This is a genomic window from Allobosea sp. UC22_33, assembly GCF_042700715.1.
Lineage (GTDB): Bacteria > Pseudomonadota > Alphaproteobacteria > Rhizobiales > Beijerinckiaceae > Allobosea.
In genome coordinates this window covers 4699058-4756197 of record NZ_CP170556.1, presented here as the reverse complement: position 1 = coordinate 4756197, position 57140 = coordinate 4699058, and the positions used below count along the sequence as shown (strand labels likewise).

Here is a 57140-nt window from a genome sequence, read left to right as displayed (position 1 = left end):
CAAGGCCCGTCCAGGCGATGATCGCGGCGCCGAGCAGGCCGGGCTCCCTGGCTGCACCCACCGAGATCGGGCGGCCGCAGATATCGGCCTTGATCTGCGCCCAGACCGGATTGGCGGCTGCGCCGCCACCGAAGCGGATTTCGTCGACGCGAGTGCCGAGCGCGCCTTCCGCCCGCTCCAGCACGAGGCGGTTCTGGCAGGCGACGCCTTCGAGCACGGCATAGGCGAGATCGGTCGAGCCGTGCCGGCGGCCGAGCCCGATGAAGGCGCCGCGCAGGTTCGGGTCCCAATAGGGCACGCGCTCGCCCTGCAGATAAGGCAGGAAAATGAGCGGCTGTGGATGGCGTGGGCCGGCGAGCAGGCGCTCGATGGTCTCGCCGACGGGGCCGTTGCCGCCGAGCAGGCCGGCAAGCCAGGCGGCGGTGTCGGCGCCGTTCTGGCTGGGGCCGCCGAGATGCCAGAGGCCGCGCCAGTCGACGGAGATCAGTCCCTCGGCGTCCGCCTGATCGGGGCCGAGCACGCCGAGCACCTCGGTGGTGCCGGAGATGTTGTAGGCATAGCCCGAACGCAGCGCGCCCAAGCCCGCAACGGCCGCCCAGGTGTCGTTGCAGCCGCAGAAGACCGGGATGCCGGCGAGTTGGTCGAAGGGCGCGGGCAGGCCGGTGCGGACCGGTGCGACGATCTCGATGGGTTCGACGATGGTCGGGATCAGGCTTTGCGGGAGGCCGATCGCGTCAAGGCCGGAGCGACCCTCGACGTCTTCAGTGCAGGCGATCAGCCTTGCGAGCGAGACCGGGTCGCTCGCCTGCCGGTCGGTCAGACAGAAATTCAGGTAGTCCTTGGGCTCCAGCACGCAGACGAGTGCGCGGGCGTTCTCCGGCTCGTTCTCGACAAGCCAGGCGAGGCGCGCGAGCGGGTGGAAAGCGTTGATGCGGGAGGCTTCGGGATGATCGGCCAGCCTCTCGCGCAGGCGGGCGGCGATGGCGTCCGAGCGCGCGTCCTTCCAGGTCATGGCGGGGCGTAGTTCCAGTCCGTCACGGTCGAGGAAGACCTGGGTCCGGGTCACCCCGCAGATCGCGATGCCCTGGACGGCCGCGAACAGCTCCGGCGCCTGCTCGGCGAGCTTGCCGGCAGCTTCGAGCAATTGCGCCCACCAAGCGTGCGCGGCGACTTCCGAGCGGTCGAGATGGTCGTTCAGGACAGGGCCGGGAACGGCGTGCTCGGCCAATGTCGCTCCGCGATCGTCGATCAGCGCGGCGCGAAAGCTGCTGCCCCCGAGATCGCAGGCGAGGACGACGTTCACAGGGTGCATCTGGACAGCAGCATACGCGTCATTCCGGACAAGCCGCGAAGCGGCGCCGATCCGGAATCCATCACAGGGCTCTGCGCTTGACGATGGATTCCGGCTCAAGCCCGGAATGACGGCGTTTCATCATCGGCAACACACCCCAAACCGCGACGAAGTCAAGAAACCGATCGCGTCACCCCTGCGGTGCTGCCTTCAGGATGTCGTCGACCAGCCTTTGCGAGGTCAGCGCCTCCTCGCCGGTGACGACGGGGTCGCGGCCCTGCTCGATCGCATCGAGGAAGTCGGCGATGACGGCGCGGTGGGCGTCGTGCGGGAAATCCATGATGTTGGCGCCGCTGCCGGTCGAGCCCTCGGCCTCGACGATCTCCTCGCGCCCGTCGAGATAGGCCAGGCGCAGGCGTCCACCGATCAGGGCGGCAAAGCCCTTGGTGCCGGTGATCTCGATGCGCTCGGGATAGCCGGGATAGGCCGCTGTGGTGGTCACCAATGTGGCCGGCGCGCCGTTGCCGGTCTCCAGCAGGGCGGAGACATAGTCCTCGGTCTCCATGCGGTGGAGCCCGGTGGTGCGGGCCTGTGCGGCGACCACCTTGGAAACGCCGACCAGCGAGCGGAACAGGTCGAGCGAATGGATCGCCTGCGTCAGCAGCACGCCGCCGCCGTCGCGGGCGAGCGTCCCGCGGCCGGGCTCATCGTAATAGCTCTGCGGGCGCCACCAGGGCACGGAGAGGAAGGCGGCTTCGATCGTGCCGAGTTCGCCGGAATCGAGGGCTGCCTTCAGACGCAGGCTCGCCGGGCGGAAGCGGTGTTGCAGTGTCACGCCGAAGGTCTTAGCCGTCCGGCGGGCGGTATCGACGAGGCGCTGGCCGCGTTCGCTGGTCAGCTCCAGCGGCTTCTCGACGAGAACATGTTTGCCGGCTTCAAGGCAGAGCGCGGAGACGTCGAGATGGCTCGACGGCGGCGTCAGCACGATGCAGGCGTCGACTGCCGGGTCGGCCAGCACCGCGTCGAGATCGGTCGTGGTCGGGAAGGGGAATTGCGCGGCATAGGCCTTGGCGCGATCCGGCGTGCGGCTGACGGCCCAGCGCGTCTCGGCGCGCCCGGCGAGGTCGAGCAGGCTCTTCGAATGCGGCAGGGAGGCGGGGCCGAGCCCGATCACGGCGATGCCGAGCTTGCGTGTCATGGCTGGTGTTTCCTCAAGCGCTTGGCTTCGCCGGCAGCCAGGCTGCCTTGGCCTGCGCTTCCAGCGCGAGCCGGCAGACGGTGAAGGCGTGGCGCTGGCTCATCGCGGTTTCGCTGCGGGCGCCGATATCGGCGACGAGGTTGCGGAAATAGGTCAATGGCTCGCCCGAAGCATCGATATGGCGGGTGCCGGCCTTGTCGACGAGGAAGACATGGTCGGTGCCGGGGCGGCCGGCGATATCGACATATTTGCGCAGCTCGATCGTGCCTTCGGTGCCGAGGATGGTGAGGCGCCCGTCGCCCCAGGTCGGCAGGCCGTCGGCGGTGAACCAGTCGACGCGGATATAGCCGCCGGCCTTGTCGCTGCGCAGAAGGACCTCGCCGAAATCCTCGAAATCGGGCAGGTCCGGCTCACCGAAATGGCCAACGCCTGAGGCGACGATTTCCGCATCGTCCGAGCCGGTGAAATGCAGAAACTGGTCGATCTGATGCGAGGCTATATCGGTGAGGATGCCGCCATAATGACGCTTGTCGAAGAACCAGTCCGGCCGGATCGCGCGGTTGAGCCGATGCGGACCCATGCCGAGGGTCTGCACAACACGCCCGATAGTGCCGTCGGCGATGAGCTTGCCGGCGATGAGCGTGGCCGGGACGGTGAAGCGCTCGGAGAAGCAGATCGAGAAGATGCGGCCGGTCTCGACGACCGCTTTCTCGACAGCAGCGAGCTGATCGAAATCGGTAACGCCGGGCTTGTCGACCATGACGTCCTTGCCCGCCCGCATGGCGCGGATGGCGATTGCCGCGCGCTCCGCGGGGATCGCGGCGCAGACGATCAGGTCGATCGCGGGATCGTCGATCAACCGGTCGGCATTGCTCTCCGGCAGATCGGGGAAGCGCTCGCGGAAGCCGGTGAGGACACGCTCGTCGCTGGTCGCGGGATCGAAGCCGACGCAGGTCGCGCCGGCTTCGAGGAGACCACCGACCATATGGTAGATATGGCGGTGGTCGAGGCCGATGGCGGCGAACTTCATCGCTATTGCGGCGCGTTGTGGCCGACGCCGATTTCCTGGTCCCAGCGCCGGAAGGCGGCGACGAGACGCTCGGGCGTCAGCGGGGGCCTCGTCGGCAGGCTGGTGATCAGCCCGTCATATTCCGGCCGGCCGTATTCGGCGAGGATGTCGCGGCTCTCCTGCGGCGCCATGGCGAGCGTCACGCCCTTGATTGCGGGGCCCGGATAGAAATAGCCCTTGTCATAGGTTACGGCCTGAGCCTCCGGCTTAAGCATATGGGCCATCAGCGCGACCAGAGCGGACATCTTGTCGGCCGGGACGCCCTTGGGGATGCACATGAACTGGGTATCGGGAATCCAGTGCGTGTTGGCGAGGACGAAGACCTTGGCCTCCTTCGGCACGATGCCGAGGACGCGCGGGTTGATGTCCCAGCCCAGGGTGGAGACGATGACGTCGCGGGTGCCTTCGCCGAGTTCCTTCATCGTCGCGGCGGTGCCGCCCGGATAGTAGTCGACGCCGGTGCCCATCTCCTTGAGATAGGCCCAGGTCTTGTCCCAGCCCTTCATCGGGTCGCTCGGGTCGGCATCGCCGAGGATGTAGGGCAGGCCTTGCAGCCAGGTCCAGCCGGGGCCGGAATTGACGGGGCGGGCATAGGTGAAGCGCTTCGGGTTCTGCTTGGCATAGGCGAGCAGCTCTTCCGCGGTCTTCGGCACGGTCTTGAGGCGCTCGGGCGCGTATTCGAAGAGCGGGCCGGAGGGCGAATAGACGACGGCGACGCCCTCGTTCTGGCCGAAATTGCGCTGCATCATCAGCGCCTGCTCATGATAGACCTCTTCGGGCTTCGGCAGGTCCTTGGCATGGGACTTCCAGACATCGACCCAGAGCCCCTGCTGGATGCCGTCCGACATGGCGCCGGGGCCGGTCAGCACGAGATCGATATCGACGCGGTTGGCGGCCTGCTGCGCCTTGAGCTTGGCCGGCAGTTCCGGCGAGGGCGCCCGCGAAAAATTCAGGCGCGAGATCAGCTTCGGGTTGTCCTTGGCGAATTTCTCGATGGCCGCCTGCGTGAGCTGAAGATTGCCGGCGACATCGATGATGTTGAGCGCGACGGGGGCGCTCTGCGCCAGCGCTCCGCCGGCTTTCAGCGCAGCGAGGCCGGCCGCTCCGGCCATGACGGTGCGACGTGTCGGATAGGTCATGATCTCTCCCTGGGTTGAGCTCTCTTCTGCAATGCCTTGAGCGGCATTCGGAGCATTTGACTGGGATACTAGTGCACCACTTTTCGGGGCGCCAGCGGATTCGGAGGCATGGCGGACACCGCGCCGGGACATGGCGAAATGGGTCGGTCAGGCCCGTTCGAGCAGCAGCGCCTCGGTTGCACGGCTGAGCAAAGGCGCCGCGGCGCCGTGGATTTCATAGAGATGGCTGGCAGGCACGCCCGCGAGATCGGGCACGGCGAAGCCATCCATGGTGCCTTCCGCCCGGAACAGCGTGTTGAACCGGGCCCAGAGCTGCGGATTGGCGGAGAAGGGGCCGCTCACCCAGAGGCGAGCCGGAAAGAGCATGCGGCAGGCGTTGGCGAGCGCGCGGGCGAGCAATTCCGCCGCCATCTCCATTTCGGGCAGGGCGAGCAGGTCGAGGCCGGCGAGTTGTCGGGCGAGACGGACCTCGTCCTGATCGAGGTCGGGCCAGCGCCGGCGCAGCGTGGGGAGCAGTGACCAGAGGGCGGCGCCGGTTTCGAGACAGGCGGTATTGCCGCAGCCGCAACGGCGCCCGTCCAGCGCGGCGAGCCGCCAATGGCCGATCTCGCCGAAGGAGCCCGTCGGTGCGAAGGGCTCCCCATCGACGGCATAGGCGAGGCCGACGCCCCAGCCCCAATGCAGCAGGATCGTCCCGCCAGCGAAGTTCTCGGGCTCGCGGGCGGCGCGGGCGCGCAGTTCGGCATCGAGATTGCGGCAGATCGTGATCGGTCCGGCTACCGGCTCGAGCACCGAGGCGATGTCGAGCCCGCGCATGCGCGGCCAGCGCGAGGCCAGCAGCCATTGGCCCTGCTGCAGGTCGATCAGGCCGGAAAGCGAGACGGCTGTGCCGGCATGGCTCATGCCCGGCGGCATCGTGTCGAGGAGGTCGCGCGCCAGTTCGGCCATCGCCGCGGCGATGGCCGCGTTGTCCGCATCGGCTGCGATGGCGCGGCGGCGCTCGGCGACGAGATGGCCGTTGAGATCGACCAAGGCGCCGGACAACGACTGGCTGGAGACATAGATCACGGAAGCGCCGATGCGGCGGGTATGGGCGACGAGGATCGCCGGCGGCCGCCCGCGCCCGCTCGCCTCACTGAGCGCTTCGATGACGAGGCGGCGGGCGAGGAGATCACCGACGACGCGCGAGACGCTGGTCGAGCGCAATTGCAGGATGCGGCCGATATCGGCCCGGGAATGCGCCTCGCCATTGAGGATCAGCCGGTAGATCCGGGCGCAGTCCCGGTCATGGGCGAGCGCGAGGCGGGTTTCGTCGAGCGTGAGCAGGGACAAGGCAGGCTCTATTCGGAACGGTTGCGTTCAAAATTAATCGTTGCGTTTCGGGCGAAGCTTCATAAGCTCGGTTCCAGAATATCGGAAATTTTCTGACGTAAAAGGTTCAAAATTCGATGATCGAGATGCATGTCGCCTCCGACAAGGACGAGCTCGGCCGGCAGGCGGCGGCGCTCGGCGCCCAGGCGATCCGCGACGAGCTTGCCCGCCATGGCGCGGCGACGATCATCGTGGCGACCGGGGCCAGCCAGTTCGAGATGCTGAACCATCTGGTGGCGGCCGAGGGCATCGACTGGTCGAAGGTCACGGCCTTCCATCTCGACGAATATGTCGGCCTGCCCGAGAGCCACCCGGCGAGCTTCCGGCGTTATCTGCGCGAGCGCTTCATGGCGCCGCTCAAGAATGCGCCGGCCTTCATTCCCGTCGATGGCGAGGGCGACCCCGCGGCAGTGGTGAAGCAGCTGAACCAGCAGATCGCCGGCAAGCGCATCGCGGTCTGCTTCGCCGGCTTCGGCGAGAACTGCCATCTCGCCTTCAATGACCCGCCGGCCGATTTCGACACGGAAGCGCCCTATCTCGTCGTCAATCTCGACGATGCCTGCCGGCAGCAGCAATTCGGCGAGGGCTGGTTCCCGAGCTTCGATGCCGTGCCGCAGCAGGCGATCTCGATGAGCATCCGCCAGATCCTGAAGAGCGAGCTGATCGTTCTCTCCGTCTCCGACACGCGCAAGGCCGCGGCAACCAAGGCGGCGCTGGAAGGGCCGGTGAGCAATCTGGCGCCCGCCTCGATACTGCAGACGCACAAGCGGACCGTGCTGTTCATCGATCCGCCGGCTGCCTCCCTGCTCAACCGTAAGAGCTGACCATGCAGACGCCCGGTCTCGTCGATCTTCAGGTGAATGGCTTTGCCGGGTTGGATTTCAACTCCGGCACGATGACCCCGGCCGATCTCGACCGGGCGCTGGAGGCGATGCTGGCGACGGGCGTGACGACCTGCCTGCCGACGATCATCACCGCCTATCCGCATGAGCTGGAAGAGCGCTTCCGCGCACTCGACGCGGCGGTGAAGGGCAGCCGGCTCGGGCCGTTGATGTGCCCGGGCTATCATCTCGAAGGCCCGTTCCTGAACCCGGCCGCCGGCTATTGCGGCTGCCATCCGCCGGAAGCGATGACGGCGGCGACACCGGACCTGATCGCGCATCTCGAAGGGCTGTTGTCGCGGCCGATCCTGATGGTAACGCTGGCGCCGGAGATCGCTGGCGGCGTCGCGCTTGCCGGTCAGCTCGCCCGCATGGGCAAGGTCGTCGCCATCGGCCATTCCGCCGTCGATTTCGAGATCGTCGCGGCCGCGGCCGATGCGGGGGTCACGCTCTCGACCCATCTCGGCAACGGCCTGCCGCAGGATTTGCCCAAGCTGTCGAATTCGCTGTTCGCGCAGCTCGGCGAGGACCGCCTGATGGCAGGCTTCATTGCCGATGGCATCCATCTGCCGCCGAAGGCGCTGAAGAGCCTGATCCGGGCCAAGGGTTTCGAGCGCTCGATCCTCGTGACCGATGCGGTGGTCGCAGCGGGCGCGGTGCCCGGCCGCTACAGCTTCGCCGGGATGCCGGTCGAACTCCGGCCCGACGGCTCGGTCTATCAGGTCAAGGGCGATTCGCTGGCGGGTTCGGCGCTCAAGCTCGACGATGCCATCCGCAATGTCGTCGCCTGGGGCATCGTGACGCCCGAGGAGGCGATCGCGATGGCCTCGACCCATGCGCTGGCCTGCATCGCCGATGCGCTCGCCAAGGCCGGGATCACCTTGCCGGAAAGCGCGGTCGAGTGGTCGCCTGATCTGCATATCCGCAGCGTGCGCGTCGGCAGCGAGCGCCGCGACTTCGCCGCGGAAGCGGCAGCCTGAAGACGTCACCAACCAAAGCAAAAGGGGAGAAGCATGAGCGAATTTTCAAAAGGCGTGGATCGCCGCACCGTCCTGGGCGGGCTCGGCGCGCTGACCTTGGGCGGCAGCGGTGCTCTTGCCGCCGTACCGGCACTGCCCTCAGTGCCGGTCGGCATCAACATCATCGATGTCGGCGGGGCGCTGGCGCTGATGCAGCAGGCCTTCGACGACTACCGCACTGCCAATCCGAAGCTCGTCTCGCGCATCACCTATGTGAAGGCGCCGGCGCCGGAGCTGGCGAGCAAGATCAAGGCGCAGCAGGATGCCGGTCGTTCCGATCTCGACCTCGTGCTGACTGGCTCGGACGGCCTGGCGGCCGGCCTTGAGCAGAATCTCTGGCTCAAGATCTTCCCGGATTTTGCCGAGAAGTTCCCCCATATCGAGCAGAACTACGAGCCGGCGGCGCTGAACCTGCACAAGGTCCAGGGCGCGGGCTTCGGCACGGTGGTGAACTACTATCCCTCCGGGCCGCTGCTCGAATACATGCCCGACCGCGTCAAGCAGGTGCCGACCACGGCCGAGGAACTGCTCGCCTGGGCCAAGGCCAATCCCAACAAGTTCATGTACGCCCGCCCGACGAACTCCGGCCCGGGCCGCACCTTCATGATGGGCCTGCCCTATCTCCTCGGCGACAAGGACCCGCAGGACCCGGTCAACGGCTGGGACAAGACCTGGGCCTATCTCCAGGCGATCGGCGAATACATCGAGTACTATCCGGCCGGCACCGGCGCGACGATGAAGGAGTTCGGCGACGGCTCGCGCGACATCATCATCTCGACCACGGGCTGGGACATCAACCCGCGCGCGCTCGGCATCGTGCCGAAGGAAGCCAAGATCCAGACGCTGAAGGGCTTCCACTGGGTCTCGGACGCCTTCTTCATGTGCGTGCCGAAGGGAATCCCGAACGACCGACTCGCAGTCGTGCTCGACATCATGGCGCATGTGCTGACGCCGAAGATGCAGGCCTATTCCTATGACGAGGGCTATCTCTATCCCGGCCCGGCGGTGAAGGACGTGCCGCTCTCGCTGGCGCCGAAGCGCAGCCAGGAGGTGATCGCGGAGTTCGGCCGGCCCGAATATGCCGACCTCATCGCCAAGAACCCGATCGAACTGCCGCTGAAGCCCGACAAGATGGTCGTGGCTTTCCGTAAGTGGGACGAGCTGGTCGGCGCCAAGCGCAAGCGCTGATCGATATCGCAAATCTTCGCTCCGCCCTGCGGCGGAGCGAACGAAAAGCCCGGAAACCATCGACGGCGCCGCCGCCGAGGATGGTTTCCGGGCTTGTTCGTTTGGGTCTCAGCCGACGATCCAAGTGTCGTTTTCGGCCCGTCTCCAGAACAACCTCACCCCGCCCTCTGCGGTGCTTTCGAGTCCCGGGACGGCGGCGAGGAGCTTCTGGGTGTAGGGGTGTTTTGGGTTGTCGAAGATGTCGTCGCGGGGACCTTCCTCGACGATCTTGCCGTCCTGCATGACGATGACGCGGTCTGCGACCTGCTCGACCACGCCGAGATCGTGGCTGATGAACAGGCAGGAGAAGCCGTGCTTCTTCTGGAGCTCGTCGAAGAGCTCGAGCACCTGCGCGCGCACGGTGACGTCGAGCGCCGAGACCGGCTCGTCGGCGATGACGAAGCTCGGACGGCGCACGATCGCACGCGCGATCGCGATGCGCTGGCGCTGGCCGCCCGAGAGTTCGTGCGGATAGCGCTCGGCGAAGCCGTCGCCCAGGCCCACTTCGCTCAGCACCTCGGCGACGCGGGCCTTGCGCTCGGCCGGTGTCATGTCGGGGACCAGCCGCAGCGGTTCGGCCACGAGCTGCCGGATCGTCATGCGCGGGTCGAGCGAGGAGTACGGGTCCTGGAAAACCATCTGGCAGTTCAGCCGGTAGTCCCAGTAGGCCGCGTCGCTCTTCTGGATCGGCTTGCCGTTGAAGCGGATCTCGCCACCGGTCGGCTTGACCAGCCCGGCGATCGACTGGCCGAGCGTGGTCTTGCCCGAGCCCGAGCCGCCGACCACCGCGACGACCTCGCCGGGCCTGACATCGATGCTGATGCCGTGCAGCGCGCGCTTCGCCTCCCCCTTGCGGAAGAAGCCCTGCCGGCCGGGGTACTCGACGACGAGGTCGCGGACCGCGACGATCGGCGTCTTCGCCTCCGGGAGGAGGCGGGCCGGCAGGCGATGCGGCATCGCCGAGAGCAGCTTGCGGGTATAGGGGTGCTGCGGCCGGGCGAGGATGTCCTCGCTTTGGCCCTGCTCGACCACGTCGCCCTGGCACATCACGACGATGCGGCTGCAATAGCGCGCGACCATGCCGAGATCATGCGAGATCAGCAGCACGGCGGTGTCGTTGGCCTTGGTCAGCTCGACCATCAGCTCCATCACGTCGCGCTGGACGACGGCGTCGAGCGCCGTGGTCGGCTCGTCCGCCAGCAGCAGCGCGGGCTTCAGCAGCATCACCGAGGCCAGCATGATGCGCTGGCGCATGCCGCCGGAGAACTGGTGCGGATAGGCGGTGAGCGCGCCCTCCGGATCGCGCAGGCCGACGCTCCTGAGCATGTCGAGGATCAGGGCGCGCCGGGCGGGCGTGTCGAGCTTGCGATGCAGCGCCAGCCCCTCGTCGAGCTGGCGCCCGATCAGCATCGAGGGGTTGAGCGAGGTCATCGGCTCCTGGAAGACCATGCCGACCTTGGAGCCGCGCATGGTGCGCAGGTCCTTGGCGGACATCGCCATCACGTCCTGGCCGTCGAAGCGGATCGTGCCGCCCTCCAGCCGGACCGCCGGCGGGATGAAGCCCATCACGGCGCGGGCCGCGAGCGTCTTGCCCGAACCGGATTCGCCGACGATGCCGACGATCTCGCCGGGGAAGACCTGGAAGGAGACGTCGTTGACCACCGTGCGGCCGGAGCCGCCGATCCTGAGCGTGAGATTGGCGACATCGAGAAGCGGTTTGGTGACGGTCATCGCGAGCCCCTCATCCGCGGGTCGAGCCTGTCGCGCACGGCGTCGCCGAGCAGGTTGATGCCGAGCAGGGTCAGCGAGATGCACAGGCCCGGGAAGATGCCGAGCCAGACCGCCTGGCCGATATAGGGCCTGGAACCGGCGAGCATGTTGCCCCAGGTCGGGGCCGGCGGCGGCACGCCGAGGCCCAGGAAGGAGAGCGCGCTCTCGGCCAGCAGCACGTAGCCGAACATCGAGGTCGCCAGCACGGTGAGCGGTGCGATGCAGTTCGGCAGGATGTGGCGGGCCATGGTGAAGCCCTCGGAATTGCCCATCACGCGGGAGGCCGCGATGAACTCGCGCTCGCGCAGCGAGAGCACCGTGCCGCGCACGACGCGGGCGACCGAGGGCGTATAGGCGATGCCCAGCGCAACGATGATGCCGTATTTGTTGGCGCCGACCACCGCGAGCAGGCCGAGCGCCAGCAGGATGCCGGGGAAGGCGAGCAGCGCATCGTTGAAGGCCATGATGATGCGGTCGGTCCAGCCGCGCATATAGCCGGAGAACAGGCCGATCGTGGTGCCCGCGATGACGGCGAGCGTCACCGTCAGGATCGAGATCCAGACCGAGGTCGCCGCTCCCGCCATCAGGCGCGAGAGCACGTCGCGGCCGAACTCGTCGGTGCCGAGCCAGTGCAGGCCTGAGGGTGCCGCCAGCTTCTCGCGGAAGGAGAGCTTCAGCGGATCATAGGGCGTCCAGAGCGCGCCCGTGCAGGCGGTCACGAGCAGGATGCCGATCAGCGTGCCGCCGACGATCGCATTGGGAGCCGGGAGTTTCATGCGGCTCGGCTTCTTCAGGGTGCTGCCGCCCGTCGTTGTGCTGTCGCTGCTCATTGGGCCGTCACCCTTGGATCGAAGACCGGGTAGCAGAGGTCGATGACGAGGTTCACCAGCACATAGGTGAAGGCGACGAAGAGCATGCAGCCCTGGATGACCGGATAGTCGCGGGCGAAGATCGCATCGACGAGCAGGCGGCCGAGGCCGGGGATGGTGAAGACGGTCTCGACCACCGCGATGCCGCCGAGCAGGTTGCCGAGCACGAGGCCGATCAGCGTCCAGGTCGGGCCGAAGGCGTTCTTGAAGGCATGGCGCCAGAGCACCGCGCGCTCCGAGAGGCCCTTGGCGCGGGCATGGGTGATGTAGTCGAGGCGCAGCACCTCGAGCGTCGAGGCGCGGGCCATGCGCAGGATCACGCCGATCTCGTGCAGGAACAGCGTCATGATCGGCATGACCAGATAGAGGATGCCGGCCCACGGGTTCTCGGCGATCGAGACATAGCCGACCACCGGCAGCCATTCGAGCTTGAGCCCGAAGAACAGCAGCAGCAGCAGGCCGAGCCAGAAGGTCGGGATCGAGAGCAGGAGCGTCGCGGTCGCGACGAGGCCGAGATCCAACGCCGAATCCTGCTTCCAGGCGGCGATGACGCCGGCCGGCACCGCGACGCAGCTTGCGAGCAGCACCGCGACCAGCACGATCTGGGCCGAGACCCAGAAGCGCTGCAGGATCAGCGGCAGCACCGCCTGCTGCGACGAGATCGACTGGCCGAAATCCCCGGTCACGACATTGCCGATCCAGATCCCGAACTGGACCGGCAGCGACTGGTCGAGCCCCAGACGCGCGCGCAGGTCGGCGAGGCTTGCCGGCGTCGCCAGGTCGCCCAGCATCAGCTGGGCGGGGTCGCCCGGGATCAGGCGGATCAGCACGAAGACCGACACCGCCACGATCAGCAGCGTCGGCAACGCCATCCCTATCCGCGTCAGCGCAAAGCGAAACATCAAAGGCCCTCCCAAGCCTCAGGACAAAACCGGCCCCGCCTCACGACGGAGACGGAACACGCATCACCGCGTGACGCTAACTTCCCAAAGGCGCAACTGCGATGCCCAGGGCGTTACGCCGCTCACCTTCTTGGAATGGGCGATGATGTCGAGGTCGTTATGGGTGAAGATGGTCGGGACTTCGTTGATGAAGCGCTTGTGCAGGTCGTCGAAGATCTTCTGGCGCTCAGCGGTATCGGTCACCACCATCGACTTCTGGATCAGGGCGAGCGCCTCCGGCTCCTCCCAGATCTTGCGCGGCTGCTTGTCCTTCGGGCCGGCGATCTGCTCGAATCCGAGCGCGGGGTCGAAGCGGCTCGAATAGGAAAAGGCCTGCATCTGGTAGTTGCCTTTGTTGTAGCGGTCCAGCTGCGTTGCCCATTCCAGCACCTCGATCTCGGCATTGATGCCCACCGCCTGCATCATCGCCTGGGCGATGACCGCGGTGTTGAAGCTCGGCACGCTGGAGCGCTTGTTGGCGAGGATCGTGATCTTCTCGCCCTTGTAGCCGGCCTTTTGCAGCAGGGCCTTGGCGGCGGCGGGGTCGTATGTGAAGCCCTGCTTCTCGGTGCCGCCGTAATACTTGGAGGTCGTGTAGACCGGCGAGTTGTTGGGCTTGCCGAGGCCGTTCGAGACATTGGCGACGAGCTCGGGGAAGTCGATCGCGGCGGCGATCGCCTGGCGCAGGGCCTGGTTCTTCATGACGGGATCGCGCGTCTGGATGATCAGGCTGTGCCGGACCGGGTTCGGCGCGATGGCCAGCGTCAGGTTCGGCGCGTTCTTGAGATCGGGCACGTCCGATTCCGGCATCAGCGCCATGTCGAGCGAGCCCGAAAGCAGCCCGGCCTTCACTGTTGCCGCGTCGGGGATGACCATGAAGCGGGCTTCCTTCACCAGCGGGCGCTTCGAGCCGATATAGCCGTCGCGCTTGTCGCCCTTGGGCGAGACATACTGGTCGAAGGCAAGGAGCTGGACCGACTGGGCGCGCTTCCACTCGCCGAGCATGAACGGGCCGGTGCCGATCGGCTTGTCCCAGCTGCCATCGGCCTTGACCGAGTCCCTGTGGAGCACGGCGGTGCCACCGCAATCGGCGCGGGCGAGCGAGTCGAGGAAGAGGCCGTTCGGCTCGTTGAGCTCCACCACGACGGTGTCGGCGTCGGGGGCCGCGATCTTCTCGACCTTGAGGCCGTTGCGGCCGTCGAAATCGGAGATGCAACGCCAGTCGGTCTTCGGATCCATGTAGCGGTTCCAGCTCCACAGCACGTCGGCCGAGGTCATGGTGGCGCCGTTATGGAACTTCACGCCCTTGCGCAGGCGGAAGGTGTAGGTCTTGCCGTCAGGCGAGATCTGGACCTTCTCGGCGAGCAGCGGGCCGACCGAGCCGTCCTCGGCATAGCCGACGAGGCCTTCGACCATATGCAGCACGACGGCATCGGTGTTGCCGTCGCGGTTCACGCCGGGATTGGTCGAGCGGATATCGGCGTTGAGCACGGCCGTCAGCGTCTGGGCCTGCAGGGCACCGGCCGAGAGGGCGAGCGCGGCGGCGGAGGCGAGGAGGCGCTTCATGGTTCTTCCCCTGTTGTTCTCGTGACCGTTCAGCCGGCCTTGCGGGCGGCACGGATGCGGCGAAGCTCGCCGGCGAAGAAATCCTCGACGACCGGCACGACCTTGACGCCGTCATGCGGCGTGTTCGGCACGAGGTCGAAGCGGGCCGCGATGCCGTGCGCGGCGAAGTTGTCGCGCAGGCTGGCCAGCCGCTCCGGCCGGTTGGTGCCGGCATGGTTGGCGTCCGGCATCCAGTTGCGGCCGCCCGGCTTGTGGGTGATCTCCCAGGTCTCGAGATCGGCGGCGCCGACGACCATCTGCACCGCGACCTGCTTCATCGCGGGGATGTCGAGCTCCTGGCCGAAGAGTTCGGCGAAGTTGCGCGTGCCGACCCACCAGTCGCGGCTGGGGTCGAGCAGGGTGACCGAGCCCGGCGCGCCGATCGAGACGCCCCAGAGCTTGTTCGGCTGCAGCATCAGGAAGCGATGGGCGAAATGGCCGCCGCCGGAATAGCCGAACAGGCCGAAGCGATCGAAGGCGATGCCGTAACGCTCGGAAACCTCCTCGACGATGGCGAGCAGGATGTGGTCGTAACGGAGGTTGCCCTCGCGCATGTACTTGAAGCCGTCGCGATAGCCGTCGCCCATCACGCCGATCGGGAAGAGCGGCGCCAGGATGATGCAGTTGTTCCAGCGGGCGAAGGACGAGAAGGCGTCGCGATAGCCGGTGAAGCCGCGGCCGGTGCCGTGCATCGCGACGATCAGCTCCGGCTTCTCGCCGCCCTCGCCCAGGCTCGGCGGGACATAGAGGCAATAGGGGAAGCGCGCGTCGTGCTTCGCGGAGTAAATCGAGGTCGGCCCGTACTCGTAGAGCGCCTTGGCGCGGGCGGCCGCCTCGGTGTCGGGTTTGGCGGTCTGTTCTGCCACGGCGTTCACGGGCGGCCTCCTCTGGCGAAATTATTGGCGCCAATTATGTCGCATGGTATGGTTGGCTTCGCAACCATCTTCTTCCGTGCCCTGCGAATCCTGCTAGAGCATCGTTTCGTCCCATCTTCTTGACGCGAACCGGTGCCCACCTCGCTCGAAAGCGCTTCAGAGAGCCTGCCATGACGTCCGAGCGGAAACGCAAGAACACCAGCACGCGGCGCGCCATGCTCGCCAACGAGATCGCCCAGGCGATCCGGTTGCGCGCGTTCAGGCCCGGCGAATGGCTGCGCCAGATCGATCTCGAGGAGCGCTTCGAGGCGACGCGCTTCGACGTGCGCAGCGCGCTCGACGAACTCGCCGTGCGCAAGACGATCGAGCATGTGCCGAACCGGGGTTATCGCGTCGCCGAGGTCGACCTGAAGACCTATGAGGAGATCCTCGCGACGCGGATCATCCTGGAGCGGGCCACGGCGGAGGGTGTGGTCGCCCATATCGACGACGCCGCGATCGCGCGGCTGGACGAACTCGCGGCACAGTTCTCCACCGCGGTCACGACCGGCAGCCGGACCGAGCAGAGCGAGATCAACCGCGCCTTCCATCAATTCATGTACTCCTTCTGCGGCAATGCCGTGCTGGAGGAGATGATCTGGGGCCTGCGGGACCGCGGGCGCGGTTCGCAGATCACGGTGTGGAGCTCGCATGAACTGCTCCAGAAGAGCGACCGCGAGCATTACGAGATGATGGCGGCCCTGAAGGCGCGCGACGCAGGGCGGCTGGCAGCGCTAATCGCGACCCATATCATCAAGGGCGCGCCCGTCGGCCCGGCCCCGGTCGAGCCGGGCTGAGCCATCGCCGTCACTTAGCCGCCGTCACTTGGCCGCCGTCACTTGGCGACGGCGACCTCCCAGAGGCGCGGCTTCGAGGCGACCCAGGGCGCGAAGCCCTGCAGGCGCTTCGATACGACGGCCGTGTCGACCTGATTGTAGAGGAAGATCAGCGGCGCATCGGCCAGCATCATCACATGGAGCTGGTCGAAGATCTTCCGGCGCTCGGCCTCGTCGCTGACCAGCGTCGCCTTCTCGATCAGCGCATCGGCCTCGCGATTGTCCCAGACCTTGGAGGGCAGCTTGTCCTTCGGGCCGGAGAACTGGTTGTAGCTCTGGGCGGGGTCGATGCGGGCCGAATAGCTGAAGGACATCATCTGGTAGTTGCCCTTCGAGAAGCGGTCGAGCTGCGTCGCCCATTCCAGGATCTCGATATCGGCCTTGATGCCGGCGGCCTGCAGCATCGCCTGCGCCATGATCGCGATCGGATAGCTCGGCACCGTCGAGCGCTTGTTGGCGAGCAGCTTGATCGTCTCGCCCTTGTAGCCGGCCTCGGCCAGGAGCTTCTTCACGCGGGCAGGGTCGTGCGTGTAGCGCTTCTTCTGGACCTCGTCATAGTAGGGCGAGGTGACGTAGACTGCCGAGTTGTTGACCTTGCCGAGCCCGTTCGAGACGGCGCCGACGATCTCGTCCTGATCGAAAGCCGCCATGATCGCCTGGCGCATGCGGACATCGCCGAGCAGCGGGTCGCGGCTCTGGAGCAGGATGCCGTGCTTGGTGGCGCTCGGTGCGGTGAGCACCTGCAACCCGCTCTTCTTCATCTCCGGCACGTCCTCGTCGGGCACATCCGCGACGTCGAGCGCGCCCGACATCAGGCCCGCCTTGACCGTCGCGCCGTCGGCGATGGCGAGGAACTTGACCTCGGCCGCCAGCGGGCGCTTCGAGCCGACATAGCCGTCGCGCTTGTCGCCGGCCGGGGACGTATAGGCATCGAAGCGCTTGAGCAGGACGAATTCGCCGCGGCGCCAGTCGGCGAGCTGGAACGGGCCGGTGCCGATCGGCTTGTCCCAGCTTCCGTCGGGCTTCAGCGAGTCCTTGTGCAGGATCGCGACCATCGCGCAATCGGTGCGGGCCATGGTGTCCAGGAAAAGGGCGCTCGGCTTCTCCAGCTTCATTACGAAGGTCGAAGCGTCGGGAACGGTCGCTTCGGTGACCTTGAGGCCGATGCGGCCGTCGAATTCCGGCTTGCAGCGCCAGTCGGTCTTCGCGTCCATGTAGCGGTTCCAGCTCCACAGCACGTCGGCCGAGCTCATCGCGGCGCCGTTATGGAACTTCACGCCCTTGCGGAGGTGGAAGGTGTAGGTCAGCCCGTCCTGCGAGACGTCGATGCTCTCGGCGAGGAGGGGCGCGACCGCGCCGTTCTCGCGATAGCCGACAAGGCCTTCGACCATGTGCAGCACCACGGCATCGGTGTTGTCATCGCGGTTGACGCCTGGATTGGTCGAGCGGATGTCGGCATTGAGCGCGACATTGATGGTCTGCGCCTGCGCCGCGCCACAGAGGAGCGCGAGCGCCAGGGCAGAGGCCGAAAAGCGGATCATTCCCGTTCCCTCGTTATCGTGTCGTCCGGGCATGCCTCATGGGGCATGCCGCGTTGTTGGAGGCCGCGAAGGCGAGGTGGCCGGCTTACTGGCCGGTGCTGACTTCCCAGGCGCGGGGCAGCGAGCTCAGCGTCGAGACATAGCCCTTGGTCTTGGCGCCCATCGCGCCGCCGACGATGCCGTTATAGAGCATCACCATCGGGACATCGTTGATGAAGCGCTTGTGCAATTCGTCGAAGATCTTCTGGCGCTCGGCCTTGTCGTTCACGACCATGGACTTGTCGAGCAGGGCCTGCACCTCGGGATTGTCCCAGAGCTTGCGCGGCTGCTTGTCCTTCGGGCCGGTCATCGACTCGTAGCTCAGGGCGGGGTCCATGCGGCCCGAATAGGGGAAGGCCTGGATCGTGTAGTTGCCCTTGCTGTAGCGGTCGAGCTGCGTCGCCCATTCCAGCACCTCGATCTCGATGTTGAAGCCGACGGCCTGCAGCATCTGCTGGGCGACGACCGCAGCGTCGAAGCTCTCGGGATAGCGCTTGTTGGCGAGCATCACGATCTTCTCGCCCTTGTAGCCGGCCTCGGCGAGCAGCTTCTTGGCGGCGGCGGGGTCGTATGTCCAACCCTGCTTCTGGACCGGGCCGTAATAGGCGGAGAGCGCCGGCACGATCGAGTTGTTGGGCGAGCCGATGCCGTCGGTGACCGCGCCGACGAGCTCCTTGGAGTCGATCGCGGCGGCCATCGCCTGGCGCAGCTTGACGTTCTGCAGCAGCGGGTCGCGCGTCTGGATGATCAGGCCGACGAGGCCCATGCTGGAGACGACGGAGGTCTTGACCTTGTCGTTCTTCTTGAGCTCGGCGATGTCGGTATTGGCGATGTCCGGGACGACGTCGATATCGCCCTTCAGCAGGGCGGCCTTGGCCGTCGCGTTGTCGGGGATGACAAGGAAGCGGACCTCGTCGACCAGCGGCTTCTTGGCGCCGGTCAGGCCGTCGATCTTGCCGGGCAGCGAGGCGTAGTCGGCGAAGCGATCCAGCTTGATGTATTCGCTGCGCTTCCACTCGGCGAACTTGAACGGGCCGGTGCCGATCGGCTTGTCGAAGGAACCGTCGGCCTTGACCGAATCCTTGTGGAGGATGCCGGTCATGGCGCAGTCGGTGCGGGCGAGCGCCGAGAGGAAGAGCGCGCTCGGCTTGTCCAGCTCGAAGACGACGGTCTTGTCATCAGGCGCGGAGATCTTCTCGACCTTGACCTGGCCGCGGCCGTCGAATTCCGAAAGGCAGCGCCAATCGGTCTTCGGGTCCATGTAGCGGTTCCAGCTCCACAGCACGTCCGCGGAGGTCAGCGCTGCGCCGTTATGGAACTTCACGCCCTGGCGCAGGGTGAAGGTATAGCTCTTGCCGTCCGGGGAGATATCGACCTTCTCGGCCAGAAGCGGCTTCGGCAGGGCGTCCTCGCCATAGGCGACCAGACCCTCGACGATCTGCACGACGACGCCGTCGGTATTGGCGTCGCGGTTGACGCCCGGATTGATCGAGCGGATGTCGGCGCGCAGCTGGATCTTGAGCGCGCTCGCCCCGGCGACCTGGACGAGGCCGCCGCACAGCAGCGCGGCGGCGAGGGCGGTGGTGGTTGTTGTTCGGCGCATCATGTTCCCCTGTTGTTTTTTCGGTTGTGACGCGATGTCGGAGCGGGATTATTCCGCCGCTTCGGCGAGCAGCACGGGCTCCTCGGTCAGGCTGTAGCGCGTGAAGACGCGGTTCTGGGCCGGCAGCGGCGCGACCTCCATGATCCCCTTCGCCGGCTGCATGATCACCATGGCGACGGTGGCCGAGAGATTGCCGGCCTCGTTCGGGCGCACAGGGCGGCAGACCGAGTGAGGCGCCAGGAAATCGTCGAAGAAGGCGTGCTTGAGATCGTCGACGGTCAGCTTGCGGCCGGCTTCGTCGAGCAGCTTGCGGACGCGCCAGTCGCGATAGAAGCTCTCCGGCACGCGCGGGATGCCGGTGTCCTTGATCTTGGTCAGGGCGATCTGGCCGACCCAGTGATTGGCGTGCACGATCATGCCGTCCTGCGGGTAGATCGGGAAAGCCTCGTCCGGGGCGCATTCGAAATCGATGCCGAAACCCTTCACGGTCGAGAGCATCATGTTGTTCGAGCAGGCCTTCGGCGTCGTCGCCACGGCCTTGATGGCGAAGGCGAGATGCTCCTGCTCCAGCACCTTGCGGCGGATCAGGGCGAGCGGCACGCCGGCCTGGGTGAAATCACGCTCGGATTCGAGATAATTGGCGGTGATCGAGATGCCGGCCGCGTTCATGCCGCAGCGGGCGAGGCCGCCGGCCTCGACGAAGGTCAGGAAATCCGGGCCGTCGGTGCGGCGCACGCGCAGCACGATCGCCGTCTCCGCGCATTCGGCCTTCCAGTCCCAGTTCTGGCCGTGGATCAGTTCGCCCGAGGCACTGCGCTCCGGCAGGATGATCGCGCCGGTGCAGCCGTCGTCGAGCTCCTCCTGGGCCTCGATCGGCTTGTTCTTGACCAGCCGCGCCTTGGCGATGACCTCGGTGCGGGCATTGACCATGACGATGTCTTCGAGCGCAACGCCGGCGCCGTCGGCGATACCGCGCATCTCCTCGATGTAATGCGCGCCGAAGGCCTCGATCTCCTTGGCGAACTCGGCGATCAGTGCCGTTTTCGCCGCGGCGTCGTAGCCGAGCTCGCCGAGCTGGCCGCCATAGAGCTCGATCGAGCGCTTGACGCGGCTCGGCACGGCGGCGCCGTGCTGGCGCCCGCGCTCATAGGGCGTGCCCGACACGTCGACGAAGGGGCAGGGCTGGACCATGGCGCACATCTTTCCGGTATGCTGGCAGGAGATCGTGCTATAGTGTATTTCATCATCAACTAAAACAATCAAGGGCCTTCCGATGACGGCGCCGACCCGGCTGCAACAGGAGATCGCCGACCGCATCCTGCAGCTCGTGCGCGAGGATGCGCTGGCGGCCGGTGCCTGGCTCAACGAGAATGCGACGGCGAAGCGGCTCGGCGTCTCGCGCACGCCCGTGCGTGCCGCGCTCGACCATCTCGCCGAGCAGGGCGTGGTGCGGCGGCATCTCAACAAGGGCATCGAGCTCATCCACCTGCCGGCCGCGACCGATAGCGCCCGGGCGCCGGAGACGATCGAGCTCGCGATGGTCAAGCTCGCGCATGAGCGCGAGAACGGCCTGCTGCCCGACGAGGTCTCGGAACTCGAGGTGATGCGGCGCTACGAGCTCGGCCGGCCCGAGGCGCAGAAGCTGCTCGCCCGCCTTGCCGATCTCGACATGGTCGAGCGCAAGCCCGGCTATGGCTGGCGCTTCCTGCACGAGCCGCGCGACAAGCGCCTGCGCGACGAGAGCTATCGCTTCCGGCTGGTCATCGAGCCGATGTGCATGCTCGAACCCGGTTTCCACCTCGAAACCGGCTGGATTGCGGAGATGAGGGCGCGCCATCTCGCCTATCTGCAAAGCCCGTGGCGCGAGTCTTCCAGCATCGCCTTCTACGAGATGAATGCCGCGTTCCATGAAGGCTTGGCCGCAGCGACGGGCAATCGCTATTTCCACTCGGCCGTGCGCCGTCAGAACCAGCTCAGGCGCCTCTCGAACTATGACTGGGGCCTGGGCTTCGAGCGGGTGCGCGTGAACTGCACGGAGCACCTCGCCATGCTCGACCATCTCGAAGCCGGCGAGAACGAGGTCGCGTCGGCCCTGATGCGCAGCCACTTGCTCAGAGCCAGCAAGCTCAAGCTCGGAATGCGGCAGGCGGGAGAAACCGACTGAATGCGGGCCTGCCCGGCGCGGGATGGCCGCCCTGCTATGGAGACGGTTGACCCGGCCGTGATTTGGGCCAGCAATGGCGGCAACCCGAATCCGACAGGTCGAGTATCATGACTGTTCACCAGCGCCCGCAAGCCATTGACGCCGCCAAGCTCGACAAGCTGGCCGAGGTCGCCATCCGCGTCGGCCTCAATCTCCAGCCGGGGCAGGACCTGTTCCTGACCGCACCGGTCGCGGCGCTGCCGTTGGTCCGGCTGATCGCCGCGCATGCCTACAAGGCCGGCGCGGGCATCGTCACGCCAATGCTGGCCGATGAGGAGGTGACGCTGGCGCGGTATCGCCATGCGCCGGATGCGAGCTTCGACAAGGCCCCGGCCTGGCTCTACAAGGGCGTCGCCGAGGCGTTTTCCGCCAATACCGCGCGGCTCGCCATCGTCGGCGACAACCCGATGCTGCTGGCGAACGAGGATCCGGCCAAGGTTGGCCGCGCCAGCAAGGCGAATTCGCTGGCCTATCAGCCGGCGCTGGAGAAGATCGCCGGCTTCGACATCAACTGGAACATCCTGGCCTATCCGAGCGCGGCCTGGGCGAAACAGGTGTTTCCCGATGATGCGGAGGAGGTCGCTGTCGGCAAGCTGGCAGAGGCGATCTTTTCGGCCTCGCGCATCGATCAGGCCGATCCGGTCGCGGCCTGGGCCGCGCATAACGCGGCGCTGCGGACGCGGCGCGACTGGCTGAACGGCCAGCGCTTCGCCTCGCTGCATTTCACCGGGCCGGGCACCGATCTCACCGTGGGCCTGGCCGATGGCCATGACTGGCAGGGCGGCGCCTCGCCGGCCAAGAACGGCATCGTCTGCAACCCGAACATCCCGACCGAGGAGGTTTTCACGACCCCGCATGCGCGCCGGGTCGAGGGCCATGTCTCCAGCACCAAGCCGCTCTCCTATCAGGGCTCGCTGATCGACGAGATCCAGGTGCGCTTCGAGGGCGGGCGGATCGTCGAGGCCAAGGCCTCGCGCGGCGAGGCGGTGCTGAACAAGGTGCTGGATACCGACGAGGGCGCGCGCCGGCTCGGCGAAGTCGCGCTGGTGCCGAACTCCTCGCCGATCTCGAAGAGCGGCATCCTGTTCTACAACACGCTGTTCGACGAAAACGCGTCCTGCCATATCGCGCTCGGGCAGTGCTATTCGAAATGCTTCGTCGATGGCGCGAACCTGACGCCGGAGCAGATCGCGGCGCAGGGCGGCAACAAGAGCCTGATCCATATCGACTGGATGATCGGCTCCGGCGCGGTCGATATCGACGGCGTCCATGAGGATGGCCGCCGCGTGCCGGTCTTCCGCAAGGGCGAGTGGGCCTGAGCCGCCCCGGATCGTCTCAGCCGGCGTTTGCCCTGAGCCAATCCTCCAGTGACGGGCGATAATGCCCGTCGCGCCCGGTCGTGGCGGAAGCCGCGACCATCGCGTTGAGCACGGCTTCCTGCGTCGCCTCTGCGGCGGCGCGGAAAAGCGTGTCGATACGGTTCTCGTTGAGGGCGCGCAGCGGCACGAGATCATCAGGCTGGTCGTGGTCGATCGGGTCGGCTGTCGTGAAGGCGACGGCGATATCCCCGCTGCCATTGCCCCAGAATGCGCCAAGCCGGGCGAGGCCCGCTCCGCCACGCCGCGCGACGCGATGCAGCTGCCGCGATTCCAGCGGCACGTCGGTCGCGATGACAAGGATCACGGAGCCGCGCTCGGCTTGCGGCTTCGCCTCGGGTGGAGCCGGGCGGCGGCCATCGGGCAGGACGAGGTCGCCGGCATTCCCGAAATTGGCCAGCGCCAGTACGCCGAGCGTGTGCTCGGTGCCGTCGAGGGCAAAGCGGCGCGAGGCCGTGCCGATACCGCCCTTGAAGCCGAAGGCGCTCATGCCGGTGCCGGCGCCGACCGCGCCCTCCGCGACAGGGCCGGAAACGGCGGCATCGAGCGCGGCGAAGGCGTGGGCTTCAGTCAGCGCGCGGGCGCGGATATCGGAGAGATAGCCGTCATTGCATTCGAGCACGACCGGATTGACGGTGCCGGTCTCGCGACCGATGTCGGGATTGTCGGCGAGCGCGCGCGTCACCAGCGCGTCGAAGCCGGTGCCGACGGCGAGCGTGTTGCCGAGCAGGAGCGGCGTCTCGATCTGGCCGAGCTCGGCGAGCTGCATCAGCCCGGCGCTCTTGCCAAAGCCGTTGATGACATCGACCGCGGCGCGGACCTTCCGGCGAAAGAGGTTGCCGTCATGCGGCAGCAGCGCGGTGAAGCCGGTCCGGAGGTCACCATCGCGCAGGGTAACATGGCCGAGCTTGACGCCGGGCACGTCGGTGATCGCGTTGAGCGGGCCGGTCTGCAGGATGCCGCAGGTGAGGCCGAAATCGCGGAGGCGCTGGGTCATGCTGTGGTCCGGTGAAGCGGTTCGGGATCAGCGCGTCAGGGTGGTGCCGCGCCCGTTCGCACGGGCCTTTTCGACGACCAGATGCGCGAGCGCGAGATCGGCCAGCGCGACGCCGCGGAAGCAGAAGAAGGAGCGGCTCGTCGGCGCCGTCGGATGCGGCGTCACCGCCAGCTCCGTCATGTCATGGCCGAAGCTGACGGTCGTGACCGGATTGCCGGCGGCATCATAGGGCGCGCGGGACTGCTCCAGGCTGTCGGTGGCGAGGACGTCGAAGGCCGGCAGCGTCTCTGGCAGCCAGCTCCGGCCTGTATCGACCGCGGCGGCAAAGGCGACGGGTTTCAGGCGCCGCGCATCGAGGAAAGGCGCCATGCCGGGGCCGCCCGGGACCATCGAGATCACGATATCGCTTTCGGCGAGGAGCGTATCGGCATCGTCCAGAACCCTTGCCGTGAGGCCGGCGGTGCGCGCGGTTTCAGCGAGGCGCTCGGCCGAAGCGCGGCTGCGGCTCATGGCCAGCGCGGTGGTGAGGCCCGGATAGAGCGCGCGAAAGGCCGTAAGATGGGCGTAGGCCTGCAATCCGCAGCCGATGAAGCCGATGGTGCGGGGCTGTGGCGGTGCGAGGCGCGAGGCTGCGGCGGCGGTGATCGCGGCGGTGCGGATCAGGGTGATCTCGTCGCCATCGAGGATCGCGCGCGGCATGCCCGTCGCATAATCGTTGATGCAGATCAGCGCGCTGACGGCCGGCAGGGATGAGCCCGCCGCGACGGGCGCCATCGCCACCCATTTCACCGTGGCGATCTGCTGGGCGGAGGACGCCGCGGTCATCGCCTGGAAGCCGTGGCCGGCTCCCAGCATCAGCGCCGTTTTCGGGATGCTCCGGTTCAGCCCGGCAGCATGGTCGCGAAAGCCTTGCAGCACGGCCTCGCGCGCTTCGTCGGGCGAGATCGCCAGCGCCTGGACGTCGTCGCGCGAAAGATACAGCAGGCTGTCGCTCATCCGGGGCTCTCCATGACGCGGACTAAGGTCCGAAGCGGCATGGAAGCCGGGATACAGCCTGGCCGGAGCGGCGTCGAGGCACTCGGTCCTGATCGCAAGCCTCACCTTAGGGAAGCAGAATGCGGTCACAGGATTGACATCTTTCTTAACTCGCGTATTTTCCCTTTTATTGCAACTCAAGTTCCATTTCATGGAACTATCAAGGTTGATCGTGATGTCCATCCTGTCGTCGGCCGTGGATGTGCTGCGCTGTTTTTCCAGCACACGCCATGACGTCACGGTGACGGATTTGGTCACGTTGCTGGGCATGCCGAAGAGCAACGCCTCGCGGTTGCTCCGGGCGATGCGTGACGAGGGGCTGCTGGAGACGGTCGGCGAGAGCAAGCGTTACCGGCCCTCGCTGCTGCTCAATCAGGTCGGCCATCTCTATCGCTTCGCCGCTTCGCTGATCGACCGCGCCGATGCCGTGGTCGGGACGATCTCGGACCGGATCGGCCATACCGGCTATGTCAGCGTCCGGCGCGGCACCGAGATCGTCGCGGTGACCGCCCATCCCGGCCGCCATGCCCTGCGCGTGGTCACCTCGATCGGCGACCGCATCCCGGCCTTCGCGTCCAGCACCGGCCGCGCCCTGCTCGCCCGCCTGCCGGACGACGAGGTTCGCGCGCTCTATCCGGCCAGTTTCATCGCGCCGTCTGAAACCGCGCCGCGCGATCTCGACGATCTGCTCGATCGTCTGGCGCGGGTCCGCGAGGAGGGCTTCGCCGAATCGCGCGACGAGGCGGTGCGTGGCGTGCGTGCGCTCTCCGTCGCCGTCGGCGACGCCGCGACCGGCGACGAGGTCGCGCTCTGCCTGTCCTTCCCGGCCGCCACGGTCGAGCCGGCCGAGCGCCTCGCCATCATCCGTTCCCTGGGAGAGGGCGCCGCCGAGATCGCGGCACTCACCCATGACAAGCGCTTCTACCCCTTGAACCTCGCAATCGCGGAGACCGCTCCATGAGCAATCGTTGGCGTATCGGCTTCGACATCGGCGGCACCTTCACCGATTTCATCCTCTACGATTCGCAGGAGCGTTCGGTCCGGCTGCACAAGCGCCTGACCACGCCGCATGATCCGTCGGAAGCGGCGCTGATCGGCCTCGGCGAACTCACCGAGATGGCCGGCATCACGCTGGCCGATGTCGGCGATATCGTCCACGGCACGACGCTGGTCACCAATGCCGTGATCGAGCGCAAGGGCTCCAAGCTCGGCCTGATCACCACGAAGGGCTTCCGCGACATCCTCGAAATGGGCACGGAGCAGCGCTACGACATCTACGACCTGTTCCTGACCTTCCCCGATCCGCTGGTGTCGCGGGAACACCGCCTCGAAGTGGCCGAGCGCATCGACCGCGACGGCCAGGTCGTCACCGCGCTCGACGCGGACGCCGTGCGCAAGGCCGCCCGCGAGCTCGAAGCCGCCGGCTGCGAGGCGATCGCGGTCTGCTTCCTCAACAGCTACCGCAACCCCGCTCACGAGCAGGAAGCCGGCCGGATCGTCCGCGAGACCTGCCCGGAGCTGACCGTTTCGCTGTCGAGCGAGGTCGTCGCCGAGATCTGGGAGTACCAGCGCTTCGTCACCACGGCGGCCAACGCCTATGTCCAGCCGCTGATGCGCCGCTATCTGCACCGGCTGGAGCGCGAGCTGGCGGCCCGCGCCTTCACCGGAGCGCTCCGGCTGATGCATTCGGCCGGCGGCCTGGTCTCGCCCGAGACGGCGCGCACCTTCCCGATCCGCCTGCTCGAAAGCGGCCCTGCCGGCGGCGGCCTCGCCACGGCGCTGTTCGGCGAACTCGCCGGCCACAAGGACGTGATCTCCTTCGATATGGGCGGCACCACCGCCAAGGCCTGCATGATCGAGGATGGCCGCGCCGAGATCGCGCTGATGCTCGAAGCCGGTCGCGTCAACCGTTTCGCCAAGGGCTCCGGCCTGCCGATCAAGGCGCCCGTCATCGACATGATCGAGATCGGCGCCGGCGGTGGCTCGATCGCCGCGATCGACGAGGTCGGCCTGCTCAAGGTCGGCCCGCATTCCGCCGGCTCCGACCCCGGCCCGGCCTGCTACGGCATGGGCGGCACCAAGCCGACCGTGACCGACGCCAATCTCGTGCTCGGCTATTACGATCCCGGCTTCTTCCTCGGCGGGCGCATGGCGCTCGATCTGGAGGCGGCGCGCAAGGCCGTCTCGACCGTCGCTGCGCCGCTCGGCCTCTCCATCGAGGAAGCCGCCTGGGGCATCCACAAGGTCGTGGTCGAGAGCATGGGCGCCGCCGCCCGCGTCCATCTCGTCGAGAAGGGCAAGGACCCCCGCCATTACGCCATGGTCGGTTTCGGCGGTGCCGGCCCGGCCCATGCCGTCGACGTCGCGCGCGTGCTCGGCGTCAGGCAGGTCATCATCCCGCCGGCTTCGGGCGCGGCTTCGGCGCTCGGCTTCCTGGCCGCGCCGCTTTCCTTCGACATGGTGCGCTCGCTGCCGGTCGAGTTCTCGGAAGGCTTCGATGCGGCCTCCGTCAATGCCGTGCTGCGCGATCTCGAGGTCGAAGGCCGCAAGCACCTGACCGAGGCCGGCGTGAAGTCCGGCGACGTCGCGGTCGAGCGGACGGCTGATATGCGCCTGGTCGGCCAGATGCACGATATTTCCGTGCCGCTGCCGTCCGGGACCATCGATGCGTCGAGCCTGGAGGCCATCCGCGCGGCCTTCAGCAAGGCCTATTCCGCCCGCTACACCTCGGTCTATGAGGGCGCGCGGCTGGAAGCGATCAATTTCCGCGTCCGCTGCGCCGGCCCGATGCCGACGCTGTCGCTTTCCGGCGCGGCCGGCGGCGGCGATGCCACGAACAAGGTCAAGGGCAGCCGCAAGGCCTGGTTCGAGGGCGGCTGGAGCGAGGCGACGGTCTATGACCGCTATGCGCTGCGCTCCGGCGACAGCATCAAGGGGCCGGCGATCATCGAGGAGCGCGAAGCGACCACGATCGTCCCGCCCGGCGACAGCGTCGCCATCGACGATGTCCTGAACCTGATCATCCATGTCGGCCAGGCCAATGCGGCCGAGACCACGATCACCGCCGACATGCCGCTGGCCGAGGCCGCGCGCCGGATCGAGGCCGATCCGATCTCGCTGGAGATCATGTGGAGCCGGATGATCAACGTCGTCGAGGAGATGTGGCTGACGGTCTGCCGCACCGCCTTCTCGCTGGTGATCTCGGAAGCGCAGGACTTCGCCTGCGAACTGCTCGACCCCGAAGGCGAGACGCTGGCGCATTCGCCCCGCGCCATGCCGGTGTTCAACCTGACGCTGCCGCGTGCGGTGAAGGCGCTGCTGGAGCGCTACCCGGCCGATACGCTGAAGCCCGGCGACGTGCTGATCACCAACGATCCCTGGCTCTGCGCCGGCCATCTCTTCGACATCGCGGTGGTGACGCCGGTCTTCCTCGGCAACCGCGTCGTCGGCCTGATGGGCACGGTCGGCCATGTCTCGGATATCGGCGGCACCAAGGACAGTTTGCGGGCCCGCGAGATCTACGAGGAGGGCTTCCAGATCCCGCCGATGAAGCTCTACGAAGCCGGCCGGATCAACGAGACGCTGGTGCGCCTGCTGGCTGAGAACGTGCGCAACTCCGAGCAGGTGCTCGGCGACCTGCATTCCTTCGTCGCGGCCAACGCCATCGGTGCCGAGCGCCTGCAGTCCTTCCTCACCGATTACGGCATGCAGGACCTGAGGGCGCTCGCCCATGTCGTGCAGAGCCGCTCGGAAAAGGCGATGCGCGACGCCATCCGCGCGCTGCCGGACGGGGTCTATCACGGCACGGTCTCGAACAACCCGCTGGGCACGCCGATGCATTACCCGCTGGCGCTGACGGTGAAGGACGACACGATCCATCTCGACTTCGCCGGCGCGCCGCCGCAGCTGGCGCAGGGCGGGCTCAACTGCACGCTCAACTACACGATGGCGCATGCGACCTATCCGCTGAAATGCATGCTGACGCCGGGCGTGCGCGGCAATGCCGGCTGCTACCGTGCCTTCACGGTCGAGGCCCCGAAGGGCTCGATCCTGAACTGCGACAAGCCGCTGGCGGTGAACCTGCGCACCCGCACCGGCTGGTATCTGGCGCCGAACATCTTCCGCGCCTTGTCGGAAGCGGCGCCGAAGCAGGTCCAGGCCTTCACCGGCCTGCCGGTGGCGGCGAGCGTCTATGGCCGCGACGCGGCCGGCGACACCTATTCCGACATGCTCTTCTGCGGCGGCGGCCAGGGCGGCTCGGCCCAGGGCGATGGCAAGTCGGGCCTGCTCTATCCGACTTCCGCCGCGAACACCTCGATCGAGACCTTCGAATCGCGGGTGCCGGTGCTGGTGGTCGAGAAGGCCTATCTCACCGACTCCGGCGGTGCCGGCCAGCATCGCGGCGGCCTCGGCCAGCGCGTGCGTCTGCGCAAGCTCGCCGATGACGGCCTGCCGACGCTGGTCTCGCTCTATCCGGAAGGGGTCGACAACCCGATCGCGGGCCTGTTCGGCGGCAAGGCCGGCGGCGGGGCGTCGGGCCGGGTGATCGACGAGCAGGGACATGTGCTGAAGGACGTCGGCACCGGCGAGCTCGTCCAGGTTCGGCAGCCGCATGAGATCGTCGAGCTCGTGCTGGCCGGCGGCGCCGGCTACGGCCCGGCCTCCGAGCGCTCGCGGGAGGCGATCGCCCGCGACATCGCGCTCGGACTGGTCTCTCCCGATGCGGCCAAGCGCGATTACGGCGTGCAGGGCGCGCATGCCACGCAGGATGTCGGCGAGGCCAAGGCCGGCATCCTGGTTGCCTGAGCGGCAGGGATCACAACGCACACGCCCGACAGGGGCCAATAAGGGGACTGAGGCATGACCAATCCAACTGAGGGGGTGCCTCAGAAGCACCCCAGCCTGTTCGAGCCGGCGACGCTGCTGCTCATCGCCGTGCTCTGCGTCTTCGGCGCGATCATCGGCATGCAGCTTCTGGTGTCGCTCGGCATCACCGCCAACACCTCGCTGATCGGCGCGCTCGCCGCCATGGCGCTGGCGCGCGTGCCGCTCGCGATCTTCGCGCGCTACCGCTCGATCCATGTGCAGAACCTGGCCCAGAGCGCGATCTCCTCGGCCACGTTCGGCGCGGCGAACAGCCTGCTCCTGCCGGTCGGCATCCCCTGGCTGCTGGGGCGGCCGGATCTCGTCCTGCCGATGCTGGCGGGCGCTTTCTTCGCCATGCTGCTCGACGCCTATCTGCTCTACCGGATGTTCGATTCCCGCGTCTTCCCGGCGCAGGGCGCCTGGCCTCCGGGCGTCGCAGCGGCCGAGGCGATCAAGGCCGGCGACGAGGGCGGCCGCAAGGCGGTGCTGATGGGCATCGGCTTCGGCACGGGCGTCGTCGCATCCTTCATCAAGATCCCGCTGGCCTGGATCGGATTCGCCGGCTCGGCCGCCGTCACCGGCATTCCGATGTCGGCCTTCGGCGTTGCCTTCATCGGCAATATCTGGGCGCTGCTGATGTTCGGCATCGGCCTTTTGCTGCGCGGCTATTCCGGCCAGCTCTTCGGCGGCCCGACCTTCGCCAGCATCATCCCGAAGGGCGACCTGATGGCCGCCTATATCCCGCACGGCTTCATGATCGGCGCCGGCCTCGTGGCATTGTTGCAGGTCGCGCTGCTGCTGTTCCGCCGCGGCGAGGCCAAGGCGGACGAGGCGAAGGCCGGCGTCAGCGATGCCGAGGTGAAGCGCGCGCTTGGGCTCGGCACCGTCGGCTATCTCGCGATCGCCGTGTTCATCGCCGTTGTCGGCGGGCTGATGAGCGACATGTCGGTGGGCATGCTGATCCTGTTCGTGCTCTATGCCGCCTTCGCGGCCTATGTCCACGAGCTGATCGTCGGCCTCGCCGCGATGCATTCCGGCTGGTTCCCGGCCTTCGCGGTCGCGCTGATCACGCTGATCATCGGCATGCTCATCGGCTTCCCGATGCCGGCCCTGGCGCTGCTCGTCGGCTTCTCGGCCGCGACCGGGCCTGCCTTCGCCGATATGGGCTACGACCTGAAGGCCGGCTACCTGCTGCGCGGCAACGGCGCCAACCCCGCCTTCGAGCTTGAGGGCCGTCGCCAGCAGCTCTTCGCCGCGATGTTCGCCTTCGTCGTGGCGGGCGCGGTGGTGCTGGTTTCCTACCAGTCCTTCTTCGACCAGAACCTCGTCGCCCCCGTGAACAAGGTCTATGCCGCGACGATCAAGGCCGGCGTGGCTGATGGCGTGGCCTGGCAGCTCTTCATCTGGGCGATCCCCGGCGCGATCCTTCAGTTCATCGGCGGGCCGAAGCGGCAGATCGGCGTGCTCTTCGCCACCGGCCTCTTGATCAACTTCCCGATGGCGGGCTGGGCGGTGCTGGCCGGCATCCTCTGCCGGGTCATCTGGGAGAAGCTGCGCGGTGCAAGCGGCGAGGGCGACATGGAGGTGTTCGCCGCCGGCGTCATCGCGGGCGATGCGATCTTCTCCTTCTTCGACTCCGTCTCGAAGAACTTCTGGAAGCGCTGAGCGACCCGGGCCTCGGGGCAATCGTCCCGGGGCCTTTTCATTGCGGAGGAAGGGGAGCGCCATGAGCAAGCTGGGAACGCTGACCATCGGCCAGGCGCCGCGCGCCGACATCACGCCGATCCTCGACGACGTGCTGGATGCGCGCCTGCCGCGCCGCCATGCCGGGGTGCTCGACGGCCTCGGCCGTGCCGAGATCGAGCGCGGCTTCGCGCCCGAAGCCGGCAAGCCGATGCTGATCACCAAGCTGCTCGACGGCAGCGCGGTGGTCATCGACCGGGTGCGCACCGAGGCGGCGGCGCAGGCCAAGCTCGCCCTGCTGGAAGCCGAGGGCTGCTCGACGATCCTGATGCTCTGCACCGGGCATTTCGAGAGCCTGAGGACGGAGAGGGCGCGACTGGTCGAGCCGGACCGCATCCTGCCGCCGACCGTGGCAGCGCTGCTGCAAGGCGCTCAGCTCGGCATCATCGTGCCATTGGCCGAACAGATCGCGTCCGAGGCCGGGAAATGGGCCCCGCTCGGGCGCGCGCCGCTTTATGCCGCAGCCTCGCCCTATGGCGGCGATGGGGCATCGGTCGCGGACGCGGCCCGCGGGCTTGCGGGTCGTGGCGCCGAAATCCTGCTGATGGACTGCATGGGCTTCGTCGAGCGGCATCGCCGCGAGGCGAGGGAAGCCGGCCTCCCGGTCATCCTCTCCAACAGCCTGATCGCCAAGCTGGTCTCCGAGATCGTCTGACCGCGGAGCCGTCTCAAGAGAAAAGGCCGCCTTTGGGGCGGCCTTTCGCATTCGTCGCGGCGTCGATCAACTCACTTCGGCGCGAAGATGCCGACGCTGCTCGCGGTGATGTCGAAGGAGAGCGTCGCGACCACGGCCGCGCCGCACCACTTGGAGCGGCCGCTGCCGGTGGTGATGCCGCGTGGATCGGCCGTCAGTGCGAAGCACTCGTTCTTCGAGAGATCGGTGTCGTGATAGCGGACATCCGCCGTGACGTTCTTCCAAGTGTAGGAAACGCCGGCGTTCCAGTAATTATAGTCCGGCAGGTTGGTCGCCGGCACCGTCGACCAGATCGCCAGATTGGTGGTGCCGAGCCAGTAATGGCCGAACTCGCCGGAAACCGAGAGTCCTTCCAGGAAGGGTAGGGCATATTTGGCGGTCACCGAGGCATAGGTACCGCTGGCGCCGGTGCCGAGCCAGTCCCAGGCGTAATAGACGTTGGCGCCGAGCGTCAGGCTGTCCTTGAAGGTATAGGAGACCTTGCCGTAGACCTCGGTGAAATCGGTGTTCTTCGGCGTCCAGAACACGCCGGTGGCGTCGATCAGCTGCTTCTCGCTCGGGTAATAGTACTGCATCACGCCGAGGTCGAAGGCGAGGTCGCCGAATTTCGGGCGGATGCCGCCGTAGAAATCGATCTCGGCATCAGGGCGCGTGGCGAGATCGACGCTGGCGCCGTAGACGCCGACATAGAACAGGTTGTTGTAGATCTGCAGCTCGGCGCCGCCGCCGATGCCGGGCTTGCGGTCGGTCTGGGAGATGCCGCGGAAATTGTAGTCGGTCTGGGCCTTCAGGTTGACGGCAATGTCGAACCAGGTGATCGCCGGGACGACCGGGACCGGCGGCGCGCCCTTCTTGCTCGGCAGGTCGGAGGCCTGGGCGCCGCTGATACCAGCCGCCAGGGTCAGGCCCAAAATCGAGGAACGGAAGAGATCAGGCATCTGCAAAAACCCCTCGCCGCGCAGTGATAGCGCTGTCACGCCATCAAGCGGGTGAGGCCGGATTTCCGGCAAGGCGAGCTTTTGGGCTGATCGCCCACGCAAAAAGCAAAGGCCCCCGAAACGAGGGCCTTCGCGCCTGCAAAAAAGGCAGTCGGGATTATCTGGCCGCCTGCGACAATTTTGTCACGGCCAAGCAGGCGTCATCCGGATGCTTCAGCGCTGGACCGGCTGGCTCGCATAGGCCGCCGTCGACTGGTCGAGGCTGGAGGTCCTAAGGCCGGTGGCCCGACGCGGCGGCAGCGGGGCGCTGGTGCTGGTCGGCGAGGCCGGAACGACCGAGACGACCGGAGCCGAAGCGGTGGTCATGCCCTGGTCGGCCGTGCCGCCGAAGGTCGGCATGAAGCTGAGGGCGCGCTGCAGGAACGGCTTGTCCTCGGCCGGAGCGGCAGGGGCGACCGGGGTCGAGGAGGCGCTGGCCAGAACCGGCGCCTGCTGGGCATTGCCCGGAGAGACCTTGGCGAGCTGCGTGGCGGCGGGGACCGCAGCCGGGCGCGGCGCCACGGCGGGCTTGGCTTCAACCGGCTTGACGGGCTCTTCGACCGGCGCGGCAGCGACCGCGGCGAGAACCGCATCGTTGTCGGCGGAGGCGGCGCGCACGGTCGCCTTGGCCTTGCCGGTATTGTCGAGCACGACGACGCGCGGGCCGATGGCGAGCGCATCCTCGCGGCTGATGCCGACATCGCGCGAAGCCCAGGAGGCCGAGCGGTTCAGCGCATCGGCGCCGTTCGACGCCAGCGCCCGCTTGAACGAGGCGTGCTGGTCGCCATCGTCATAGATCAGCTTGATCGCGGGCGTGCCCTTGGCGACGAGCGCGGCGACCTGGACCTCGTCCTCGCGGCGCTTCTCGGCGACGGCGGCCGGGGCCTGGCCGCCATTGAAGACATAGCGGCCACCGGCGACGGACACGGCCGGCTCGTCCTTGGTGACCTCGAAATAGTCGGAGCCTTCCTTCAAATTCTTCCAGAAGGCGATGTTGGGGTCGAGCCGGTGCTTGGCGAGGTTCTGCGCGGTCATCCGGAAGGGATAGGCCTGCATCTGCACGGCGCGCTGGCCGGCGTTCTGGGCCTCCCGCACCAGGGCGTAGATCTCGCCGATCTGGTCGTCCGTCATCGAATAGCAGCCGGCCGAGGAGCAGGCGCCATGCACCATCAGATGCGCGCCGGTGCGGCCATAGGAGCGGTCATAGGCGTTGGGATAGCCCATGTTGAACGAGACGTAATAGGACGAGTTCGGGTTCATCTGCTGCGGCGCGATGGCATAGAAGCCTTCCGGCGCCATGCGATCGCCCTCGCGGACCTTCGGGCCGAGCTGGCCGGACCAGCGGCACATCGGATAGGTCTTCAGCAGGGCATACTGACCGTCGGCCTTGCGCTTCCAGACCTCCAGTTCCGACTCCTTCTTGAAGGAGCGGATGATGATCGGCTGGTCCTTGCTCATGCCCTTCTCGGACATCAGCGCATAGGTCGCGTTCGGAATCGGGATGTTATGGCGGGCGGAGCCGCGATAACGGTCCTCCTCGCAGGCAGCCAGCGTCAATGCAACAAAAGCCACGAGCGCGAGTTGCTTGAATGCCACGTCGTCAATCCCATCGAACGGCAGGCCGAGGCGCGACCTGTGACTTCGCAAGACGGCCAAATTGTGCCCGTCGACTCGTTTTAGATGCGTTAGCCTTGAGGGTTCCTTACCATAGGCTTCCCGAGTCTGGCCACATGGTCAACGCGGGGTAAAGAACCGCTGCCTTCGCAGGTGCGGGATTATCGCTTCCCTCGATTGCTCAGAGATTGCGGCCAATCGCGAGGAACTTGTCCGCGCGCTTGGCGACGATATCCTCGCCGCTCAGGCCGGCGAGATCACCGAGCGCAGCGGAAATGGCATCGCCCGCACGGTTGATCGCGGCCTGACCGTCGCGATGGGCGCCGCCCGTCGGCTCCTGCACGATCTTGTCGATGATGCCGAATTTCAGCAGGTCCTGCGCGGTGATCTTCATGCCGGTCGCGGCATCCTGCGCGCGCGCCGTGTCGCGCCACAGGATCGAGGCCGCGCCTTCCGGCGAGATCACCGAGTAGATCGCGTGCTCCATCATCATGACGCGGCTGGCGGCGGCGATCGCGATCGCTCCGCCCGAGCCGCCCTCGCCGATGACGAGCGCGACGCTGGGGCTGCGCAGCCCGAGCCAGGCCTCGGTCGAGCGGGCGATGGCCTCGGCCTGGCCGCGCTCCTCGGCCTCGATGCCGGGATAGGCGCCGGCGGTGTCGACGAAGCTCAGGACCGGCAGGCCGAAGCGGTCGGCGAGCTCGGCCAGACGCACGGCCTTGCGATAGCCCTCAGGCTTCGGCATGCCGAAATTGTGCCGGATGCGGGTCTCGGTCGAGTCGCCCTTCTCCTGGCCGATGACGCAGACGGGCTCGCCCCGGAAACGGCCGAAGCCGCCGACGATGGCCTCGTCCTCGCCGAAGGCGCGGTCGCCGGCGAGCGGCGTGAACTCGGTGATCAGCCCGGCGCAGTAATCCTTGAAATGCGGGCGCTGCGGATGGCGCGCCACCAGCGTCTTCTGCCAGGGCGTCAGTGCCGCATAGAGCTCCTTCAGCGCCTGGCTGGCGCGGGCGTCGAGCTTGCCGATCTCCTCGGACAGGGAGATGCCGTCGCCGCGTGCCTCCAAGGCCCGCAGCTCGTCCGCCTTCGCCTCCAGCTCGGCGACCGGTTTCTCGAAATCCAGATAGCTACGCATCGTGATCCAGTTCAGATTCCGCGCCAGAAGCGGGCGGAGCGGCGGTTTACAGCGAAACCGGGCTTGAAAAGCGGCGGACCTTGGCCGCGCCCCGGCGAAATTGTCAACCCGTTCGTGGCCTCTCCGGCGGGTTTGCCGCACGCGGCGTCGGCGATGCCTGCGGCAGGAGAACCGGTCTCAGGGCAAAGCTGCGCCGCGTCGCGCGCAGCGGTGCGCGCCGGTAGAACTGCTTGGTGGCGTCGATGATATGGACGCCGGCGAAGGGCAGCGAAAGGCCGGAACCGATCCGCTCCCAGGCCAGCGCCGAGCGCATCAGCAACTGCCTCTGCAGGGGCGGGACATAGAGCGCCTCGGCCCAGTGCTCGGGGGAGAATTCGGCGCCGCGCATCAGGGCGGAGAGCTGCCGGCGGCTGAAGGGGCGGCCCTGGCCGAAAGGCGTGCCGTCCATCCGGGCCCAGAGCCCGCGTCGGTTGGGCACGACGAGGATCATCCGCCCGCCGGGGCTGAGGACGCGCGAGACCTCTTCCAGCAGATCGTCGGGGCTTTCTGTCTCCTCCAGCGCATGGACGAGCACGACCCGGTCGACCGAGGCGGTCGGCAAGGGCAGAAGCGTCGGCTCGACCAGCGCGGAGGCGGAGAGGCCGGACGAGGGCCAGTTCACCACGCCCTGCGCTGCCGGCATGAAGGCGATGGTCCGCTCTGCCTGCATGCCGAGCACGGAGAGATAGGGCGTCGCATAGCCTAGGCCCAGCAGGCGCTGGCGCGCGCAATCCGGCCAGAAACGCAGCATCGCCCGGCCGATGAAGCGCCGGGCCACATGGCCGAGCGGGCTCGCATAGAAGGCGCGCAGGTCGACGACGTCGAGAGGCATGGCGCCTGACATGGAACGCGCGCGGCATAAGCGCAAGGGTGTCCCGAGACGATGCCGGGTTGATCGGCAGCCGGGCATGGCCCATGCAGAGGCATGACCGCTCGCCGTTCCGGTGGGCAACCCCTGCCGGAGGAAGCCATGCCGCTCGACCTTCACGTCTTCCGCACGCTCAACGACAATGCGGGCGCCTTGCTCCACGATCCCGCGAGCGGCGCCTGCGCGGCCGTCGACGTGCCTGATGCCGGCGAGACGCTCGCCGCCGCCAAGGCGAAGGGCTGGACGATCAGCGACATCTTCATCACCCATGCCCATCACGACCACACGCAGGGCGTCGCCGAGGTGAAGCAGGCGACCGGCGCCACTGTCGTCGGCCCGGCCGATGCGCGGACGAGCGCGCCGCTCGACCGGGTCATCGGCGAGGGCGATGCCGTAACCTTCGGCGGCGAAAGCTTCGAGATCTGGCATACGCCGGGCCATTCAGACGGACATCTCAGCTTCGTTGGGCGCAGCGCCAAGCTCGCACTGGTTGGCGACGTCGTCTTCGTGATGGGCTGCGGGCGGGTCCAGCCCGGCCAGATAGACCGGATGTGGACCTCGCTCTCGCGGCTGATGGCGCTGCCGGGCGACACCCGCCTGCTCGGCGGCCATGACTATACCCTCGCCAATGCCCGCTTCGCCCGCTCGGTCGATCCCGCGAACGAAGTGCTCAAGGCGCGCTTCACTGAGGCCGAGAAGGCCAAGGCCGAGAGCCGTTTCTGGGCGTTGACCACGGTCGCCGAGGAAAAGGCGACCAACCCGTTCTTCCGGGCGGCCGAGCCCGCTCTGGCGAAGGCGGTGGGCCTGCCCGGTGCGGCGCCGGGCGCGGTCTTCGCGGCCCTGCGCGAAGCCAAAAACCGGTTCTGACCATGACGATGCGGCTGGACGGGCTGACGGCGGCGGAGGTCATCCGCCTGCTCGATCTCAAGCCCCATCCCGAGGGCGGCCATTATCGCGAGACCTTTCGCGATGCAGCCGGGCCGGAGGGCCGGGGCTTCTCGACCGCGATCTATTACCTGCTCGATACCGGGGAAACCTCGGAATGGCACCGCGTCGATGCCGCCGAAATCTGGCATCATTATGCCGGCGCTCCGCTTGTGATCACGGTCTCGCCGAACGGGCATGACGCCTCGGCGCATCATCTCGGCACCGAGCTTGCCGCAGGCCAGCGCCCGCAATTCGTGGTGCCGGCCGGCTGGTGGCAGAGTGCGACCTCGCTCGGCGCCTGGACCTTGGTCGGTTGCACGGTCGCGCCGGGTTTCGAATTCAAGGGCTTCGAGATGGCGCCGCCGGGCTGGCGGCCGACACCGCGCAAGCCGTCCGGGGGATAGGATGCTGGCGAAGACGGATAACAGCGAATTGGTGCTCGGCTGCGAGCGGCGCATCATCAATGCCTGGCCGGCGCTGTCGACGCTGATCGTCGGCGACTGGGTGCTGCGCTTCGCCAACGGCTATTCGGGCCGGGCCAATTCGGCGACGCCGTTGAGTTATGGCGCCGAACTCGACGGCACGATGCTCGACCTGATCGAGGAGCTCTACCGCGCCGATGGACTGATCCCCGCCATCCGCCTGACGCCGCTGGTGGCGGATGCGACGTGCGCGGCGGTGCTGGAGCGCGGTTATCGCGTCAAGGACAAGTCGTTCGGGCAGATCGCGCCGCTTGCCGGTTTTATAGCGTCCGAAGAGGCGGAGCTGCAGATCGAGGCGCGGCCGAGCCAGGAATGGACGGCCGGAGTCGCCGCGCTCCAGAGCGGCAACAAGACCCATGTCGCCAATCTCGCTGCCATCATCGAGAAGGTCCGGCTGCCGGCGGCCTTCGCGACCTGGCTGGTCGAGGGCGAGGCGGTCGCGTTCGGCATGAGCGTGGCCGAGCGCGGCATGGCGGAGATCGGTCTGATCTGCGTCCACCCCGATCATCGCGGCCACGGCTATGGCCGCAAGATCGTGCGGGGGCTGATGGGCTGGGCCGCCGCGATGGGCTGCGGCAATGCCTATCTGCAGGTCGAACAGAGCAACGCCGTCGCGATCAACCTCTATGGCAGCCTCGGCTTCCGCCAGCTCTACGCCTACGAGACGCGCATTCTCGATTGAGGCGTTTCAACGCGTCAGCAGCGCCGTGCCGTAGAGGCCGATGGCGAAGAGGGTGTGGCTGACGACGTTCAGCAGCCGGATCTGGTTGGCGTTCGGCTTCTTCGAAGCCGCGATGCCCATGCCCATGCCGGGTTGCAGGATGAACCAGCCGCAGCCGATCGTCGCCCAGCCGACGATGAGCGCCGGCAGGAAGGTCGGATTGCGGGCCCAGCCGGCTCCGGCGATGGCCAGCACGATCCCGGCGAAGGCGATGCCGACGAGGTAATGACAGATCCAGCCGATCGCGAGCTCACCGGCGACGGGCTCGGATCTGACGATGTCCTCGTGCCAGACGCGACCGCGCGGCAGATGGGCGAACCAGCGTCCGGGCATCGCCCAGTTCGGCTTGGGGAAGCCGAACAAACGCAGGAACTGAGCCCAGATATCGGTGAGCGCGGTCGCGCCGATACCGATGACGACCATCCGCAAGATCAGATCCGACACGTTCCATCCCCCCGGCCGCATCGATGCGGCCTCCCTCTGTTGGAGCGGCGTTCGCGACGGCGGTCAACCGCCACTCCGAGCCGATGAAGCGCAGGCGGGCTGCATGCGGCGCATCGCCCTGGAGGCGGAACCGCAGCACCGGCCGGCGGGTTGCCTCCGCTGATCCGCATGCGAGCGAGGGGGAAGATCATGGCAACGGCGACTGCCGAGACGTCACGCAGCACGGCCAAGGCCGCGACCGGGCCTCATGGCGCCGCCGAACTGCCCTCCGTGGTGGTCACCAGCTACAATCTGGAAGTCCGCGACGATGACGGCTTCGTCGGGGACAAGGCGAGCCGAGGGGCCTTCATCGAGCATCTCGACACGCTGCGCAGCCATCTCAAGCGCAACGGCGCCGACCCGCTGAAAGGCAAGACCGCCGAGATCAGCAAGAAAGAGCTCGACGCGCTGATCAAGGACGGCGATGCGAAGGAGGCTGCGCTGGTGCTCAGTGCCGTCGAGGGCTTCGCCCAGTCGCTGGCTTTCGTCATCCGCCGCTTCGCGCGACTGAAGAGCTGGGCCGAGATCGAGCGCATCGTGGTCGGCGGCGGTTTTCGCGAGAGCCGGGTCGGGGAACTCGCCATCGCGCGTGCCGCCATCATCCTGCGGACGGAGGGGCGCGATCTCGATCTCGTGCCGATCAGCCATCATCCCGACGAGGCGGGTTTGGTCGGCAACGCCCATCTCGCGCCGAAATGGATCTTCGAGGCCTATGACAGCCTCGTCGCCGTCGATATCGGCGGCTCCAACATCCGCGCCGGCATCGTCGAGCTCAGGCAGAAGAAGGCGCCGGATTTGAGCAAGGCGCGCGTCTGGAAATCGGAGCTCTGGCGCCATGCCGACGAGGAGCCGAGCCGCGACGAGGCGATCAAGCGGCTGGGCAAGATGCTGCGCGAGCAGATCGCCAATGCCGAGAAGGAGGGCTTGCGGGTCGCGCCCTTCATCGGCGTCGGCTGTCCCGGGCTGATCCAGCCAGACGGCGCGATCGATCGCGGCGCGCAGAACCTGCCCGGCAACTGGGAAAGCAGCCGCTTCAACCTCGTCGACAGCATCCGTGCGCTCGTGCCGGAGATCGGCGAGCACGAGACCGAGGTGGTGATGCACAACGATGCGGTGATCCAGGGCCTGAGCGAAATGCCGGCCATGCAGGATGTCGATAACTGGGCGGTTCTGACGATCGGCACGGGGCTCGGCAATGCGAGCTACCACAACCGTGCCAAGGCGAAGGGCAAGGGACGCGATTGATCCGCGTCCCGCCGAAAGCGGTACCTCTGCCATCTTCAGGTCGTGTTTTGCAGGGATGAGGCGGCGGGGCCTGTCTCCCCGCCCCATGTCCTCCGCAAGCCCGGGAGCCCTCCGTGCCGGCCCAATTCCGCTCTTCATCTTGCCTTGCGGGCATGGCTGTGCCGAGGGTCGAGCCGGAGCCGAATCATCTGCAAGGACAGGGCCGCACCCCCATGGCAGCGCGCAGGACGCAAGCGTCGTTCCCGAGCCTGAGAGGCTTCCTGGCGGCTTGCCTGGTGCTCATGGCCGTGGCCTTTGCGGTTACCGGCTCGGCCTTTGCCCAGACGGCACCCGAGCCGGGCAGCCTTCGCGCCCGGCTGGACAGCGTCCGCGCCGATCTCGCCCAGATCGAGACGACGCTGGCCTCGCCCAGCCCGACCGATGCCGAGTTGCAGCGGCAGCGGTTGCGCCTGCAGCCCTCGCTGGACCAATTGCGCCTGATCATCGACGAGCAGGCGCCACGGGTCGACCAGGCCAAGCTCCGGCTCGACCAGCTAGGCCCCAAGCCGGAGGCCAGCGCGCCAGCCGAGAGCGCCGAGATCGTCCGCGACCGCGAGGCGCGGGCCAAGGCCTTCTCCGACGCCGACGAAACGCTCAAGCTCGCCAAGGCCTCGCTGCTCCAGGCCGAGCAGCTCCAGAGCAGCATCGGCGACAAGCGCCGCGAGATCTTCGCCAAGGAATTGTTCGCCGCCGGCCCGTCCGTGGCCAATCCGGAGGTCTGGGGCAACGCGATCGCCACCGCGCCGGAAGACCTGCGCGCCTCCGGCTACATCTTCGGGGGCTGGCTGGAGGGGGTCAGCGACGCTCTTTCCGGCACGCGCGGGGCCGTCGTCGCCTTCGCCTTGATCGGCGCGCTCCTGCTCTATCTGGCGCGGGCGCGCTATCTGCCGCGCTTCAAGGCTCGCTTCAGCAACACGCAGGACACCGGCAACCTGCACTGCCTCTATATCGCGCTCGCCCATATCGTCGCGGGCGCCGCGCCGCCGCTTCTGGCGAGCTGGCTCATGTACAAGGCCCTGAACACGGCAGGGCTGCTGCCGCCGCGCATCCAGCCGGTGATCTGGGCCGTGGTCGTCGGCCTCGCCTTCTTCGCCTTCGTGCAGGCGCTCGCCGATGCGCTGTTCGCGCCGTCGAGCCCGCAGCGGCGCCTCGTCAAGGTGATGGACACGACGGCGCGCAGCGTCGTTTGGATCGCGGGTTCGCTTGCGGCGGTCATGTCGGTCGGCAAGGTCTTCGAGGCCTGGCTCCAGGCGATCGCCGCCGGCCTCGCCATCTCGATCATCGTCAAGGCCTTCTTCGCCATCCTGTTCGCGCTCGCGCTGATCGCCGGGCTCTACCAGATCCGCGACGACGACGAGGTCGAGCAGGAAGCCTGCCTCGGCCCTTATGTACCGGTGGACGGCGCGAGCCTCGGACCGGTGCGCATCCTCGGCTGGATCATCGGCTTCGCCATCATCGCGGCGGCGCTGAGCGGCTATGTCATCTTCGCGGCCTTCCTGGCCGAGCAGGCGCTCTGGGTCGGCATCGTCGCCTGCCTGTTCCTGCTGGCCTTCCAGTTCATCGATCTCGGCATTCCCCGGCTGTTCGGCGGCAAGGGCCGCTTCGCGCTCACGCTCAAGGCCGGCATGGGCCTGCGCGCCGCCACGCTCGACAAGATCTCGGTCATCGGCGTCGGCGTGCTGAAGCTCCTGCTCATCGCAGTGACGCTGCTGCTGGTCCTTGCGCCGTGGGGGCTGGAATCGAGCGATTTCCTGGTCTCGCTGCGGGCGGCCTTCTTCGGCTTCCAGGTCGGCGGCGTCACGGTCTCGCTCTCGACGATCGTCGTCGGCGCCATCGTCTTCGCAATCGGCATCGGCGCGACGCGGGCGATGCAGCGCTGGCTCGAGAACCAGTTCCTGCCGACGACCGCGATGGATCCCGGCCTGCGCAACTCGATCACCACGGCCGCCGGCTATGTCGGCTATATCGCGGCGGCGGCGATCACCGTCACCGCGGTGGGCCTGAGCCTGGAGCGCCTGACGCTGGTGGCGTCGGCCCTGTCGGTCGGTATCGGTTTCGGTCTGCAGTCGGTGGTGTCGAACTTCGTATCGGGCCTGATCCTGCTTTGGGAGCGGCCGATCCGGGTCGGCGACCAGGTGCTGGTCGGCGATGTCGAGGGCATCGTCAAGCGCATCAATGTCAGGTCCACGGAGATCGCGACCTTCGACCGGGCGACCGTGATCGTCCCGAACTCGAACCTGATCTCCGGCATTGTCCGCAACCGCGTTCGCAACGACCGCACGGGCAGGGTGCTGATCGCGCTTACGGTGCCGCGGTCGCTGGATGCCGGCCAGGTACGCGCGATGCTGGCCGAAGTCGCCTCGAATCATGGCGACGTGATGCAGAAGCCGCCGCCGGCGGTGATGTTCAAGAAACTCGGCACCACGACGATGGATTTCGAACTCGTCTGCGTGGTCGGCGATGTCGAGATCACGGGCCGGGTCAACAGCGACCTGAATTTCGCGATCCACAAGCGCCTCGCCGAGATGGAGCCGGCCGCGGCCGTGCCCGAATTGATGGTGCGCGGGCTGGAGGGCGTCGAGCACTCGCTCGGCAGCATCGCGGACGCCGTCGGACGCCGCGAAAGCGTGGTCAGCCGCGCGAAGCGGGACGCGCCGAAGCCGATTTCGGCCGCTGCGGCTCGCCGTGCGCGCAAGCCGGTCGCGGTGGAGGAGCCGGAGGAGGAGGCCGAGGCGAGCAAGCCTGCCGCCCCGGCGCCCGAGCCGGCCAAGGATGACAGCAAGGAATGATCGGATGCCCAGCCTTTTCCGCCGCAGCGCGGCTTCGCGCACGATGACCTGCCCGGCCGCACTGGCCGGGGCGCTTGCCGTGCTCGGCGTCGCCGGATGTGCCGAGCCGCAACGGCAGAGCCAGCCGGCCTTCTATCGCGACCTGGGTTCCGCTTCGGCGCAGGTCGATACGGAACAGGCGCGGGCGATGATCTCGGCCTATCGCCTCAATGCCGGGCTCGGTCCTCTCGTGCTGGACCCCGCGCTGGTCGCGGCGGCGCAGCGTGAAGCGACCGCCATGGCCAGCTCGGACAAGCCCGCCCAGGCGGATGCGGTCAAGGCGCGTCTTGCCCGCGAGGGCCAGCCGGGGGGCGAGGCCAATCTTTCGGCGGGCTACCGTCGCCTGGCCGAGGCGTTCTCGGGCTGGCGGGATTCGCCCCAGCACGATCGCGTCATGAAGGATGCGAAGGCCAGGCGCATGGGCATCGCCACGGCGTATGCGCCCGGCTCGAAATATCAGGTCTACTGGGCGCTGATCGTCGCGCCGTAGCCGGCGACATCCGGCCAGCGCCGCAAGCTGCTGAGATGGCCGAGGGCTAAAGCAACTGGGTTTGCAACTTATGGTTGTGTAATTTACGCTTATGCAACCATATGCAACTTATTCTTGCATCCTATCCGATGGCTCCCGTTCCGGGATCATTCTGGAGGGGTGCCGATGTCACGCCGTCCGCTTGCGCTTGTCCTGTTCGCCACCTTTGCCCTGCCGGGAGCCGCCAGCGCCCAGTCGGGCGGTCTGATCGACGTCTGCACGGGGCTTGGCGTTTCGCTTCCGGTGCTCCAGCCCCTGACCGGAGCGGCCTCGGGACTGCTCGGCGGCCTGCTCGATCCCGTGCTCAACGGCATCGTCGGGGATGTGAACCTCAACCTGCGCGATGCGCTGAGCGGCCGAAATATCGGACTGAATATCCGCGACCAGAACGGCAATCTCGTCACGCTGCCCGGCAACTGCAAGCTCAAGGCCGACAGCGTCACGGTGGAGGGGCCGGGCGGGATCGCGATCGGTGGGGGCGAGGTCAGTGGGCTTGGCAGCACGGCCAACCCCAAGGCGAGTGCGGCGGACCCGAACGCCATCGCCTTCGGCAACGGTGCCGCGACCTCCGGCGCGGCCACAGGCGCGGTTGCGATCGGCCTGCGCGGGGCGGTGACAGTGGCCGACGGCGTCGCTATCGGGCGCGACAGCGCGGTCTCGGCCGCGGGCGGCATCGCGCGGGGAGCGGGGTCGGTTGCTCTGCGTGCCGGACTTGCGGGTGGGGCAGAAGCATTCAGCGGTGTTGCGATCGCTTCGACGCAAGGGGCGCTGTCGATCGGCTCCGCCGGTAACGAGCGCCAGATCACGCATGTCGCCGGTGGCACCCAGGATACCGACGCGGTCAACCTGCGTCAGCTTCGCTCCGTCGCCAATAGCGCGGCCTCGGCGCTCGGAGGCGGTGCGGGCTTCGATGCGGGCGGCAGCTTCACTGGACCGAGCTATGCCCTGCGCGGCGGAATCTATACGACCGTCGGCGCGGCGCTGACTGCGCTCGATCAGCAGAGCGGGGTGATCGCCGGTAACAATTCCAGCGGTTTCGCACTCGCATCCGCCGCAGGCCGTGATGCGATGGCAGCCGGCTACGGCGCGCGGGCCGATGGTGCCCGCGCAACGGCGATTGGCACCCAGGCGCAGGCCAGCGGCGAGGAGAGTGTCGCGATCGGCGCCGGTGCGGTCGCGGCTCGTCCGCGGCAGGTCGCGATCGGCACGGCGGCCAGCACCTATTCGCTGCCGGGCCTGACCTCGGGGGCGAGCCGTGCAGCGCAATCCGGGCCGACGCAGGTCGTGACCACCGATGCGGCCGGCAATCTCGCCGCGCTCCCGATCGATCTCGCCGGCCTCGATCAGCGCATCGACGGCGTCGCCGCCTATGCCCGCGAGGGGCGGCGCGAAGCCCGGCAGGGCATCGCCGCAGCGATGGCGATGACCGCGGCGGCGATGCCGTCCCGCCCCGGCAAGACGAGCTGGAGCGGCAACACCGCGACCTACAAGGGCGAATGGGCGGCGGGCTTCGCCATGGCGCATCGGCTCGATATGGCCATCCCCGTCGCGATCAATGCCGGCATCAGCCTGACCGGCAACAGTTTCGGCGGCGCCCGCATGGGCCTCAGCGGCGAGTTCTGAGCGATTGGGCGACCGCGAAGGCGCAAGGCTCCCGCCAGATCCTGTCAGCGGCGGTGGTCTCGGCCTCTTACCGGATGCCACTGGCGCCGCTAGCTTGAGCGTCATGCCTCCGCGCCCTCGCAAGCCGATCGCCCTCTCCGTTGAACAGGCCCGCCGCCTCTGGCTCCATGCCCAGCGGCTCGACCGGCGCGATCCCTTCGGGGCAGGGCCGGAAGCCGCACGCGCCGCGATCGAGCATCTCGGCTATGTCCAGATCGACACGATCAACGTGATCGAGCGCTGCCACCACCATATCCTCTATGCCCGGATCCCCGCCTATCGCCGGGCCGATCTGGCGCATCTGCAATCCGTCGGGAAGAGCGTCTTCGAGTACTGGACGCATGCGCTCGCCTATGTGCCGACCCGCGACATCCGCTATTTCCTGCCGGCGATGAAGGCCCATCGCGAGGAGCCGAAGCGCTGGTCGGCGGTCGGGGCCCGCGAGGAGACGCGCAAGCTGCTCCGCCGCATCCGCAAGGACGGCGCCCTGTCGATCCGCGATATCGAGGAGGAGCTGATCGAGAAGGCGCATCTCTGGGCCAGCAAGAAGCCTTCCAAAGGCCTCCTGGAACGCGCTTTCTACGATGGCGAGCTCGCCATTTCGGCGCGGGCTGGCATGGTCAAGACCTATGAACTGTTCGACCGGCATTTCCAGTGGGAGAAGAAGCCGACACCGGCGAGCGAGCGGCAGATCACGGCCTATCTGCTCGACCGGGCGCTGAACTCACAGGGGCTGGTCAGCCTGGATTCGATCTGCCATCTCGACGCACCCTCGAAGAAGGCGGTGGCGGAGCTGATCGCCGGACGCGTCAAGCGCAAGGAGCTGGTGCCCGTCGCGGTGGAGGGTGCCGGCAAGACACAGCACTGGGCCCGCCCGGCTGCGCTGGAGCCGCTCGCGGCGCCGGACGAGGCGCTGATCCATATCCTCTCGCCCTTCGATCCGCTGATGATCCAGCGCAAGCGGGCAAAACTCCTCCTCGACTATGCCCATGTCTTCGAGGCCTATCTGCCGAAGGAGAAGCGGGTCTACGGCTATTTCGGCCTGCCGGTGCTGGCCGGAGAGCGCGTCGTCGCGGTGCTCGACCTCAAGACCGACCGGGCGGCCGGCAAGCTCTTGATGCAGCAATGGACCTGGCTCGAAGGCTGCGAGACACCCGAGCTGAAGGCGGCGATCGAGGAGGAGCTGCAGCGCTTCGAGCGTTTCCAGCTCGCGCTTGACGAAGCGGTGGTGGAGCCATTGCCCGAGATCACAAAAATGCCGGCTTGATCGTCGCTGTTGCCGCACAAGGGAGCAGGGGCGGGCAAGCGGATGACGAGGATAGCGCGACCGGCGCCCTGTGCCCGCGGCAGGATTGCAGCCTGAGCCATGGCAATGGCGGTCTCGGCACGGTTCTCGATGCCCGCTCCGGGCCTGCCGGTCGCCGCTATCCTGCATGCCGCGCTGCTCGCCTGGCTGGCCTCGGTCGCGATCCAGACTTTCGAGACGGCTCCTATCACCGAGCAGAGCGTCGAGGTTGAATTGCAGACGCCCGAGGAATTCGAGGCGTTGACCCGGCCGAAGCCGCCGCCGGTTATCGCCCCCGCACCTGCGGCGCCGATCCTGCCCGAGGCTTCTGCAAAGCCGGATGAGCCGGCACCCTCGCCGCAGCCGCCCGTGCCGCGTCCTCAACCGGCCCCTGTTGAAGCCGACGGCATGATCCATCCGCCGCGGATGCTGTCGCAACGCGTGCTGGCCGATCCGCGCAGCCGCGAGACCGTCGCGCTGCTGCCGAAGCTCGCGCCGGACGAGCGCGTCGAACAGCTCTGCGGGCTGGAGGCGATGGGCCAGATCCATGACTGGCAGCGCGATTTCGAGCCGGATCGCGTCACGGCCTATGCGCTGGCCGGCACGAAATTCTCAGGCCGGGTCCTGACGGCGGAGGGCGGCGCCTTCCGCAGCCGGCGGCGCTGGTATGGGCTGCGCTTCGCCTGCACCGTCTCGCCCGACCTGAAGCGTGTGACGGCCTTCGCCTTCCAGGTCGGCGAGCCGATCCCGCGGGAACGCTGGGAAGCGCTCGGCCTGCCGGCCGTGCACTGAGTTCAGGCGCCGAGCAGGTCGATCAGCGGCGGGATCAGCGGCTCGTCGGCCGGTGGCATGGCGAGATCGCGCAGTTTGCCGGGGCGGACCCATTTCAGCGCCTGGCCCTCGCGGGACATCGCCGTGCCCTGCCAGCGCCGGCAGATATAGAGCGGCATCAGCAGGTGGAACTCGGGATAGGCGTAGCTCGCGAAGGTCAGCGGCGCCAAGCAGTCCTCCTTCACGGTGATGCCGAGCTCTTCGGAAAGCTCGCGGATCAGCGCCGGCTCCGGCCGTTCGCCGGGTTCGAGCTTGCCGCCGGGGAACTCCCACAGGCCCGCCAGCGCCTTGCCTTCCGGGCGCTGCGTGACGAGGACGCGGTTGTCGGCATCGATCAGGGCGCAGGCGACGACGAGGAGCAGCTTCACGGGGAACTCAGTTGCCGGAGAGGATAACCTGGATGGGCTCGGTTTCCTTGCCCGTCAGCGTGACGCTGTCATAGACCGAGCCGCCCTCGCGGGTGAAGGCGGTTTCCTCGCCCCAGATCACCTGTGTGGTCAGGAAATAGCTGCCGGGCGCGACCTTGTCGAAGGCGAAGCGGCCGTTGGCCTCGGCCTTGGTCGTGCGGGTGTATTCGGAATAGGCGGGGTCGACGCTGTCGTCGCGCGGATAGGCGCTGTGGGGCACATATTTGGCCTTGCCGTAGAAATTGGCGAAGCGCTCGCGCGCGAACGCCGTGTCGGGAATGAGGCGCACGACCTGCCCGGCGGCGTTGACGACAACGCCACTCGGCTTGGTTCGGAACGCATGGCCGGTGATGACGCCCGTGCCGGTCTTCTTGATGAAGGCTGCCTCCTCGGCGGAGAAGGCGACGGTCGCCGGCTTCCGCTCGACGCAACCCGTCATGATGGCGCCGGCCAGCACGGCCGCCGCGACGATTCCGATCCTCATGCTGCCCCCACCCTGCGCGGCGCCATCGTCACCAGGAAGACGCCGATCAGGATGATGCAGCCGGCAGCGATCTGCCGCAACTCCAGCGTTTCGCCGAGAACCAGCATGCCCATGACCGCGGCGACGGTGGGCACGAGATAGCCGGTCATCGCCGCGCGTGTCGGACCTGCGGCACGGATCAGGCGCATGAACACCGTCATCGGGATCGCCGTGCAGACGATTCCGAGGGCGAGCATGGCGGGCCAATGGTCGCGCAGGGGCAGAAAGGCCGCCGGCCCGGCGAAGAGCAGCGCCAGGAGCGAGGCACTGAGCCCGGAGACGACCTGCTGGCCGAGCGCCAGGCGCATCGGGTCGCCGGCCGGAGCCGGCACGGCCCGGACATAGATATTGCCCGTCGCGTAGCTCAGCATGCTGGCGACCATCGCGATGACGCTGAGGCTCGTGGCGCCGCCTTCGAACAGCCGGGGGCCGATCAGCAGGGCAACGCCGGCAAGCCCGATCAGGATGCCGCCGAGGCGCCGCCCGCTCAAGCGCTCCTCGGCAAAGATCAGATGCGCGACGACGGCCGTGACCAGCGGGCCGGCCGCCTGGATCATCGCCGCCGGGCCGCTGGTGAGCTGGATCAGGGCGTAGGCGGTCAGGATGTTCGGAATCCAGCCATTGGTCGCGCCGAGGACAAGCCAGTGGCGGATTTCGTGGCGCCGCGGCAGCGGGCTCTGGCCGAGCCAGCGCAGCCAGAGCGCGAGCGAGACCGCGCCGAGCAGGCCGCGCCCCGCCGCGATGGCGAAGGGCGAGACCTGTCCGCTCATCAGCTTGATGAACAGGAAGCTCGACCCCCAGAAGATGGAGGTGACGAGCAGGTGGACGGTGATGAAGCTGCGGCTGGGCTCGGCCGGAACCGCCCCGTCAGGAGCGGTAGTCGCCATTGATTTCGACATAGGCCTTGGTCAGGTCGCAGGTCCAGACCGTGGCCTTGCCGCGCCCGATGCCGAGATCGGCGGTGATGACGATATTGTCGCCCTTCATGTAGTCGGAGACCGCGACCTCGTCATAGGAAGGCGCGCGCGCACCTTGCTTCGCGACGACGATGTCGCCGAAGCCGATATCGAGCTTGTCGCGATCGGCCGGCTCGCCCGCCTTTCCGACCGCCATGACGACGCGGCCCCAATTGGCGTCCTCGCCGGCGATGGCGGTCTTGACCAGCGGCGAATTGGCGATCGAGAGCGCGACGCGCTTGGCCGAACGGGCGGACGTCGCGCCAGTGACGCGGATCTCGACGAATTTGCGGGCGCCTTCGCCGTCCTTGCAGACGAGATGGGCGAGCTCGAGCAGGATCGAGTTCAGCGCGCGCTTGAAGCCTGAAAGCCGGTTGTCGTTGATCTCGGTAATCGCGGGGACTCCGCGCGCCGCGGCCTTAGCGGTGGCGAAGAGCATCAGCGTGTCCGAGGTCGAGGTGTCGCTGTCGACGGTGACAGCGTTGAACGAGCCCTTCACGCCCTTGGAGAGCAGGGCCTGCAGCACGGGAGCGGCGATCGGCGCATCGGTGAAGACGAAGGAGAGCATCGTCGCCATGTCCGGCGCGATCATGCCGGCGCCCTTGGCGATGCCGGCGATCACGACCTCCTGGCCGTCGATCCTGGCCTTGCGGGTCAGCGCCTTCGGGAAGGTGTCGGTGGTCATGATCGCGCGGGCGGCGTCGATCCAGGGGCCATCGGCAGCGCGCTTGGCGCATTCGTCGAGCACGCCCTTGAACTTGGTCGCGTCGAGCGGCTCGCCGATCACTCCGGTCGAGGCGATGAACACCTCCTCCGGCTTGCAACCGGCTGCCTTGGCGGCGATCTCGGCGGTGAGCTTGACCGCGTCACGGCCTTTCAGGCCGGTGAAGGCGTTGGCGTTGCCGGAATTGACGACGACGGCGCGGGCTGAACCCTGCTTCAGGTTCTCGCGGCACCAGTCGACCGGGGCGGAGGGGCATTTCGAGCGGGTGAAGACGCCGGCGACCTGCGTGCCTTCGTCGAGCAGCGCGAACCAGACGTCCTGCCGGCCCTTGTAGCGGATGCCGGCTTCGGCGGTGGCGAAGCGCACACCCGGCACGGCTGGAACCTTGGGCTGGCGCTTCGGCGCGAGCGGGGAAACGGGGACATCCTTGCCGGCCATCGCGACTTCCTCCTGCGGAGCGCTGCTGGGTGACCGGCGAATCGTTCTTATCGCCGGGCAGCGCGTCTCGTTCGAGAGCCCCTCTGCCGCAGGCCGGTGACGAAAACAAGAAGGGCGGCCGCAAGGGCCGCCCTCCAAAATCGCGTGAGACGGAGCGAAACGCTCAGTTCTTCTTCGGCTCAGCCGGCTCAGCCGGCTTCGCGGCGTCGGGAGCCGGGGCAGCCGGCTTGTCGAGGCGCTCGACCTTGGCCTTCTCGCGCATGGCAATCACGAGGTCCTGCTGGGCCTTGCGCTCGAGATACTGGTCGATCTGCGGCTTCACCGCCGCGAAATCCGGCAGCGGCTTGGAACGCTTGTCCTCGAGCTTGATGACGTGCCAGCCGAACTGGCTCTTCACCGGCTCGGAAACCTCGCCCTTCTTCAGCTTGAAGGCGGCTTCGGCGAATTCCGGCACCATGCGGTCCTTGGTGAACCAGCCGAGGTCGCCGCCCTCCTTGCCGGAGCCCGGGTCCTTGGAGAGCTCGGCGGCGACCTTGGCGAAATCCTCGCCCTTCTTCAGGCGCTCGACCGCAGCCTTGGCCTGCGCCTCGTCCTCGACGAGGATGTGGCGGGCATGGGCCTCTTCCTCGGGCGTCATCGCCTTGGTGGTGTCGTCGAAGAGCTTCTTGGCGGCCTCAGGCGTCACGGCCTTCTTGCCCTCGCGGGTCAGGTATTCGTCGAGCAGCACCTTCTCGCGGTAATAGGCGAGGCGGGCGGCGAAATCGGGGGTATCGCCAATCTTGGCCTCGGCCGCGGCCTTGGCGCCGAGCTTGAGGTCGACGAGATAGTTGATGACTTCGTCGCGCTTGCGCTCTTCCGGAAGCTGGGCGAGGCGCTCGCCGAGATCCTCGGTCGCGAGCTGGACGTCCTTCTCGGTGATCGCGATGCCGTCGACCTTGGCGACGACCTTGTCGGCCTGGGCGAAGGCCGGGCCCGCCAGCAGCGCGAAGCCGAGGACGGCGATGAAACGGGCTGAGCTCATGAATGACGGCCTTTCGTCGGAACCGAGGCGGTTTGGCGGCTGCACTGCCCGATCAACGCGGCAAAGGCAAGGCGGTTCAGGAGGTCACGGCGGCCGATCACGCAGCTTTGCACCGCCCCGGATGCCGCAGCGTCCGATGATCTTGAGCGCAGGCTCTTGGAAGGGGAGCGGAAAAACCCCACATCCGGAGCCGAATTCACTTGCCGTTTCGGTGCCGATTGGTCGAAACGCACGCTGGACCCTGCCCGCGCTCGCGTCTAAACACGCGGTCGCATTTCGAGAATACCGAACCTCCGGTTCGCGCGCGACAAGCGATACGCGCCGACTGGGGGCTCACGCATCACCTGAAAGGCCCAACATGCTTGGCGCGCTCGCAAAGAAACTCTTCGGCTCGTCGAATGACCGCCGCGTCAAGGGCTATCAGCCCCGCGTCGCGGCGATCAACGCCCTGGAGACAGAGATCGCCGCGCTGAGCGACGAGGCTCTGAAGGCGCGCACCGAGGAGTTCAAGAAGCAGATCGCCGAGGGCAAGAAGCTCGACGACCTCCTGGTCCCGGCCTTCGCCACGGTGCGCGAGGCGGCCAAGCGCGTGCTCGGCCAGCGGCCCTACGACGTCCAGCTCGTCGGCGGCATGGTGCTGCACGAGGGCGCCATCGCCGAGATGAAGACCGGCGAAGGCAAGACGCTGGTCGCGACCCTGCCGACCTATCTCAATGCGCTCGAAGGCAAGGGCGTCCATGTCGTCACGGTCAACGACTATCTCGCCCGGCGCGACGCCGAGTGGATGGCGAAGCTCTACAACTTCCTCGGCCTGACCGTCGGCATCATCGTGCATGGCCTCGACGACGAGGAGCGCCAGCGCGCCTATGCCTGCGACATCACCTACGGCACGAACAACGAGTTCGGCTTCGACTACCTCCGCGACAACATGAAATACGACGTCGCGCAGATGAGCCAGCGCGGCCATCATTTCGCGATCGTCGACGAGGTCGACTCGATCCTGGTCGACGAAGCCCGCACGCCGCTGATCATCTCCGGCCCGCTCGACGACAAGTCGGACCTGTATGTTTCGATCGACAAGGTGCTGCCGGGTCTCGTTCCCGCCGATTACGAGGTCGACGAGAAGCAGCGCACGGTGGCGCTGACCGAGGCCGGCAACGACCATATCGAGGAATTGCTGCGCGAGGCCGGGCTCTTGAAGGAGGGCGATCTTTACGACGCCCACAACGTCACGCTGGTCCACCACGTCAATCAGGCGCTGCGCGCGCATTCACTGTTCACCCGCGACAAGGATTACATCGTCCGCAACGACGAGGTGGTGATCATCGACGAGTTCACCGGCCGCATGATGCCGGGCCGGCGCTATTCGGAGGGCCTGCACCAGGCGCTGGAAGCCAAGGAGCACGTCACCGTCCAGCCCGAGAACGCGACGCTGGCCTCGATCACCTTCCAGAACTATTTCCGCCTGTACCAGAAGCTCGCCGGCATGACCGGCACGGCGGCGACCGAGGCCGACGAGTTCTTCCAGATCTACAAGCTCGAGGTCGTCGAGATCCCGACCAACGTTCCCGTCGCCCGCAAGGACGAGGATGACGAGGTCTATCGCACCTTCGAGGAGAAGGTCCGCGGCGTCATCCGCGAAATCCAGGCCGCGCAGGAGAACGGCCAGCCGGTGCTGGTCGGCACGACTTCGATCGAGCGCTCGGAGCTGATCGCCGAGATGCTGGAGAAGGCGGGCTACAAGCTCATCGACTTCACCGACCCGACCGCGCTGGAGCCGGTCTATGCTGCTGCCCGCGAGGGCAAGACGACCAAGGCCTTCGCCGTGCTGAACGCCCGCTTCCACGAGCAGGAAGCGTATATCGTCGCGCAGGCCGGCGTGCCCGGCGCCATCACCATCGCCACCAACATGGCCGGCCGCGGCACCGACATCCAGCTCGGCGGCAATGCCGACATGCGGATCTCGCACGATCTTGCCGGCATGGAGGAAGGCCCGGAGCGCGACGCCAAGGCCGCCGCCATCCGCACCGAGGTCGCCGATTTCAAGCAGCGCGTGCTCAAGTCCGGCGGTCTCTACATCGTCGGCACCGAGCGCCACGAAAGCCGGCGCATCGACAACCAGCTCCGCGGCCGCGCCGGCCGCCAGGGCGATCCCGGCCGCTCCAAGTTCTTCCTGTCTTTGCAGGACGACCTGATGCGCATCTTCGGTTCCGACCGGATGGACGGCATGCTGACCAAGCTCGGCCTCAAGGAAGACGAGGCGATCGTCCATCCCTGGATCAACAAGGCGGTCGAGAAGGCGCAGGGCAAGGTCGAGGCGCGCAATTTCGACATCCGCAAGAACATCCTGAAATACGACGACGTCATGAACGACCAGCGCAAGGTCGTGTTCGAGCAGCGCCGCGACTTCATGCGCCAGGCGAGCGTGCGCGAGACCATCGACGACATGCGCCATGGCGTGGTCGAGGATGTCGTCGCCCGCCACATCCCCGAGGAGGCCTATCCCGAGCAGTGGGACAGCGCCGGCCTCAAGCAGGAGGTGATCCAGCATCTCAACCTCGATCTGCCGATCGAGGACTGGGCCAAGGAAGAGGGCATCGCCGACAGCGAGATCCGCGAGCGCATCCGCAAGCTCGCCGACGAGGATTATGCCGAGCGCATCGCGCGCAACAGCGACGAGGTCATGACCTATGTCGAGAAGCAGGTGCTGCTGCAGTCGCTCGACCATCTCTGGCGCGAGCATCTGGTCACGCTCGACCATCTCCGCCAGGTGATCGGCTGGCGCGGGCTTGCCCAGCGCGATCCGCTGCAGGAATACAAGCAGGAGGCCTTCGAGCTGTTCGACGGCCTGATCGGCCATCTGCGCCAGCAGGTCACCGGGCATCTCTCGCGCATCGAAGTGCGCTTCGACCAGCCCGAGGATCAGGCGCCTGCGCAGGACGGGGCTGGATCGGGCTTCGGCGATTATGGCGCGACCGGCGTGCAGTTCGCCGCCACCGATGCCGACACGGCGGTGCTCGACCGCAATCCGGACGATCCGGAGAGCTGGGGCAAGGTCGGCCGCAACGAGCCCTGCCCCTGCGGCTCCGGCAAGAAGTTCAAGCACTGCCACGGCCAGTTCGCCTGAGGCATTGCCTTCGTGATCGCTTCCGATGCCCGGCCCTCGTGCCGGGCATCGTCGTTTTGGGGTTTCAACACCTTGTCATTCCGGAGCGTGCCGCGGGCACGAACCCGGAATCCACGACTTGATCGGGCCTTCAAAACGTCGTTGCAGGCGGCTCACCCAGCCGTGGGTTCCGGGTTCTTCGCTGTGCGAAGCCCCGGAATGACAACCGCCCTGCGCCGGATCGACGCATCAATTATCCCAGCCCCATTTACGCCTCGGTAACACTCTCCTTTCCAAGTTGGCCGCGATGAAAGGAGATGAGACCATGTTCAAGACAGCGCTTTCGACCGCCTGCCTCGTCGCTCTGACGAGTACTGTTGTACAGGCGGCGGGCCCTACATCCCTGGGTCAGTTCGGGGATTGGAATGCGGCCACTTACGCAAAGGGCGATCTGGCGCGTTGCTTCATCATGAGCAAGCCCTCGTCCGAAGAGCCCTCGAATTTGCGTCATGGCGAAGTGTTCTTCTTCGTTCAGACCGGTGACAAGGCCTCGAATACGGAATCGAGCTTCCAGGCGGGCTATGACTTCGCCCGGGACTCAGTCGTCACCGTCACGATCGGCGATGACAGCTTCCGCATGCTGACCGAGGGCAGCAATGCCTGGCTCGAACGGCTGGAGCGTGAGCCGGCGCTGCTCGCGGCGATGCGGGCAGGCAGCACCATGACGCTCGAAGCGCGCTCGCTGCGCGGCAACGTCACCACCTATCAGTTCTCACTCGCGGGCGTGACCGCGGCGTCGCGCATGTTGGCGCGCTGCGATACGAACGCGACGCAGAGCTGACGCAGGTTTTTGGGGCGAGCCGCCGCTGCGGATGGCTCGCCCTTTGACGCCTCCGCTTGCATCCTGCCCGCGCAAACGCCAGTTTGAGGATCGTATGGGCTGGATGGCGCATCGGCGCCGTGGGGGATGAGATGGATCTGTCGGGCTTCAACATCGCCGTGATCATCATTGTGGTGGTGATCGTCATGGCGATCGGGCTCGGTGTCCGCACCGTTCCCCAGGGTTACAATTTCACAGTCGAGCGCTTCGGCCGCTATTCGCGCACGCTGGGTGCCGGTCTCGGGCTGATCTGGCCCTGGATCGACCGCATCGGCCACAAGGTGAATGTCATGGAGCAGGTGCTCGACATTCCCTCGCAGGAAGCGATCACCAAGGACAATGCCGGCGTGCGCATCGATGCCGCCGCCTTCTACCAGGTGCTCGACGCGGCCAAGGCCTGCTACGAGGTGTCCTCGCTCAACGACGCTCTGATGGTCCTGACCATGACCAATATCCGCACCGTCGTCGGCTCGATGGACCTCGATCAGCTCCTGTCGCATCGCGACGAGATCAACGAGCGGCTGCTGCGGGTCATGGATGCGGCAGCCTCGCCCTGGGGCGTCAAGGTCACCCGCATCGAGATCCGCGACATCCTGCCGCCGGCCGATATCGCCGGCGCGATGAACCGGCAGATGAAGGCCGAGCGCGAGAAGCGCGCCGCCGTTCTCGAAGCCGAAGGCCTGCGGCAGGCGGAGATCCTGAAGGCCGAGGGCCAGAAGCAGTCGCAGATCCTTGCCGCCGAGGGCCGCAAGGAAGCGGCCTTGCGCGATGCCGAGGCGCGCGAGCGGCTGGCGCAGGCCGAGGCGAACGCCACGGCGATGGTGTCTGAGGCGATCGGCAAGGGCGACATCCAGGCCGCCAACTTCCTGATCGCCGAGCGCTATACCGATGCGCTGAAGTCGATCGCCCTCGAGCCCTAACAGCAAGGTCGTGATCGTGCCGATCGAAGCCGCTTCGCTGGCGGGCACGGTCGGCGGCATCGCGCAGCTCACCAAGGCCGTCTTCGGCGAGGATGCGGCCGTGCAACGCCGCGGCGGAACCGGCTCGGTGCCGGTCTCCGGGCGCACGAGCAGCTAAGGCAGGCGACGATGCCCGACTGGCTTGCGACACATAATGGCTGGCTCTGGGCGATCCTTGGCCTGCTGCTCATCGGCGGCGAGATGCTGGCGCCCGGCGTCTTCCTGATCTGGCTG

Annotated in this window: 47 protein-coding genes and 1 pseudogene (2 of these 48 running past the window's edge); 23 read left to right on the top strand and 25 right to left on the bottom strand. The window is 67.3% G+C overall.

The window, feature by feature from the left end:
• From ACFJGT_RS22970 to ACFJGT_RS22950, 5 genes are all read right to left on the bottom strand, one after another.
• On the bottom strand, positions 1-1303 hold the 5' portion of the coding sequence (locus tag ACFJGT_RS22970) for an FGGY-family carbohydrate kinase (RefSeq protein WP_377842919.1). Its footprint begins 215 nt before the window's first position; only the first 1303 of its 1518 coding nucleotides appear in the window; the start codon lies at positions 1301-1303; its stop codon lies beyond the left edge, outside the window.
• A gap of 178 nt (positions 1304-1481) precedes the next feature.
• Positions 1482-2489 carry a Gfo/Idh/MocA family protein gene (locus ACFJGT_RS22965; RefSeq protein WP_377842917.1) on the bottom strand — a complete coding sequence of 336 codons (1008 nt, stop codon included), beginning with the start codon at positions 2487-2489 and terminating at the stop codon, positions 1482-1484.
• A 13-nt stretch (positions 2490-2502) separates the two neighbouring features.
• Positions 2503-3519, bottom strand: a complete 1017-nt coding sequence (locus ACFJGT_RS22960; protein WP_377842914.1) for a Gfo/Idh/MocA family protein — start codon at positions 3517-3519, stop codon at positions 2503-2505.
• Between the two features lie 2 nt (positions 3520-3521).
• Positions 3522-4697 (bottom strand): extracellular solute-binding protein, encoded by a 1176-nt coding sequence (locus tag ACFJGT_RS22955; RefSeq protein ID WP_377842912.1) that lies wholly within the window; start codon positions 4695-4697, stop codon positions 3522-3524.
• Between the two features lie 147 nt (positions 4698-4844).
• Positions 4845-6029: an ROK family protein gene (locus tag ACFJGT_RS22950; RefSeq protein ID WP_377842909.1), complete on the bottom strand. Its 1185-nt coding sequence runs from the start codon at positions 6027-6029 to the stop codon at positions 4845-4847.
• A 116-nt stretch (positions 6030-6145) separates the two neighbouring features.
• Here ACFJGT_RS22950 and ACFJGT_RS22945 point away from each other — a divergent pair, with 116 nt between their 5' ends.
• The 3 genes from ACFJGT_RS22945 to ACFJGT_RS22935 are packed head-to-tail and all read left to right on the top strand — an operon-like array spanning position 6146 to position 9156.
• Positions 6146-6892 (top strand): glucosamine-6-phosphate deaminase, encoded by a 747-nt coding sequence (locus ACFJGT_RS22945; protein WP_377842907.1) that lies wholly within the window; start codon positions 6146-6148, stop codon positions 6890-6892.
• Positions 6893-6894: 2 nt separating this feature from the next.
• On the top strand, positions 6895-7929 hold the full coding sequence (locus ACFJGT_RS22940; RefSeq protein WP_377842903.1) for an N-acetylglucosamine-6-phosphate deacetylase: 1035 nt from the start codon (positions 6895-6897) through the stop codon (positions 7927-7929).
• A 33-nt stretch (positions 7930-7962) separates the two neighbouring features.
• Positions 7963-9156, top strand: a complete 1194-nt coding sequence (locus ACFJGT_RS22935) for an extracellular solute-binding protein (protein WP_377842900.1) — start codon at positions 7963-7965, stop codon at positions 9154-9156.
• A 108-nt stretch (positions 9157-9264) separates the two neighbouring features.
• On the opposite strand, the gene ACFJGT_RS22930 is transcribed toward ACFJGT_RS22935, so the two are convergent.
• The 5 genes from ACFJGT_RS22930 to ACFJGT_RS22910 form a co-directional block, all read right to left on the bottom strand.
• On the bottom strand, positions 9265-10926 hold the full coding sequence (locus ACFJGT_RS22930; RefSeq protein WP_377842898.1) for an ABC transporter ATP-binding protein: 1662 nt from the start codon (positions 10924-10926) through the stop codon (positions 9265-9267).
• Positions 10923-11741 (bottom strand): ABC transporter permease, encoded by an 819-nt coding sequence (locus tag ACFJGT_RS22925; RefSeq protein ID WP_377842896.1) that lies wholly within the window; start codon positions 11739-11741, stop codon positions 10923-10925. The genes ACFJGT_RS22930 and ACFJGT_RS22925 overlap by 4 nt, the downstream gene beginning before the upstream one ends.
• 50 nt (positions 11742-11791) lie before the next feature.
• Positions 11792-12736 carry an ABC transporter permease gene (locus ACFJGT_RS22920; RefSeq protein WP_377842893.1) on the bottom strand — a complete coding sequence of 315 codons (945 nt, stop codon included), beginning with the start codon at positions 12734-12736 and terminating at the stop codon, positions 11792-11794.
• A gap of 63 nt (positions 12737-12799) precedes the next feature.
• Entirely contained in the window at positions 12800-14341 is a 1542-nt protein-coding gene (locus ACFJGT_RS22915; protein WP_377842891.1) for an ABC transporter substrate-binding protein, read from the bottom strand.
• A 29-nt stretch (positions 14342-14370) separates the two neighbouring features.
• Positions 14371-15255, bottom strand: coding sequence for an alpha/beta hydrolase (locus ACFJGT_RS22910; protein WP_377842889.1), 885 nt, complete (start codon positions 15253-15255; stop codon positions 14371-14373).
• A 170-nt stretch (positions 15256-15425) separates the two neighbouring features.
• Here ACFJGT_RS22910 and ACFJGT_RS22905 point away from each other — a divergent pair, with 170 nt between their 5' ends.
• The gene (locus ACFJGT_RS22905) at positions 15426-16091 is read left to right on the top strand and encodes a GntR family transcriptional regulator (protein WP_377842887.1); all 666 of its coding nucleotides are present in this window, start codon (positions 15426-15428) and stop codon (positions 16089-16091) included.
• Positions 16092-16129: 38 nt separating this feature from the next.
• On the opposite strand, the gene ACFJGT_RS22900 is transcribed toward ACFJGT_RS22905, so the two are convergent.
• From ACFJGT_RS22900 to ACFJGT_RS22890, 3 genes are all read right to left on the bottom strand, one after another.
• The gene (locus tag ACFJGT_RS22900; protein ID WP_377842884.1) at positions 16130-17671 is read right to left on the bottom strand and encodes an ABC transporter substrate-binding protein; all 1542 of its coding nucleotides are present in this window, start codon (positions 17669-17671) and stop codon (positions 16130-16132) included.
• Between the two features lie 85 nt (positions 17672-17756).
• Entirely contained in the window at positions 17757-19313 is a 1557-nt protein-coding gene (locus ACFJGT_RS22895; RefSeq protein WP_377842881.1) for an ABC transporter substrate-binding protein, read from the bottom strand.
• 48 nt (positions 19314-19361) lie between these two features.
• A complete protein-coding gene (locus tag ACFJGT_RS22890; RefSeq protein WP_377842879.1) occupies positions 19362-20504 on the bottom strand; it encodes a C45 family autoproteolytic acyltransferase/hydolase in 1143 nt (380 codons plus the stop codon).
• 82 nt (positions 20505-20586) lie between these two features.
• Here ACFJGT_RS22890 and ACFJGT_RS22885 point away from each other — a divergent pair, with 82 nt between their 5' ends.
• Both ACFJGT_RS22885 and ACFJGT_RS22880 read left to right on the top strand, forming a co-directional pair.
• The gene (locus tag ACFJGT_RS22885; RefSeq protein ID WP_377842876.1) at positions 20587-21477 is read left to right on the top strand and encodes a GntR family transcriptional regulator; all 891 of its coding nucleotides are present in this window, start codon (positions 20587-20589) and stop codon (positions 21475-21477) included.
• 107 nt (positions 21478-21584) lie between these two features.
• Positions 21585-22835, top strand: coding sequence for an aminopeptidase (locus ACFJGT_RS22880; RefSeq protein WP_377842873.1), 1251 nt, complete (start codon positions 21585-21587; stop codon positions 22833-22835).
• A 16-nt stretch (positions 22836-22851) separates the two neighbouring features.
• On the opposite strand, the gene ACFJGT_RS22875 is transcribed toward ACFJGT_RS22880, so the two are convergent.
• Entirely contained in the window at positions 22852-23889 is a 1038-nt protein-coding gene (locus tag ACFJGT_RS22875; protein WP_377842871.1) for a P1 family peptidase, read from the bottom strand.
• Between the two features lie 27 nt (positions 23890-23916).
• A complete protein-coding gene (locus ACFJGT_RS22870) occupies positions 23917-24885 on the bottom strand; it encodes an ornithine cyclodeaminase family protein (protein WP_377842869.1) in 969 nt (322 codons plus the stop codon).
• A gap of 214 nt (positions 24886-25099) precedes the next feature.
• On the opposite strand from ACFJGT_RS22870, the gene ACFJGT_RS22865 reads away from it, so the two are divergent.
• The 4 genes from ACFJGT_RS22865 to ACFJGT_RS22850 all read left to right on the top strand — a co-directional run bounded on the left by ACFJGT_RS22865 (position 25100) and on the right by ACFJGT_RS22850 (position 32188).
• Entirely contained in the window at positions 25100-25885 is a 786-nt protein-coding gene (locus ACFJGT_RS22865) for an IclR family transcriptional regulator (RefSeq protein WP_377842867.1), read from the top strand.
• A complete protein-coding gene (locus ACFJGT_RS22860; RefSeq protein WP_377842865.1) occupies positions 25882-29730 on the top strand; it encodes a hydantoinase B/oxoprolinase family protein in 3849 nt (1282 codons plus the stop codon). Before ACFJGT_RS22865 ends, ACFJGT_RS22860 begins: the two co-directional genes overlap by 4 nt.
• 54 nt (positions 29731-29784) lie before the next feature.
• The gene (locus tag ACFJGT_RS22855; protein WP_377842862.1) at positions 29785-31455 is read left to right on the top strand and encodes an OPT/YSL family transporter; all 1671 of its coding nucleotides are present in this window, start codon (positions 29785-29787) and stop codon (positions 31453-31455) included.
• A 61-nt stretch (positions 31456-31516) separates the two neighbouring features.
• Positions 31517-32188 (top strand): AroM family protein, encoded by a 672-nt coding sequence (locus tag ACFJGT_RS22850; RefSeq protein WP_377842859.1) that lies wholly within the window; start codon positions 31517-31519, stop codon positions 32186-32188.
• A gap of 71 nt (positions 32189-32259) precedes the next feature.
• On the opposite strand, the gene ACFJGT_RS22845 is transcribed toward ACFJGT_RS22850, so the two are convergent.
• The 4 genes from ACFJGT_RS22845 to ACFJGT_RS22830 form a co-directional block, all read right to left on the bottom strand.
• Entirely contained in the window at positions 32260-33165 is a 906-nt protein-coding gene (locus ACFJGT_RS22845; protein ID WP_377842856.1) for a TorF family putative porin, read from the bottom strand.
• A 213-nt stretch (positions 33166-33378) separates the two neighbouring features.
• Positions 33379-34800: a hypothetical protein gene (locus ACFJGT_RS22840; protein WP_377842853.1), complete on the bottom strand. Its 1422-nt coding sequence runs from the start codon at positions 34798-34800 to the stop codon at positions 33379-33381.
• 199 nt (positions 34801-34999) lie between these two features.
• Entirely contained in the window at positions 35000-35953 is a 954-nt protein-coding gene (locus tag ACFJGT_RS22835; RefSeq protein ID WP_377842851.1) for an acetyl-CoA carboxylase carboxyltransferase subunit alpha, read from the bottom strand.
• A 103-nt stretch (positions 35954-36056) separates the two neighbouring features.
• On the bottom strand, positions 36057-36824 hold the full coding sequence (locus ACFJGT_RS22830) for a class I SAM-dependent methyltransferase (RefSeq protein WP_377842848.1): 768 nt from the start codon (positions 36822-36824) through the stop codon (positions 36057-36059).
• A 138-nt stretch (positions 36825-36962) separates the two neighbouring features.
• Between ACFJGT_RS22830 and gloB the strand changes: the two genes are divergently transcribed.
• The 3 genes from gloB to ACFJGT_RS22815 are packed head-to-tail and all read left to right on the top strand — an operon-like array spanning position 36963 to position 38951.
• Positions 36963-37727: a hydroxyacylglutathione hydrolase gene (gene gloB / locus ACFJGT_RS22825; protein WP_377842845.1), complete on the top strand. Its 765-nt coding sequence runs from the start codon at positions 36963-36965 to the stop codon at positions 37725-37727.
• Positions 37728-37735: 8 nt separating this feature from the next.
• Positions 37736-38191 carry a cupin domain-containing protein gene (locus ACFJGT_RS22820; protein ID WP_377849050.1) on the top strand — a complete coding sequence of 152 codons (456 nt, stop codon included), beginning with the start codon at positions 37736-37738 and terminating at the stop codon, positions 38189-38191.
• Position 38192: 1 nt separating this feature from the next.
• A complete protein-coding gene (locus tag ACFJGT_RS22815) occupies positions 38193-38951 on the top strand; it encodes a GNAT family N-acetyltransferase (protein ID WP_377842841.1) in 759 nt (252 codons plus the stop codon).
• A 6-nt stretch (positions 38952-38957) separates the two neighbouring features.
• Here ACFJGT_RS22815 and ACFJGT_RS22810 read toward each other — a convergent pair whose 3' ends face one another.
• Positions 38958-39455 (bottom strand): DUF2938 domain-containing protein, encoded by a 498-nt coding sequence (locus tag ACFJGT_RS22810; RefSeq protein WP_377842838.1) that lies wholly within the window; start codon positions 39453-39455, stop codon positions 38958-38960.
• 168 nt (positions 39456-39623) lie between these two features.
• Here ACFJGT_RS22810 and ACFJGT_RS22805 point away from each other — a divergent pair, with 168 nt between their 5' ends.
• From ACFJGT_RS22805 to ACFJGT_RS22780, 6 genes are all read left to right on the top strand, one after another.
• Positions 39624-40718 (top strand): ROK family protein, encoded by a 1095-nt coding sequence (locus ACFJGT_RS22805; RefSeq protein ID WP_377842836.1) that lies wholly within the window; start codon positions 39624-39626, stop codon positions 40716-40718.
• A 281-nt stretch (positions 40719-40999) separates the two neighbouring features.
• A complete protein-coding gene (locus ACFJGT_RS22800; RefSeq protein WP_377849049.1) occupies positions 41000-43546 on the top strand; it encodes a DUF3772 domain-containing protein in 2547 nt (848 codons plus the stop codon).
• A 4-nt stretch (positions 43547-43550) separates the two neighbouring features.
• Complete coding sequence (locus ACFJGT_RS22795; RefSeq protein ID WP_377842833.1) at positions 43551-44075, top strand: CAP domain-containing protein; 525 nt, start codon at positions 43551-43553, stop codon at positions 44073-44075.
• A gap of 165 nt (positions 44076-44240) precedes the next feature.
• Positions 44241-45737: a hypothetical protein gene (locus ACFJGT_RS22790; RefSeq protein ID WP_377842831.1), complete on the top strand. Its 1497-nt coding sequence runs from the start codon at positions 44241-44243 to the stop codon at positions 45735-45737.
• Between the two features lie 103 nt (positions 45738-45840).
• Positions 45841-47043: a winged helix-turn-helix domain-containing protein gene (locus tag ACFJGT_RS22785; RefSeq protein WP_377842829.1), complete on the top strand. Its 1203-nt coding sequence runs from the start codon at positions 45841-45843 to the stop codon at positions 47041-47043.
• 99 nt (positions 47044-47142) lie between these two features.
• Complete coding sequence (locus ACFJGT_RS22780; RefSeq protein ID WP_377842826.1) at positions 47143-47853, top strand: DUF930 domain-containing protein; 711 nt, start codon at positions 47143-47145, stop codon at positions 47851-47853.
• Positions 47854-47855: 2 nt separating this feature from the next.
• On the opposite strand, the gene mutT is transcribed toward ACFJGT_RS22780, so the two are convergent.
• The 5 genes from mutT to ACFJGT_RS22755 form a co-directional block, all read right to left on the bottom strand.
• Entirely contained in the window at positions 47856-48260 is a 405-nt protein-coding gene (gene mutT, locus ACFJGT_RS22775) for an 8-oxo-dGTP diphosphatase MutT (protein WP_377842824.1), read from the bottom strand.
• A gap of 7 nt (positions 48261-48267) precedes the next feature.
• Positions 48268-48783 carry a carboxypeptidase regulatory-like domain-containing protein gene (locus ACFJGT_RS22770; protein ID WP_377842822.1) on the bottom strand — a complete coding sequence of 172 codons (516 nt, stop codon included), beginning with the start codon at positions 48781-48783 and terminating at the stop codon, positions 48268-48270.
• Positions 48780-49709 carry a DMT family transporter gene (locus ACFJGT_RS22765; protein ID WP_377842820.1) on the bottom strand — a complete coding sequence of 310 codons (930 nt, stop codon included), beginning with the start codon at positions 49707-49709 and terminating at the stop codon, positions 48780-48782. The genes ACFJGT_RS22770 and ACFJGT_RS22765 overlap by 4 nt, the downstream gene beginning before the upstream one ends.
• Positions 49690-50940 carry a bifunctional glutamate N-acetyltransferase/amino-acid acetyltransferase ArgJ gene (gene argJ, locus ACFJGT_RS22760; RefSeq protein WP_377842818.1) on the bottom strand — a complete coding sequence of 417 codons (1251 nt, stop codon included), beginning with the start codon at positions 50938-50940 and terminating at the stop codon, positions 49690-49692. The genes ACFJGT_RS22765 and argJ overlap by 20 nt, the downstream gene beginning before the upstream one ends.
• A 163-nt stretch (positions 50941-51103) precedes the next feature.
• Positions 51104-51961: a peptidylprolyl isomerase gene (locus tag ACFJGT_RS22755; protein WP_377842816.1), complete on the bottom strand. Its 858-nt coding sequence runs from the start codon at positions 51959-51961 to the stop codon at positions 51104-51106.
• Between the two features lie 358 nt (positions 51962-52319).
• Between ACFJGT_RS22755 and secA the strand changes: the two genes are divergently transcribed.
• From secA to ACFJGT_RS22735, 4 genes and pseudogenes are all read left to right on the top strand, one after another.
• A complete protein-coding gene (gene secA, locus ACFJGT_RS22750) occupies positions 52320-55088 on the top strand; it encodes a preprotein translocase subunit SecA (RefSeq protein ID WP_377842814.1) in 2769 nt (922 codons plus the stop codon).
• Positions 55089-55392: 304 nt separating this feature from the next.
• Positions 55393-55908, top strand: a complete 516-nt coding sequence (locus ACFJGT_RS22745) for an invasion associated locus B family protein (RefSeq protein WP_199086143.1) — start codon at positions 55393-55395, stop codon at positions 55906-55908.
• Positions 55909-56039: 131 nt separating this feature from the next.
• A pseudogene (locus ACFJGT_RS22740) lies at positions 56040-57024 on the top strand (SPFH domain-containing protein).
• A gap of 11 nt (positions 57025-57035) precedes the next feature.
• Positions 57036-57140 carry the 5' portion of an NfeD family protein gene (locus tag ACFJGT_RS22735; RefSeq protein WP_377842810.1) on the top strand. Its footprint extends 342 nt past the window's final position, so only the first 105 of its 447 coding nucleotides appear in the window; the start codon lies at positions 57036-57038; its stop codon lies off the right edge, out of view.

What these genes read in the sequence shown, in the direction of transcription:
- ACFJGT_RS22965 (WP_377842917.1), bottom strand. Translation starts at nt 2,489, where the DNA reads ATGACACGCAAGCTCGGCATCGCCGTGATCGGGCTCGGCCCCGCCTCC.
- ACFJGT_RS22960 (WP_377842914.1), bottom strand. Translation starts at nt 3,519, where the DNA reads ATGAAGTTCGCCGCCATCGGCCTCGACCACCGCCATATCTACCATATG.
- ACFJGT_RS22955 (WP_377842912.1), bottom strand. Translation starts at nt 4,697, where the DNA reads ATGACCTATCCGACACGTCGCACCGTCATGGCCGGAGCGGCCGGCCTC.
- ACFJGT_RS22945 (WP_377842907.1), top strand. Translation starts at nt 6,146, where the DNA reads ATGATCGAGATGCATGTCGCCTCCGACAAGGACGAGCTCGGCCGGCAG.
- ACFJGT_RS22940 (WP_377842903.1), top strand. Translation starts at nt 6,895, where the DNA reads ATGCAGACGCCCGGTCTCGTCGATCTTCAGGTGAATGGCTTTGCCGGG.
- ACFJGT_RS22935 (WP_377842900.1), top strand. Translation starts at nt 7,963, where the DNA reads ATGAGCGAATTTTCAAAAGGCGTGGATCGCCGCACCGTCCTGGGCGGG.
- ACFJGT_RS22930 (WP_377842898.1), bottom strand. Translation starts at nt 10,926, where the DNA reads ATGACCGTCACCAAACCGCTTCTCGATGTCGCCAATCTCACGCTCAGG.
- ACFJGT_RS22925 (WP_377842896.1), bottom strand. Translation starts at nt 11,741, where the DNA reads ATGAAACTCCCGGCTCCCAATGCGATCGTCGGCGGCACGCTGATCGGC.
- ACFJGT_RS22920 (WP_377842893.1), bottom strand. Translation starts at nt 12,736, where the DNA reads ATGTTTCGCTTTGCGCTGACGCGGATAGGGATGGCGTTGCCGACGCTG.
- ACFJGT_RS22915 (WP_377842891.1), bottom strand. Translation starts at nt 14,341, where the DNA reads ATGAAGCGCCTCCTCGCCTCCGCCGCCGCGCTCGCCCTCTCGGCCGGT.
- ACFJGT_RS22905 (WP_377842887.1), top strand. Translation starts at nt 15,426, where the DNA reads ATGACGTCCGAGCGGAAACGCAAGAACACCAGCACGCGGCGCGCCATG.
- ACFJGT_RS22900 (WP_377842884.1), bottom strand. Translation starts at nt 17,671, where the DNA reads ATGATCCGCTTTTCGGCCTCTGCCCTGGCGCTCGCGCTCCTCTGTGGC.
- ACFJGT_RS22895 (WP_377842881.1), bottom strand. Translation starts at nt 19,313, where the DNA reads ATGCGCCGAACAACAACCACCACCGCCCTCGCCGCCGCGCTGCTGTGC.
- ACFJGT_RS22890 (WP_377842879.1), bottom strand. Translation starts at nt 20,504, where the DNA reads ATGGTCCAGCCCTGCCCCTTCGTCGACGTGTCGGGCACGCCCTATGAG.
- ACFJGT_RS22885 (WP_377842876.1), top strand. Translation starts at nt 20,587, where the DNA reads ATGACGGCGCCGACCCGGCTGCAACAGGAGATCGCCGACCGCATCCTG.
- ACFJGT_RS22880 (WP_377842873.1), top strand. Translation starts at nt 21,585, where the DNA reads ATGACTGTTCACCAGCGCCCGCAAGCCATTGACGCCGCCAAGCTCGAC.
- ACFJGT_RS22875 (WP_377842871.1), bottom strand. Translation starts at nt 23,889, where the DNA reads ATGACCCAGCGCCTCCGCGATTTCGGCCTCACCTGCGGCATCCTGCAG.
- ACFJGT_RS22870 (WP_377842869.1), bottom strand. Translation starts at nt 24,885, where the DNA reads ATGAGCGACAGCCTGCTGTATCTTTCGCGCGACGACGTCCAGGCGCTG.
- ACFJGT_RS22865 (WP_377842867.1), top strand. Translation starts at nt 25,100, where the DNA reads ATGTCCATCCTGTCGTCGGCCGTGGATGTGCTGCGCTGTTTTTCCAGC.
- ACFJGT_RS22860 (WP_377842865.1), top strand. Translation starts at nt 25,882, where the DNA reads ATGAGCAATCGTTGGCGTATCGGCTTCGACATCGGCGGCACCTTCACC.
- ACFJGT_RS22855 (WP_377842862.1), top strand. Translation starts at nt 29,785, where the DNA reads ATGACCAATCCAACTGAGGGGGTGCCTCAGAAGCACCCCAGCCTGTTC.
- ACFJGT_RS22850 (WP_377842859.1), top strand. Translation starts at nt 31,517, where the DNA reads ATGAGCAAGCTGGGAACGCTGACCATCGGCCAGGCGCCGCGCGCCGAC.
- ACFJGT_RS22845 (WP_377842856.1), bottom strand. Translation starts at nt 33,165, where the DNA reads ATGCCTGATCTCTTCCGTTCCTCGATTTTGGGCCTGACCCTGGCGGCT.
- ACFJGT_RS22835 (WP_377842851.1), bottom strand. Translation starts at nt 35,953, where the DNA reads ATGCGTAGCTATCTGGATTTCGAGAAACCGGTCGCCGAGCTGGAGGCG.
- ACFJGT_RS22830 (WP_377842848.1), bottom strand. Translation starts at nt 36,824, where the DNA reads ATGCCTCTCGACGTCGTCGACCTGCGCGCCTTCTATGCGAGCCCGCTC.
- gloB (WP_377842845.1), top strand. Translation starts at nt 36,963, where the DNA reads ATGCCGCTCGACCTTCACGTCTTCCGCACGCTCAACGACAATGCGGGC.
- ACFJGT_RS22820 (WP_377849050.1), top strand. Translation starts at nt 37,736, where the DNA reads ATGCGGCTGGACGGGCTGACGGCGGCGGAGGTCATCCGCCTGCTCGAT.
- ACFJGT_RS22815 (WP_377842841.1), top strand. Translation starts at nt 38,193, where the DNA reads ATGCTGGCGAAGACGGATAACAGCGAATTGGTGCTCGGCTGCGAGCGG.
- ACFJGT_RS22810 (WP_377842838.1), bottom strand. Translation starts at nt 39,455, where the DNA reads ATGCGGCCGGGGGGATGGAACGTGTCGGATCTGATCTTGCGGATGGTC.
- ACFJGT_RS22805 (WP_377842836.1), top strand. Translation starts at nt 39,624, where the DNA reads ATGGCAACGGCGACTGCCGAGACGTCACGCAGCACGGCCAAGGCCGCG.
- ACFJGT_RS22800 (WP_377849049.1), top strand. Translation starts at nt 41,000, where the DNA reads ATGGCCGTGGCCTTTGCGGTTACCGGCTCGGCCTTTGCCCAGACGGCA.
- ACFJGT_RS22795 (WP_377842833.1), top strand. Translation starts at nt 43,551, where the DNA reads ATGCCCAGCCTTTTCCGCCGCAGCGCGGCTTCGCGCACGATGACCTGC.
- ACFJGT_RS22790 (WP_377842831.1), top strand. Translation starts at nt 44,241, where the DNA reads ATGTCACGCCGTCCGCTTGCGCTTGTCCTGTTCGCCACCTTTGCCCTG.
- ACFJGT_RS22785 (WP_377842829.1), top strand. Translation starts at nt 45,841, where the DNA reads ATGCCTCCGCGCCCTCGCAAGCCGATCGCCCTCTCCGTTGAACAGGCC.
- ACFJGT_RS22780 (WP_377842826.1), top strand. Translation starts at nt 47,143, where the DNA reads ATGGCAATGGCGGTCTCGGCACGGTTCTCGATGCCCGCTCCGGGCCTG.
- ACFJGT_RS22770 (WP_377842822.1), bottom strand. Translation starts at nt 48,783, where the DNA reads ATGAGGATCGGAATCGTCGCGGCGGCCGTGCTGGCCGGCGCCATCATG.
- ACFJGT_RS22765 (WP_377842820.1), bottom strand. Translation starts at nt 49,709, where the DNA reads ATGGCGACTACCGCTCCTGACGGGGCGGTTCCGGCCGAGCCCAGCCGC.
- argJ (WP_377842818.1), bottom strand. Translation starts at nt 50,940, where the DNA reads ATGGCCGGCAAGGATGTCCCCGTTTCCCCGCTCGCGCCGAAGCGCCAG.
- ACFJGT_RS22755 (WP_377842816.1), bottom strand. Translation starts at nt 51,961, where the DNA reads ATGAGCTCAGCCCGTTTCATCGCCGTCCTCGGCTTCGCGCTGCTGGCG.
- secA (WP_377842814.1), top strand. Translation starts at nt 52,320, where the DNA reads ATGCTTGGCGCGCTCGCAAAGAAACTCTTCGGCTCGTCGAATGACCGC.
- ACFJGT_RS22745 (WP_199086143.1), top strand. Translation starts at nt 55,393, where the DNA reads ATGTTCAAGACAGCGCTTTCGACCGCCTGCCTCGTCGCTCTGACGAGT.